The sequence below is a fragment of the Ruminococcus sp. genome (assembly GCF_019417665.1).
GTDB lineage: Bacteria > Bacillota > Clostridia > Oscillospirales > Ruminococcaceae > Ruminococcus_C.
This window is the reverse complement of sequence record NZ_DXUU01000014.1, coordinates 1-57671: the sequence shown is the minus strand read 5'-3', so window position 1 is coordinate 57671 and position 57671 is coordinate 1. Positions and strand designations below refer to the sequence as shown.

Annotated in this window: 61 protein-coding genes, 1 tRNA gene, 1 other RNA gene and 1 pseudogene (1 of these 64 running past the window's edge); 47 read left to right on the top strand and 17 right to left on the bottom strand. The window is 47.4% G+C overall.

Going from position 1 to position 57671, the window contains the following annotated elements; genetic code table 11:
• The 22 genes and pseudogenes from QZ375_RS05620 to QZ375_RS05520 all read left to right on the top strand — a co-directional run.
• Positions 1–94, top strand: the 3' portion of a protein-coding gene (locus QZ375_RS05620; protein WP_295216521.1) for a ParM/StbA family protein. It extends 827 nt beyond the left edge of the window; only the last 94 of its 921 coding nucleotides appear in the window; its start codon lies beyond the left edge, outside the window; it ends in the stop codon at positions 92–94.
• Complete coding sequence (locus tag QZ375_RS14260) at positions 91–255, top strand: ATP-binding protein (protein ID WP_365728414.1); 165 nt, start codon at positions 91–93, stop codon at positions 253–255. The genes QZ375_RS05620 and QZ375_RS14260 overlap by 4 nt, the downstream gene beginning before the upstream one ends.
• A 219-nt stretch (positions 256–474) precedes the next feature.
• On the top strand, positions 475–1089 hold the full coding sequence (locus tag QZ375_RS05615) for a TetR/AcrR family transcriptional regulator (protein WP_295216519.1): 615 nt from the start codon (positions 475–477) through the stop codon (positions 1087–1089).
• Positions 1086–2315 (top strand): annotated as a pseudogene (locus QZ375_RS05610) (cation:proton antiporter); the annotation flags it as partial. The gene QZ375_RS05615 and the pseudogene QZ375_RS05610, both read left to right, overlap by 4 nt.
• Entirely contained in the window at positions 2313–2936 is a 624-nt protein-coding gene (locus tag QZ375_RS05605) for a cytidylate kinase-like family protein (RefSeq protein WP_295216523.1), read from the top strand. The pseudogene QZ375_RS05610 and the gene QZ375_RS05605, both read left to right, overlap by 3 nt.
• Before the next feature lie 50 nt (positions 2937–2986).
• The gene (locus QZ375_RS05600) at positions 2987–3418 is read left to right on the top strand and encodes an ATP synthase subunit I (protein ID WP_295216517.1); all 432 of its coding nucleotides are present in this window, start codon (positions 2987–2989) and stop codon (positions 3416–3418) included.
• Positions 3408–4310, top strand: coding sequence for a F0F1 ATP synthase subunit A (locus QZ375_RS05595; RefSeq protein ID WP_295216515.1), 903 nt, complete (start codon positions 3408–3410; stop codon positions 4308–4310). The genes QZ375_RS05600 and QZ375_RS05595 overlap by 11 nt, the downstream gene beginning before the upstream one ends.
• 15 nt (positions 4311–4325) lie before the next feature.
• Positions 4326–4610 carry an ATP synthase F0 subunit C gene (gene atpE / locus QZ375_RS05590; protein ID WP_295216513.1) on the top strand — a complete coding sequence of 95 codons (285 nt, stop codon included), beginning with the start codon at positions 4326–4328 and terminating at the stop codon, positions 4608–4610.
• A 19-nt stretch (positions 4611–4629) separates the two neighbouring features.
• Positions 4630–5145 (top strand): F0F1 ATP synthase subunit B, encoded by a 516-nt coding sequence (gene atpF / locus QZ375_RS05585; protein WP_295216512.1) that lies wholly within the window; start codon positions 4630–4632, stop codon positions 5143–5145.
• Positions 5129–5659, top strand: coding sequence for an ATP synthase F1 subunit delta (gene atpH / locus QZ375_RS05580; RefSeq protein WP_295216510.1), 531 nt, complete (start codon positions 5129–5131; stop codon positions 5657–5659). The genes atpF and atpH overlap by 17 nt, the downstream gene beginning before the upstream one ends.
• Positions 5656–7149 carry a F0F1 ATP synthase subunit alpha gene (gene atpA / locus QZ375_RS05575; RefSeq protein ID WP_295216507.1) on the top strand — a complete coding sequence of 498 codons (1494 nt, stop codon included), beginning with the start codon at positions 5656–5658 and terminating at the stop codon, positions 7147–7149. Before atpH ends, atpA begins: the two co-directional genes overlap by 4 nt.
• A 4-nt stretch (positions 7150–7153) precedes the next feature.
• Positions 7154–7951, top strand: a complete 798-nt coding sequence (atpG, locus tag QZ375_RS05570; protein WP_295216505.1) for an ATP synthase F1 subunit gamma — start codon at positions 7154–7156, stop codon at positions 7949–7951.
• Positions 7952–7965: 14 nt separating this feature from the next.
• Positions 7966–9366 carry a F0F1 ATP synthase subunit beta gene (gene atpD / locus QZ375_RS05565; protein WP_295216503.1) on the top strand — a complete coding sequence of 467 codons (1401 nt, stop codon included), beginning with the start codon at positions 7966–7968 and terminating at the stop codon, positions 9364–9366.
• Positions 9363–9620 carry a F0F1 ATP synthase subunit epsilon gene (locus QZ375_RS05560; RefSeq protein WP_295216502.1) on the top strand — a complete coding sequence of 86 codons (258 nt, stop codon included), beginning with the start codon at positions 9363–9365 and terminating at the stop codon, positions 9618–9620. Before atpD ends, QZ375_RS05560 begins: the two co-directional genes overlap by 4 nt.
• Positions 9621–9768: 148 nt before the next feature.
• Positions 9769–12246: an MMPL family transporter gene (locus QZ375_RS05555; protein ID WP_295216500.1), complete on the top strand. Its 2478-nt coding sequence runs from the start codon at positions 9769–9771 to the stop codon at positions 12244–12246.
• A complete protein-coding gene (locus QZ375_RS05550; RefSeq protein WP_295216497.1) occupies positions 12230–15703 on the top strand; it encodes a GLUG motif-containing protein in 3474 nt (1157 codons plus the stop codon). The genes QZ375_RS05555 and QZ375_RS05550 overlap by 17 nt, the downstream gene beginning before the upstream one ends.
• Complete coding sequence (locus tag QZ375_RS05545; RefSeq protein ID WP_295216494.1) at positions 15700–16374, top strand: GTP pyrophosphokinase family protein; 675 nt, start codon at positions 15700–15702, stop codon at positions 16372–16374. The genes QZ375_RS05550 and QZ375_RS05545 overlap by 4 nt, the downstream gene beginning before the upstream one ends.
• Positions 16375–16512: 138 nt before the next feature.
• On the top strand, positions 16513–16635 hold the full coding sequence (locus QZ375_RS05540; RefSeq protein WP_295216491.1) for a hypothetical protein: 123 nt from the start codon (positions 16513–16515) through the stop codon (positions 16633–16635).
• A gap of 24 nt (positions 16636–16659) precedes the next feature.
• Positions 16660–17367: a zinc metallopeptidase gene (locus QZ375_RS05535; protein ID WP_295216487.1), complete on the top strand. Its 708-nt coding sequence runs from the start codon at positions 16660–16662 to the stop codon at positions 17365–17367.
• 54 nt (positions 17368–17421) lie between these two features.
• On the top strand, positions 17422–18063 hold the full coding sequence (locus tag QZ375_RS05530) for a GNAT family N-acetyltransferase (RefSeq protein WP_295216484.1): 642 nt from the start codon (positions 17422–17424) through the stop codon (positions 18061–18063).
• 541 nt (positions 18064–18604) lie between these two features.
• A complete protein-coding gene (locus QZ375_RS05525) occupies positions 18605–19036 on the top strand; it encodes a sigma-70 family RNA polymerase sigma factor (RefSeq protein ID WP_295216481.1) in 432 nt (143 codons plus the stop codon).
• Positions 19037–19612: 576 nt separating this feature from the next.
• Positions 19613–20212, top strand: coding sequence for a hypothetical protein (locus tag QZ375_RS05520; RefSeq protein WP_365728405.1), 600 nt, complete (start codon positions 19613–19615; stop codon positions 20210–20212).
• 368 nt (positions 20213–20580) lie between these two features.
• On the opposite strand, the gene QZ375_RS05515 is transcribed toward QZ375_RS05520, so the two are convergent.
• A complete protein-coding gene (locus tag QZ375_RS05515) occupies positions 20581–21279 on the bottom strand; it encodes a hypothetical protein (protein ID WP_295216479.1) in 699 nt (232 codons plus the stop codon).
• A gap of 1085 nt (positions 21280–22364) precedes the next feature.
• Positions 22365–23285, bottom strand: coding sequence for an ATPase, T2SS/T4P/T4SS family (locus tag QZ375_RS05510; RefSeq protein WP_295216475.1), 921 nt, complete (start codon positions 23283–23285; stop codon positions 22365–22367).
• Between the two features lie 583 nt (positions 23286–23868).
• Between QZ375_RS05510 and QZ375_RS05505 the strand changes: the two genes are divergently transcribed.
• The 5 genes from QZ375_RS05505 to QZ375_RS05485 all read left to right on the top strand — a co-directional run bounded on the left by QZ375_RS05505 (position 23869) and on the right by QZ375_RS05485 (position 27586).
• Positions 23869–24546, top strand: coding sequence for a 5'-methylthioadenosine/adenosylhomocysteine nucleosidase (locus tag QZ375_RS05505; protein WP_295216472.1), 678 nt, complete (start codon positions 23869–23871; stop codon positions 24544–24546).
• Positions 24547–24626: 80 nt separating this feature from the next.
• Positions 24627–25250 (top strand): hypothetical protein, encoded by a 624-nt coding sequence (locus QZ375_RS05500; RefSeq protein WP_295216467.1) that lies wholly within the window; start codon positions 24627–24629, stop codon positions 25248–25250.
• Between the two features lie 54 nt (positions 25251–25304).
• Positions 25305–25739, top strand: coding sequence for a GNAT family N-acetyltransferase (locus QZ375_RS05495; protein WP_295216464.1), 435 nt, complete (start codon positions 25305–25307; stop codon positions 25737–25739).
• A gap of 19 nt (positions 25740–25758) precedes the next feature.
• A complete protein-coding gene (locus QZ375_RS05490; protein ID WP_295216461.1) occupies positions 25759–26679 on the top strand; it encodes a LysR family transcriptional regulator in 921 nt (306 codons plus the stop codon).
• Positions 26680–26836: 157 nt separating this feature from the next.
• Complete coding sequence (locus tag QZ375_RS05485; RefSeq protein ID WP_295216458.1) at positions 26837–27586, top strand: SDR family NAD(P)-dependent oxidoreductase; 750 nt, start codon at positions 26837–26839, stop codon at positions 27584–27586.
• Between the two features lie 235 nt (positions 27587–27821).
• Here QZ375_RS05485 and QZ375_RS05480 read toward each other — a convergent pair whose 3' ends face one another.
• Both QZ375_RS05480 and QZ375_RS05475 read right to left on the bottom strand, forming a co-directional pair.
• Positions 27822–28151 (bottom strand): PQ-loop repeat-containing protein, encoded by a 330-nt coding sequence (locus tag QZ375_RS05480; RefSeq protein WP_295216454.1) that lies wholly within the window; start codon positions 28149–28151, stop codon positions 27822–27824.
• Positions 28152–28197: 46 nt separating this feature from the next.
• On the bottom strand, positions 28198–28767 hold the full coding sequence (locus tag QZ375_RS05475; protein WP_295216452.1) for a hypothetical protein: 570 nt from the start codon (positions 28765–28767) through the stop codon (positions 28198–28200).
• 404 nt (positions 28768–29171) lie between these two features.
• On the opposite strand from QZ375_RS05475, the gene ychF reads away from it, so the two are divergent.
• The gene (gene ychF / locus QZ375_RS05470) at positions 29172–30266 is read left to right on the top strand and encodes a redox-regulated ATPase YchF (protein ID WP_295216449.1); all 1095 of its coding nucleotides are present in this window, start codon (positions 29172–29174) and stop codon (positions 30264–30266) included.
• 88 nt (positions 30267–30354) lie between these two features.
• Here ychF and QZ375_RS14255 read toward each other — a convergent pair whose 3' ends face one another.
• Positions 30355–30705, bottom strand: coding sequence for a desulfoferrodoxin family protein (locus tag QZ375_RS14255; protein ID WP_365728400.1), 351 nt, complete (start codon positions 30703–30705; stop codon positions 30355–30357).
• 19 nt (positions 30706–30724) lie between these two features.
• Positions 30725–30943, bottom strand: a complete 219-nt coding sequence (locus QZ375_RS14250) for a helix-turn-helix transcriptional regulator (RefSeq protein ID WP_365728398.1) — start codon at positions 30941–30943, stop codon at positions 30725–30727.
• A 498-nt stretch (positions 30944–31441) separates the two neighbouring features.
• Between QZ375_RS14250 and QZ375_RS05460 the strand changes: the two genes are divergently transcribed.
• Positions 31442–31526: transfer RNA gene (locus QZ375_RS05460), tRNA-Leu, on the top strand.
• A 153-nt stretch (positions 31527–31679) separates the two neighbouring features.
• Here QZ375_RS05460 and QZ375_RS05455 read toward each other — a convergent pair.
• Positions 31680–31880, bottom strand: coding sequence for a hypothetical protein (locus tag QZ375_RS05455; RefSeq protein ID WP_295216446.1), 201 nt, complete (start codon positions 31878–31880; stop codon positions 31680–31682).
• A gap of 330 nt (positions 31881–32210) precedes the next feature.
• Between QZ375_RS05455 and QZ375_RS05450 the strand changes: the two genes are divergently transcribed.
• Both QZ375_RS05450 and QZ375_RS05445 read left to right on the top strand, forming a co-directional pair.
• Positions 32211–32432: a heavy metal-associated domain-containing protein gene (locus tag QZ375_RS05450; protein WP_295216444.1), complete on the top strand. Its 222-nt coding sequence runs from the start codon at positions 32211–32213 to the stop codon at positions 32430–32432.
• A gap of 151 nt (positions 32433–32583) precedes the next feature.
• Positions 32584–34455 carry a heavy metal translocating P-type ATPase gene (locus QZ375_RS05445; RefSeq protein WP_295216441.1) on the top strand — a complete coding sequence of 624 codons (1872 nt, stop codon included), beginning with the start codon at positions 32584–32586 and terminating at the stop codon, positions 34453–34455.
• Between the two features lie 60 nt (positions 34456–34515).
• Here QZ375_RS05445 and QZ375_RS05440 read toward each other — a convergent pair whose 3' ends face one another.
• The 10 genes from QZ375_RS05440 to QZ375_RS05400 form a co-directional block, all read right to left on the bottom strand.
• Positions 34516–36087, bottom strand: a complete 1572-nt coding sequence (locus QZ375_RS05440; protein WP_295216438.1) for a glycosyl hydrolase — start codon at positions 36085–36087, stop codon at positions 34516–34518.
• 260 nt (positions 36088–36347) lie between these two features.
• Positions 36348–38672: a glycoside hydrolase family 95 protein gene (locus tag QZ375_RS05435; protein ID WP_295216435.1), complete on the bottom strand. Its 2325-nt coding sequence runs from the start codon at positions 38670–38672 to the stop codon at positions 36348–36350.
• Positions 38673–38724: 52 nt separating this feature from the next.
• Entirely contained in the window at positions 38725–38934 is a 210-nt protein-coding gene (locus QZ375_RS05430; protein ID WP_295216432.1) for a hypothetical protein, read from the bottom strand.
• A 67-nt stretch (positions 38935–39001) separates the two neighbouring features.
• Positions 39002–39344: RNase P RNA component class A (gene rnpB / locus QZ375_RS05425), an RNA gene on the bottom strand.
• A gap of 260 nt (positions 39345–39604) precedes the next feature.
• Complete coding sequence (locus tag QZ375_RS05420; protein WP_365728395.1) at positions 39605–40267, bottom strand: PD-(D/E)XK nuclease domain-containing protein; 663 nt, start codon at positions 40265–40267, stop codon at positions 39605–39607.
• 16 nt (positions 40268–40283) lie between these two features.
• Positions 40284–40538 (bottom strand): AAA family ATPase, encoded by a 255-nt coding sequence (locus QZ375_RS14245; protein ID WP_365728393.1) that lies wholly within the window; start codon positions 40536–40538, stop codon positions 40284–40286.
• 601 nt (positions 40539–41139) lie between these two features.
• Positions 41140–42141, bottom strand: a complete 1002-nt coding sequence (locus QZ375_RS05415) for a site-specific integrase (protein ID WP_295216429.1) — start codon at positions 42139–42141, stop codon at positions 41140–41142.
• Positions 42142–42258: 117 nt separating this feature from the next.
• Positions 42259–42756 carry a hypothetical protein gene (locus tag QZ375_RS05410; protein WP_295216427.1) on the bottom strand — a complete coding sequence of 166 codons (498 nt, stop codon included), beginning with the start codon at positions 42754–42756 and terminating at the stop codon, positions 42259–42261.
• Between the two features lie 92 nt (positions 42757–42848).
• Entirely contained in the window at positions 42849–43445 is a 597-nt protein-coding gene (locus QZ375_RS05405) for an ImmA/IrrE family metallo-endopeptidase (protein ID WP_295216424.1), read from the bottom strand.
• Positions 43438–43893 (bottom strand): helix-turn-helix transcriptional regulator, encoded by a 456-nt coding sequence (locus tag QZ375_RS05400; protein ID WP_295216421.1) that lies wholly within the window; start codon positions 43891–43893, stop codon positions 43438–43440. Before QZ375_RS05400 ends, QZ375_RS05405 begins: the two co-directional genes overlap by 8 nt.
• A 177-nt stretch (positions 43894–44070) precedes the next feature.
• Between QZ375_RS05400 and QZ375_RS05395 the strand changes: the two genes are divergently transcribed.
• The 16 genes from QZ375_RS05395 (at position 44071) to QZ375_RS05320 (ending at position 57509) form a co-directional block, all read left to right on the top strand.
• Positions 44071–44289 carry a helix-turn-helix transcriptional regulator gene (locus QZ375_RS05395; RefSeq protein ID WP_295216418.1) on the top strand — a complete coding sequence of 73 codons (219 nt, stop codon included), beginning with the start codon at positions 44071–44073 and terminating at the stop codon, positions 44287–44289.
• A 42-nt stretch (positions 44290–44331) separates the two neighbouring features.
• Positions 44332–45129, top strand: coding sequence for an ORF6N domain-containing protein (locus tag QZ375_RS05390; RefSeq protein WP_295216416.1), 798 nt, complete (start codon positions 44332–44334; stop codon positions 45127–45129).
• A 12-nt stretch (positions 45130–45141) separates the two neighbouring features.
• Entirely contained in the window at positions 45142–45387 is a 246-nt protein-coding gene (locus tag QZ375_RS05385; protein WP_295216414.1) for a hypothetical protein, read from the top strand.
• Between the two features lie 15 nt (positions 45388–45402).
• Positions 45403–45783, top strand: a complete 381-nt coding sequence (locus QZ375_RS05380; protein WP_295216411.1) for a hypothetical protein — start codon at positions 45403–45405, stop codon at positions 45781–45783.
• A 93-nt stretch (positions 45784–45876) separates the two neighbouring features.
• Positions 45877–46554 (top strand): hypothetical protein, encoded by a 678-nt coding sequence (locus QZ375_RS05375; RefSeq protein ID WP_295216408.1) that lies wholly within the window; start codon positions 45877–45879, stop codon positions 46552–46554.
• A 13-nt stretch (positions 46555–46567) separates the two neighbouring features.
• Positions 46568–46774, top strand: coding sequence for a hypothetical protein (locus tag QZ375_RS05370; RefSeq protein WP_295216406.1), 207 nt, complete (start codon positions 46568–46570; stop codon positions 46772–46774).
• A 183-nt stretch (positions 46775–46957) separates the two neighbouring features.
• Positions 46958–47473 (top strand): hypothetical protein, encoded by a 516-nt coding sequence (locus tag QZ375_RS05365; RefSeq protein WP_295216404.1) that lies wholly within the window; start codon positions 46958–46960, stop codon positions 47471–47473.
• Positions 47473–48615, top strand: coding sequence for a DUF2800 domain-containing protein (locus QZ375_RS05360; RefSeq protein WP_295216402.1), 1143 nt, complete (start codon positions 47473–47475; stop codon positions 48613–48615). Before QZ375_RS05365 ends, QZ375_RS05360 begins: the two co-directional genes overlap by 1 nt.
• A gap of 2 nt (positions 48616–48617) precedes the next feature.
• Positions 48618–49325: a DUF2815 family protein gene (locus tag QZ375_RS05355; RefSeq protein WP_295216399.1), complete on the top strand. Its 708-nt coding sequence runs from the start codon at positions 48618–48620 to the stop codon at positions 49323–49325.
• Positions 49322–51310: a DNA polymerase gene (locus tag QZ375_RS05350; RefSeq protein WP_295216396.1), complete on the top strand. Its 1989-nt coding sequence runs from the start codon at positions 49322–49324 to the stop codon at positions 51308–51310. Before QZ375_RS05355 ends, QZ375_RS05350 begins: the two co-directional genes overlap by 4 nt.
• Before the next feature lie 10 nt (positions 51311–51320).
• Positions 51321–51761, top strand: a complete 441-nt coding sequence (locus QZ375_RS05345) for a hypothetical protein (RefSeq protein WP_295216393.1) — start codon at positions 51321–51323, stop codon at positions 51759–51761.
• A 531-nt stretch (positions 51762–52292) separates the two neighbouring features.
• Entirely contained in the window at positions 52293–54716 is a 2424-nt protein-coding gene (locus QZ375_RS05340) for a virulence-associated E family protein (protein WP_295216390.1), read from the top strand.
• Between the two features lie 226 nt (positions 54717–54942).
• Positions 54943–55248 (top strand): VRR-NUC domain-containing protein, encoded by a 306-nt coding sequence (locus QZ375_RS05335; RefSeq protein ID WP_295216365.1) that lies wholly within the window; start codon positions 54943–54945, stop codon positions 55246–55248.
• The gene (locus QZ375_RS05330; RefSeq protein WP_295216362.1) at positions 55245–55721 is read left to right on the top strand and encodes an HNH endonuclease; all 477 of its coding nucleotides are present in this window, start codon (positions 55245–55247) and stop codon (positions 55719–55721) included. The genes QZ375_RS05335 and QZ375_RS05330 overlap by 4 nt, the downstream gene beginning before the upstream one ends.
• A gap of 100 nt (positions 55722–55821) precedes the next feature.
• Complete coding sequence (locus QZ375_RS05325) at positions 55822–57099, top strand: DEAD/DEAH box helicase (protein WP_365728386.1); 1278 nt, start codon at positions 55822–55824, stop codon at positions 57097–57099.
• On the top strand, positions 57096–57509 hold the full coding sequence (locus QZ375_RS05320) for a hypothetical protein (RefSeq protein ID WP_295216355.1): 414 nt from the start codon (positions 57096–57098) through the stop codon (positions 57507–57509). Before QZ375_RS05325 ends, QZ375_RS05320 begins: the two co-directional genes overlap by 4 nt.
• Positions 57510–57671: the final 162 nt, after the last annotated feature.

Genomic DNA, 57671 nt, shown 5'->3' with positions numbered 1-57671 from the left:
GTGCCGGGTTTTTGCCCTTTTAGACGACAAGGTAAACGCCGAAGGATTCGAGCGAATTTTGGGGCAGTTTTCGGGCGGTGTGAGCAAGGGATGACAAGGCCCCTGTATATGTTCCGTCCCAACCTGCATTCACGGGCAATGGGCGGGGCAGGACTTGGACTTGCCATGACGGAAAAGATTATTCAGAAACACCATGGCAGTATTCAAGTAAAGGATAATGAGAATGGCGGAAGCTATTTCAAAATTGTACTATGAAAAACAGGAGGCAGGGAAAACCTGCCTCCTGTTCTGTTATCCGAAAATCAATTCAGTATTCTCCGAATGCTTTTCATCTTCTATGTCCACTCTATTTGATTATCTATAAGCAAATTCTGAAACAAAAAGTTTACAAATTAAAAATTGACTAATCGGTCTAAAAGTGATAAATTACAATACAGACCGATTGGTCAATTTTTTGTGCGAGGGGTGTATGGTATGAAACAGGAAGAAAAGACGGAGCTAACGAAGGAACGGATTTTACAAGCGGCCATCCAGGAATTTGGAACAAACGGTTATGCAGCATCTACACTCAATGCAATCTGCAGTAATCATGGGATTTCCAAAGGATTGCTGTATCACAATTTTGAGGGGAAAGACGGCTTATATCTGGCGAGTGTTTCCCGCTGCTTTTCCAGTGTAACAGAATATTTGAAAAGCAAAGATCTTCAGGATGATCTGGAAGGATATATGCATATGAGGTTCCAGTATTTTTCTCAAAATCCTCATATTGACAGAATTTTCTTTGAAGCCATGCTACAGCCTCCAACGGCACTATCGGCGCAAATTCGGGAATTGCGGAAGGATTTTGATTCACTCAATCGCAGCATCTATCAAACGGCACTTTCCAAAATAAAATTAAGGGAAGGCATTACAGAAGCAGATGCGATTGAGTATTACGAGATCATGCAGGAAATGTTCAATGGCTATTTCAGCAGCCCGGCATATGCGAATAAGGATTTTCATATTCTGGTTGCCGATCATGAGGAGAGGCTGTCTAAAATGCTGAATATCATGCTCTATGGTATCGGAGAGAGGGGAACACAGAAATGAATGTCCTATTGTTGATTTTGCGATTGCTCGTCGCCATTGCGCTGGCGTTTATCGTTGGCAAGCTGGTTTCAAAGCTGAAACTGCCGTCCATTTTGGGCTGGCTGATTGCAGGCATGATTTTAGGGCCGCACGCCGTTTCCCTGGTCAACCAGGAACTTTTGGACGCGGTGTGGTATCAGAGTATCATGCATATTCTGGAATGTGCTGTCGGTTTAATGATTGGTACGGAGCTTGTCTGGAATAAAATTAAAAAATCCGGCCGTTCGATTGTCATTACCACCCTGACCCAGTCGCTAGGCACCTTTCTGATTGTATCGTTGACGTTCGGAATTGTATTCTGGATTACGGATATCCCGCTGTACCTGGCGTTCCTGTTCGGCGGTATTGCGCTGGCTACTGCTCCGGCCCCCGCCCTTTCCATTGTGCGGGAGTTCAAGACCAAAGGGCCTGTCACATCGACACTGATTCCCATGGCTGCGCTGGATGATATCGTGGGATGCATTGTATTCTTCAGCACCGTTGCCATTGTGGCAGGGAATTTGTCTGCCGGTGACCTGCCGGCCTATATGATCGCACTGGTCGTGATTCTGCCCTTGGTGATCGGTGTTGTTACCGGCTTGCTGGCGGGCGTCGTACTTAAAAAAGAACGGAATACACCGATTACGTTACTTTTGCTGGGCGTTACCATTCTGATCGCATCCGGCGTGGGATTCCTGTGCAACGGACTTTTGCCCCGGCCTGTGCTGAACTTCATGCTGATCGGTATGGCGTTTTCCGCTACATTCTCCAATATGATTTCGGAGAAACGCCTGGAACAGATCATGAAGGACTTCAACCCGATTCTCGGCGTTGCCATGATTATCGTCATTCTGAACTTGGGCGCACCGCTGGATTATCATCTCATTTTAGGAGCCGGCTTATATACAGCGGTATATATCCTCTCTCGTGCCTGCGGTAAATATTTTGGCGCATTCTTCGGTGCGGCAATCACCAAATCCCCCAAAACCGTGCGGAGCTTTCTGGGCTTCACCCTGTTGCCTCATTCGGGTGTGTCGCTGGTCTTTACCGGCATTGCGGTCGGGGTGCTGAGTGGTCCAGCACCGGAATGCGCGCAAATTATTCAGGGGACGATTGCTGCCGCCGCTGTTATCAATGAAATTATCGCTGTTATCATGGCAAAGAAGGGCTTTGAGTGGGCTGGCGAATTTAATAAAGAAAATGAAATTCCTGAAGCGAAAGTATCGTCTGCTCCACAACCGGTTATTACCATCAGCAGGCAACACGGAAGCGGTGGACGTGAAATTGGAAGAAAACTGGCGGAACAGTTAGGCATTCCTTTTTATGACAATGAACTGATTGAGCAGGCTGCCGCATCCAGCTCGATTGATAAAAGCTTTTTTGAAAATGCGGAAACAAGCGGGACCAGTGACTTGATTCGCCATCTTTCCGAAGGAGTGCGCCATGATCTATCTGTGGAAGATAAAGTTTTTCTCCATCAGGCACAGCTTATCAGACAGATTGCAAGCCAAGGCCCTTGCGTAATTGTAGGTCGCTGTGCAGATTATGTGTTGAAGGATCGCAAAAATGTGGTGAAAGCCTTCGTTTATGCAGATCTGGACAGCCGCCAATACCGGATTGCTCATATTTATCAGGAGAGTGATGAAAAAGCTCTGAACAGCATTGAAAAAACAGACAAAAAACGGGAGCATTATTATAACTTCTACTCCGGGCAAAAATTTGGCGATGCTGCAAACTATGATATCTGTCTGGATAGCGGTGTGATAGGCATTGATAAGTGCATAGAGATTCTAAAGGATATTTGTTGTTCTAAATTCTCTGAAGCGTAGTAAAGAAAACATTTGATTTTATATAGAACAGGAAAGGAGGTTATCGGGCTATGAAAAAAGTGGACAAAACGGTGCTGCATGAAACCGGGTATATTGCCGTATTCGTTCTGATTTTCAGTACATTGATGCAGGGGGTTTTCCTCATCATAGGCAAATGGGACTATACAGTTTTGCTGGGAAACCTGTTCGGCGGCGCAGTTGCTGTTGGGAACTTCTTTTTAATGGGGTTGACGGTTCAAGCGGCAGTCAATAAGGAAGAAAAGCAAGCCAAAAACATGATGAAGCTGTCGCAGTCCGGCAGAATGCTGCTTCTGTTCGCTGCCGTCGCGATTGGCGTGCTTCTTCCCTGCTTCAGTACCTGGACCAGTATCCTTCCTCTTTTCTTTCCCCGTATAGCCATTGCACTGCGCCCCCTGTTTCTGAAAAAAGAGCAGGCGGATAAGGCCGCAGTTCCGGAGGGGGTGAGAGAAAATGACGAGTAAAAGCCGTTCTTTCCGTGTGGTGGATATCCTGCTGCTCCTGTTTACCGTGCTGCCGCTTCTCGGAGGGATGATCCTGAAAATTCTTACTTCTCCGGCGTCTGAAGGAATCGAGATTTCCGGTGCAAAAATCTTTTTTACCATCCCCATGCCGCTGCAGGATTTGCCTATTACCGAATCCCAAATCAATTCCTGGCTGGTGATTCTTTCCGTCCTCTTCCTTTGTCTGTATCTGACTCATGGCATTACCGCAGAAGGCGGCAGCCGCAGACAGCATATTGCCGAATGGATTGTTGAAAAAACACATTCTTTGGTAAAAGGCAATATGGGCGATTACTTTGAAGGCTTTGCCCCCTTTATCGCCGCTATCATGGCGTTATCGGCATTTTCCAGTTTGCTGACGCTGATCGGTCTGTACCCGCCGACATCGGATTTGAATGTGGTGGCCGGGTGGGCGATTCTAACCTTTGTACTCATTACCTTCTACAAATTGAAATGCGGGTCGCTGCATTACATAAAAAGTTTTGCAGAACCGGTTGCCCTCTTTGCGCCGATGAATCTTATCAGCGAGGTGGCCACTCCAATATCTATGGCGTTCCGTCATTACGGAAACGTCCTTTCCGGATCTGTCATTTCGGTGCTGGTTGCCGCTGCATTGCAGGGGCTTTCCCATATTGTGCTCGGCTGGCTTCCCGGCGTGCTTGGCGAAATTCCCTTTTTGCAGATCGGCATACCCGCCGTGCTGTCAATCTATTTTGATGTGTTCAGCGGGTTACTGCAGGCGTTTATTTTCGCTATGCTGACCATGCTTTACGTCTCCAATGGATTTCCGGCTGCGGATTACGCCAAGAAAAAAGCAAAAAAACAAAAACAACAAATTACAGTCAATGAATAACAGGAGGTCATTCAAATGTTGGAACTTGCTATTGGTATTATTTTGGGATGCTGCGCTCTTGGCGCCGGTATTGCGATGATCGCTGGTATCGGTCCTGGTATCGGTGAAGGAAACGCTGTCGCCAAGGCTTGTGAAGCAATCGGTCGTCAGCCGGAATGCAAAAGCGAAGTAACTACCACCATGCTGATGGGCTGCGCTGTTGCTGAAACCACCGGCTTGTATGCGCTGGTGATTGCGATTTTGCTCATTTTCCTTGCTCCGGGACGGCTGGTTGATATTTTGATGAGCACCATCGGATAAAAGGAGGAACCCAGGTATTATGCAATCATTGGAAGTCATATCCGTAAACATATGGCAGATATTGATTTCCTTGTGCAACCTGCTTTTACTGTTCCTGATTCTCAAGCGTTTCCTATATAAACCGGTCAAGCGTGCCTTGGCTGAGCGAAAAGCGACGCTGGATAAGCAATATGCCGCCGCTGATGCAGCGCAAAGCAGCGCAGAGGCCAGTAAGCAGGCTTGGGAGGAAAAGCTCAGAAATGCACAAGTGGAAGCCAATGATCTGCTGAAAAAGGCCAGTGCTGCGGCTGATCGCCGGAGCGAACAAATTGTAGCCGACGCAAAGGAAAAAGCGGACGGTATTGTTCGGCAGGCAGAAGCCCAGGCGGCGTTGGAGCATAAAAAGGCGGAAGCCAGGATCAAGAAGGAAATCGTGGATGTTTCCGCCGTTTTGACGGAAAAGATGCTTGGGCGGGAAATCCGTACCGAAGACCATCACGCCATGATCGATTCCTTTATCGAAGGAATAGGTGAAGACGATGACGGAAACTGCTAAAGAATATGCCGCTGCGCTTTTTGAACTTGCCAAAGAAACCAATGAGGAAAAAACGTTTGCCAATGCTTTGACAGTTATTCAGAGCGTATTCTCAACAAATCCGGAATATATGGATTTGCTGTCCTCACCGAATATTCCTGTCCGGGAGCGCCGTTCGCTTTTAGAAAAAGCCTTTGCCGGGCATATACCGGAATATGTCCTATCCTTTACCGAGCTTCTTTGCGATAAAGGGCATATTCGGGAATTCGACAAATGCATTCAGGAATATGAAAAACTGGTGAAAGCGTTTGCATCGGTTTCTTCTGCCCGCATTGTCAGCGCAGTCCCGCTGACCGGCCCGGAAAAGACAGCATTGATCAAAAAACTGGAAAAAATCAGCGGCCATATGGTCACCGCACAATATGAAATTGACGAATCTTTGCTGGGCGGCGTGGTCGTTCATATGGATGACACCGTGATCGACGGCAGTCTGAAACACCAACTGAAAGAAGTAAAGGAAGTGATAGGCATATGAGCACGAATCCTGAAGAAATCAGCAGCGTTATTAAAGAACAGATCCGTGCCTATCGTACCCGTACACAAATGATGGAAACCGGTACTGTTATTCTTGTCGGGGACGGCATTGCCAGCGTATACGGTATTCGAAATTGTATGTACAGCGAACTGCTGGAATTTGAAGACGGCAGCTTTGGCATGGCGCAGAATCTGGATGACGAAACCGTGTTGGTGGCGATTCTGTCCGACCACAGCGATATCCGGGAGGGAACGCAGGTCAAGCGTACCGGCCGGGTGCTTTCCGTGCCGGTGGGCGAATCCCTGCTCGGCCGTGTAGTCGATGCGTTGGGAAATCCCATTGATGGCAAAGGGCCGATAGAATGTAAAAAAACACGCCCTGTGGAAGCGGAGGCGCCGGGTATCATTGAACGCCAGAGCGTTTCCGTACCGCTGCAAACCGGCATCAAGGCCATTGACAGCATGATCCCCATCGGCCGGGGACAGCGTGAACTTATCATCGGTGACCGTCAAACCGGGAAAACTGAAATAGCAATCGACACCATTATCAATCAGAAAAACAGTGATGTGCTGTGTATCTATGTGGCAATCGGGCAAAAAAACACCTCGGTGGTGCAGCTTGCCAATGAGCTGACCAGGGCTGGTGCTATGGAGTATACCATTATTGTTTCGGCCTCCGCCTCCGAGAGTGCCCCACTGCAATACATTGCCCCTTATTCCGGCTGTGCGATGGCGGAATATTTCAGAGAGCAGGGCAAGGATGTCCTGATTGTCTACGATGATTTATCCAAACACGCTGTGGCTTACCGTGCCCTCTCCCTGCTGATCCGGCGTCCACCCGGCCGGGAAGCCTACCCCGGCGACGTTTTCTATCTCCATTCCCGTCTGCTGGAACGGGCCGCCTGTGTGGCTCCGGAATACGGCGGCGGTTCCATTACCGCCCTCCCTATCATTGAAACGCAGGCGGGGGATGTATCGGCCTATATCCCCACCAATGTCATCTCCATCACCGACGGTCAGATATTCCTTGAAACCGAACTGTTCCATGCGGGTGTTATGCCGGCCATTAACCCCGGTATCTCGGTCAGCCGTGTCGGCGGATCGGCGCAACTCAAGGCGATGAAGAAGGTGTCGGGTGAATTAAAGCTGCTGTATTCGCAGTATTTGGAGCTGAAATCCTTTGCTCAGTTTGGCAGCGATCTGGATGCCGATACCAAGGCGCATTTGGCTTTGGGCGAACGGATTGTGGAAGTGCTCAAGCAGAAGCGCAATTCCCCGGTGTCGGCGGGCTGCCAGGTGGCCATCGTATATGCGGTTATCCACGGCTATCTGGATCCGATTCCAGTGGATCAGGTTCACGACTATGAGGCACGGCTTTATGAAAAGCTGAAAACGGATCATCAGGAATTGCTGACCCGCTTTGAACAGGGATATTTTGAGGACACGGATGTGGAAACACTGGAAAATGTCCTGAAGGAAATGCAGGTGTAGGAATATGGGAGCCGATACAAAAGCCCTGCGCACCCGCATCAAAAGCGTGGATTCCACCCTGCATCTGACCAAAGCCATGGGGCTGGTGGCTTCTTCCAAAATCCGTCGGGCCAGCAGCAGTATGCAGAAAGGGCGGCAATATGCAAAGGCTTTGGAAACTATCATCGATATGTTGACCGCCTGTCCGGAATGCCGGAAAAGCCCATTTATGCGGGAAGGCGGGGGACGCACCCGCCTGATTGTGATTGCGGGCGACCGTGGACTGGCGGGAGGCTATAACGCCAATGTCTTTCGTCTGTTAAAGGAGTATCCGGAGGCAGAGGTCCTCCCTATCGGGAAACGGGCGTGTGACCGGTTCCATAAGGAGACTTTGTCATCTGAGTTTTTTTCCGCCGCCGATGCACACAAAATGGCAGAAGAGCTGTGCGAGGATTTTGCCGCCGAAAAATTTGACCGGCTCGGTATTATTTGTACCCGGTATGTTTCCATGATGACGCAGGAAGCTGGCATTCACTGGATATTGCCACTGAAACCGAAAAAGGATAAAGCGGTCGGCGCTGTCTTTGAACCGGATGAAATCACGATTTTCAATACGGCTGTTTTGGAGTATCTGTCCGGGATGATTATGGTAGCCGTCCGCGAGAGTTTTGCCAGCGAAGTGGCCGCCAGAAAAATGGCTATGGATTCTGCCAGTAAAAATGCACAGCAGATGATTGACGATCTGCAGTTGTCCTACAATCGGGCGAGGCAAGGGGCGATCACGCAGGAAATTACTGAAATTGTGGCCAGCAGCGGGCAATAAAGGAGTGAACATTCTTGGAAAAAACGCATAAGGGAAAAGTGAGCCGGGTTATGGGGCCGGTGGTGGACGTCCGTTTTGAAGACGGCGAACTGCCGGCAATCTATAACGCACTTACCATTCCCATAGGAAATAAAGAACTAACCGTTGAGGTGGCGCAGCATATCGGCGATAACACGGCCAGATGCATCGCCATGGCGTCCACTGACGGGCTAAAAAGGGACACGGAGGTTCTTGACACAGGAAAAGCCATCAGCGTTCCGGTCGGAAAGGAAACCCTTGGCCGGATCTTCAATGTTCTTGGCAATGTGGTGGATAACGGCGAAGAGCCGCAAACCGAAGAACGGTGGGATATCCACCGTCCGGCCCCCGAATATGAAGACTTGTCCACCTCCACCGAGATCCTGGAAACCGGTATCAAGGTTATCGATCTGATCTGCCCCTACTCCAAAGGAGGCAAAATCGGTCTTTTTGGCGGCGCCGGTGTGGGCAAGACGGTACTGATTATGGAGCTGATTAACAATATCGCCAAACAGCATGGTGGCCTTTCGGTGTTTACAGGCGTTGGCGAACGCACCCGTGAGGGCAACGATCTTTACAATGAGATGAAACAGTCCGGCGTTATTTCCAATACGGCTCTGGTCTATGGACAGATGAATGAGCCGCCCGGAGCCAGAATGCGGGTGGCGCTGTCCGGACTGACCATGGCGGAATATTTCCGAGATCATGAAGGACAGGATGTCCTGCTGTTTATTGATAACATCTTCCGCTTTACCCAGGCGGGCAGCGAGGTCTCGGCTCTTTTGGGACGTATGCCCTCCGCTGTCGGCTATCAGCCGACGCTGGCCAATGAAATGGGCGCCTTGCAGGAACGGATCACCTCCACCAAAAAGGGCTCCATTACTTCGGTGCAGGCGGTATATGTTCCGGCGGACGACCTGACAGACCCGGCTCCTGCCACCACCTTTGCTCATCTGGATGCTACCACCGTTTTGTCCCGGAGCATTTCATCCCAGGGGATCTATCCGGCCGTTGATCCGCTGGAATCTACCAGCCGGATTCTCTCCCCTGATATTCTCGGTGAAGAACATTATCGGGTTGCCCGTGAGACGCAGCGAATTTTGCAGCGATACAAGGAACTGATGGATATTATCGCCATCATGGGAATGGATGAGCTGTCCGATGAAGACAAATTGCTCGTATCCCGTGCACGAAAGATCCAGCGCTTCCTTTCACAGCCTTTTGATGTTTCTGAAAAATTTACCGGCATCCCCGGCACCTATGTGCCTCTTGGGGAAACCATTCGCGGCTTTAAGGAGATTATCGAGGGGCAGCATGACGATCTGCCCGAGTCGGCATTCCTGTTTGTGGGAACCATTGATGAAGCTGTGGAAAAGGCGAAGAAGGTGTCCCGATGAACACCTTTCATCTGATAATTTCTTCCCCGGACGGCCATCTGTTTGATGACGAAGCGGTCAAATTGTCGGTTCGCGGAGTAGACGGCGACCTGGCCGTTCTGGCAGGGCATATTCCCTTTATTACGGCGATAAAATCGTGTGAATGCCGCATCGAACTGGCAGACGGCAGCCAAAAAACAGGGTATACGGGGGGCGGTCTGCTGAGCGTGGCCGGTGGAACAACCACCCTGCTTTCGGACGATTTCCACTGGTAAAAGAAAGCCGGCAGCTCAGAATTTTTCATCTGAACTGTCGGCTGTTTCCTTTGGTCTATCCATTTAAATGAATTAAGTTCGAACACAACGGATAATGGGTACGCCAGGATGGCATAGAGAATTTATCATATATGAAAAGAGGAATTCCATGAGAGACGGTGATAAAAAGCCGAAGGCCAGCTTCTTTGAGAGACTGGCAACTTTCATTGTAGATAAACGGAACCTGTTTTTTCTCATCTACATTGTGGGGATTATATTCAGCATTTTTTCCAGGAGTTGGGTTTCGGTCAATAACGATCTGACATCCTATCTGCCGGAAAATACCGAAACTAGGCAGGGGCTGACCATCATGGAGGATAAGTTCACCACACTGGGCACCGCCAATTTTATGATCTCCAATATTACATATGAGCAGGCGGAAAAGCTGGTTCCGGAAATGGAAAAGGTAGATGGGGTATCTTCCGTTGCCTTTGACCGGTCGGAAGAGCATTATAAGGATTCTTCCGCTTTATACAGTGTCACTTTCCAGGGCGAAGCCAACGATGATATCAGTATCCGTGCCTTTAACGAGCTGAAGGAAAAGCTCGCTCCTTATGATCTGTATGTGACCGGCACGGTTGGCAATGATGTCTCCTCTTCCCTCGATCAGGAAATGCAAATGATTTTAGGCGTGGCCGCGATCATCATTCTGGCCGTGCTGCTTTTCACCTCCCGCACCTATGCGGAAATTCCTGTGCTGCTGCTCACCTTTATCGCCGCCGCCATTCTGAATATGGGCACCAACTTTGTGTTCGGAGAAATTTCTTTTATTTCCAACTCCGTAACAGTGGTGCTGCAGCTTGCCCTGGCAATTGATTACGCCATTATTCTATGCCACCGTTTCAGCGAAGAACGGCAGAAACACGCCCCCCGGGAAGCCTGTATCCAGGCACTCAGCAAGGCGATTCCAGAAATATCGGCAAGCTCTCTGACCACCATTTCCGGCCTGATGGCGCTGATGTTTATGCAATTCAAAATCGGCTTCGACATGGGCATGGTGCTGATGAAAGCCATCTTGTTCAGCCTGCTTTCTGTCTTTACCCTGATGCCGGGTCTGCTGATGCTGTTCAGCAAATGGATGGATAAGACGCAGCACCGCAATTTTGTCCCCAAAATCACCGGCTGGGGAAAAGCTGTAACGAAGCTGAAATATGTCGTGCCACCGGTTTTTGCCTGTCTGCTGGTGGGTGCGTTTTTCCTGTCCAGCAAGTGTCCCTATGTCTTTGGTTATTCGCAGCTCGATACGGCAAAGAAGAACGACTCCCAGATAGCGGAGGAGAAAATCACCGATACATTCGGCAGCTCCAATGTCACCGCTGTTCTGATTCCGTCCGGTGATTACGAAAAAGAAGGCAGGCTGCTTGACGAGCTGGAAAGCTATGAACAAGTAGATTATGCGCTGGGGCTTGCCAATGTGGAAGCGGTGGATGGCTATGTCCTGACCGACAAACTGACGCCCCGTCAATTTTCGGAATTGACCGATCTGGATATTGAAGTAGGCCGGATTCTGTATACGGCCTATGCCGCGGAGCAGGAAAACTACGGTCAGATTATCACCAACATGGACAATTATGGTGTGCCGCTGATTGATATGTTCCAGTTTCTCTATAATCGGGTAGAAGACGGCTATGTTCAATTGGACACGGAGGTCCGGCAAAGCCTCGATGATCTGTATCAGCAGTTAATGGATGCTCGAAAGCAACTTCAGGGAGAACATTACAGCCGTCTGCTGCTGAATCTTAATCTGCCGGAAGAGGGCGAGGAAACCTTTGCCTTTTTAGATACCCTTCACGAAGTCATTCAAAAATATTATGAACCAAACAGCTTCTGCATTGTGGGCAATTCCACGAGTGACTATGAATTATCGACCTCCTTTGAACGGGACAATGTCGTGATCGGCGTTTTATCGATTGTCTTTGTCATCATTGTTTTGTTATTCACCTTTAAATCCGTAGGCCTTCCGCTTCTGCTGATTCTTGTTATTCAAGGAAGCATCTGGATGAATTTTGCCTTCCCATATCTGTTGTCTTCCCCTCTTTTCTTCCTGGGGTATTTAATAGTCAGTTCCATACAGATGGGCGCGAATATCGATTATGCCATTGTCATTTCGAGTCGTTATCAGGAGCTAAAGCGTCTCATGCCGCCCAGAGAGGCCATGATCCAGACTTTGAATCAGGCGTTCCCAACCATCCTGACTTCCGGAACCATTCTGGCGTCCGCCGGTATCATTATCAGCCGTCTGACATCAGAGCCTGCCATCTGCGGTGTGGGGCAGTGTCTCGGACGGGGTACTATTATTTCCGTGATTTTGGTTCTTGGTGTCCTTCCGGAAATATTGCTGCTGGGTGACAAAATTATTGAAAAGACGTCCTTTGCTGTCAAACATCCTTCGTGGGTTCGTAGCGCCAGCGGCAAGGTGTATCTCGACGGACGGGTCAACGGATATATCTCCGGTAAGATTTCCGCAGAGGTTCACGGCGTTTTGTACGGCGATGTAACGGCTGCAGTGTCGGTAGATACCATGAAAGATAAAAATGAATCGGAAAGCGAGGCTGAGAGTGATGATGAGAATGAAAATCAGAAATAACCGGATACGGCAATGCCTTGCCGTGCTTCTTGTCATAACTTTCGTGATCACAGGGCTGGCTCCAACCGCCGTTCTGGCTGCCGAAGAACAAAATACTGTCATCATTGATTCACCGGAAGCGTTTGAAAAATTTTCCAAACAGGCTTCTTATGATGCGTGGTCACAGGGCAAAACGGTCGTTTTATCCGGGGATTTGGACTTGACTGGTAAAGACATTGCGCCTGTTCCGACTTTTGGCGGAGTATTTGACGGAAACGGCTATACCATTAAAATTTCCTTTGAGCAAAGCGGTTCTCATCAGGGACTGTTCCGTTATCTGCAAAAGGGTGGAATTATTAAGGAACTTCATGTCAAAGGGACGGTCGCGCCAAGCGGAGGGCAATCCTATGTGGGCGGAATCGTTGGTAACAACAGCGGAAAACTGATGAAATGTACCTTTGAAGGTTCTGTAACCGGGAAAAGCAATGTGGGAGGTATTGTCGGTATTAACGAAGCTGGCGGCGAAATCTATGGATGTAAAGCTTCCGGCACCGTTCAGGCGGAGCATTACACCGGTGGAATCGCCGGACAGAATTTGGGAACGATCACACAATGCGTCAACGACAGTGCTGTTAATACGGTTGACCGGGAATACAACAACGACCGCAATACACTATTTGACGATTCAACAGATCTGAGTGCTACAGAACGTGTAAATACCGCCACCGATACCGGCGGAATTGCCGGGTATTCTACCGGTATTGTCCAAGGCTGCACCAATAATGGCGAGATCGGCTATCCTCATGTGGGCTATAACGTGGGGGGGATTGCCGGCCGTTCCTCCGGCCGCCTGGAACGCTGTGAGAACAGCGGGCCGATCTACGGCCGTAAGGATGTCGGCGGTATTATCGGGCAGATGGTGCCGGACATTATCCTGCAGTTTTCTCCGGATGCGATTTCTCAGTTGGAAGCAGAACTGAAGGAACTGCAGACTTTGATCGATACTATGCTGGATCATGCAGCCGGCAGCAGTAGTACAATGGAAACAAACTTAAAAACTATTGCCGACACTATTACAGAGGCAAAGGAACACCTCCACCATTTGGCAGATAAAACGATAGACTGGGCAAACGGAAATATAGAGGAAATCGATAATGCGGCAGAATTGATTTTTGACACACTATCTCAAATCGCGCCGCTGACTGACGAGCTGTCTTCCATTTCCGATATAATAGCCTCCGGTTTGGAGCAATGCAAGGAACTTTTCAAAGATATCGCCACGCTGGCCGGTTTCAGCAGTGATGTGATAGAAGATATACAACTGGCTTTCGATGATTTGGCTGCGGCAAACGTCAACGCAAAGCAAGGACTCAACAAAATCAGTGAAGGTTTTTCCGATCTCAAAGATGCTATCGTTTCCGAAGACAATCAAGAAGAAATTGCCAATGCCATCCAACTAATTGCAGAAGGTGCCGGTGACTGGACAAATGCATTGGAAACTATGCACGCTTCTCTCGGCACGCTGAAAGAGCTTTTGCAATCGGTTCAAGACTGGGGAGAACTCAATGCCCTGCGGGAACCGATTGTTCAGCTTCTGTCTGACATGGCGGATGCTGTCCAACGTATGATGGAAGGTTCCCAAAAAATACGGAACGGTATAAGTAAATTACCAAGTGACATGGCCATTGATTGGGACGGTGTGAAAAAAGCAATTGCGGATATCTCATTAGGAATCAGCAATTGCCGTGCGGCGGTCTCCTCGATGGAAGCGGCATTGGTGCATCTGAGGGATGCCTTAAACAATATACAGATGGCATCGGAACAAATTCAGGTTATTGCAGATGAGTTGGAAGAAATATCCGGTATATTTCAAGAGGCGTTCACGCAAACCGGAAGCTTCTTACAGGATATAAAAGCGCTTCTTACAGACCTTTCCCAACAGGATCCGATTCATCTGAATGGCTTCGACAGCGATTACCGGGCGGTCAGCGATGCGCTGTTTGATTCCTTTTCGATTTTATCCGAACACATACAGACGCTTGGAAACAGTGCGAAAGATGCGGACGCTGTATTCATGGCGGATTTACGCCGCCTGAATGAGCAATTCGCAGCGATTTCAGACGCCGTGATCGCTGCTTTTTCCAGCGGGCAGCAGGAAGAACCGCCGGTTTTTGAGGATACCTCAGAGGAAAACATCAATGCGATTGTGATGGGAAAAGTGGACTCCTGCCAAAATGCAGGGAGTGTATCCGGAGATATCAATGTCGGGGGTGTTGCGGGCTCCATGGCGATAGAATATGATCTGGATCCGGAAAGTGATATTTCCCGGGAGGGAACCCAGTCTCTTCATTTTCAGTTCGAGACGAAAGCAATTTTGCAGAACTGCTTGAACAGCGGTACGATTACGGCGAAGAAAAACCATGCCGGAAGCATTGTGGGTTTGATGGAGCTTGGGCTGATTCACAAATGTGAAGGTTACGGAAAGGTACAAAGCACGGATGGCAGCTATGTCGGAGGGATTGCGGGCAAATCCACCTCAACCATTCAAAACAGCTATGCCAAATGTACACTGGATGGCAAACAGTACGTAGGCGGCATCGCCGGTTTTGGATACTGCATGAAAAATTGCCGTTCGTTGGTAGAAATCCCTCATGCGGACGCATTCGTCGGCGCCATAGCTGGAGAACGAGAACCGAATCAAACGGTCAGCGGCAACTATTTTGTCAGCGATTCGCTGGCTGGGATCGATGGAATCAGTTACAAGGATGTGGCAGAGCCAATGGACTATCCATCTTTTATTAAACTGGAGGGTCTGCCGGAAGAATTTACGAAGTTTACGCTGACCTATATCGCAGATGGAGAAGTCATTGAGACGGTTCCGTTTTCTTACGGTGCCGATCTTTCAGACCGGCAGGCCCCGGAACTTCCGGCAAAAGAAGGAAGCTATGGCACATGGGAAGAATGCGATTATGGCCGGATGACCTTCAGCAAGGATATCCATGCTGTCTATACCCCGTATATTACAACCATTGCCAGTGATACCAAACGGGACGATATCCATCCCACTGCTCTTGCGGAAGGAACCTTTGATGATACGGCATCTCTCACGGCAAAACAGTTGGAGGCAGGTGGCCTGCTGGAACAGTGGTCTTTACGGCTGTCCGGCGAAGGCATAGACGGACAGGCGGAATATACCATCCGTTTTCTTCCGCCGGAATCCAAACAGGATGTTGCCCTGTATGCGGTTACGGATGGAAAGCGTGAAAAGCTATCCTGCAAAAAGGATGGTTCCTATCTCATCTTTACCATGAAAGGTTCCGAAATAACCTTGGGGGTTGGGCAGGCCAACGATCATTTTTGGATCGTTTGTATGGCGATTGCTGCAACACTGATTGCGGTAATAGTAGTCTTATGCACAATACGTCATGCAAAGAAAGGAACTGACAGAAAAGGAAAAACAGGAGGTGCCACAAGTTGAAATCTGTAACCTTTGAAGAGCTGATATCCAGTGAGCGACCGGAGGAATTTGTGGAATCGGCTCAGCCGTTCATGAAACTGATGATGCAGTATAAATGCGCTATGCTGGAAATCCAGACCAAGTTTGAGGTGCTGAATACGGAGTTGTCGCTCGACGATGAACGAAACCCTATAGAGACGATATCCTGTCGGCTGAAAAAGCCGATCAGCATCATTGAAAAGCTGAAGAGAAACCATTGGGAAGTTACTCTCCAAAATATAGAGGAGCATCTTCATGATGTTGCCGGGATTTGCGTGATTTGCTGTTTTCCAAAGGATATTTACCGGCTGGCCGAGAAAATCTGTTCACAGGATGACATCCGTCTGGTGCAAAAAAAGGATTATATTCAAAATCCAAAGCCAAATGGGTATCGCAGCCTGCATCTGATTTTGGAGGTTCCTGTCTTTTTTGCCGATGAGAAGAAGTGGATGCAGGTTGAGGTACAATTCCGAACCATAGCCATGGACTTTTGGGCGAGCATTGAACACAAAATGAAGTACAAAAAAGATTTGGATGACGCAGCGACACAAATCACCGAGGAACTGCGCCAATGTGCAGAAGGTATCAACGAAATAGATCTGCGTATGCAGGAAATCAGCAGAAGAATCGACTGTCACAACAGAAAATACTGATTATTTTAGAATGGAGGAGCAAAAATGTTCTACCTGTTTAGGATGATACCCGTATTGGTGATGTCCTTCTTGATGGCGCTTGGTTTGCAAACTCTAATGGAACTGATCCATTGAGTAAAATGTAAGGAGGAAATTGAAATGGCAAGAAATAAGAAATTCTGTGTGGTACTTGGTATATTCGCCGGTATGATTACCATTACTCTTTTCGCTGTAAGAAAAATAAAAGGCAAGAAGCATTGCAGTATGTTGGAAAACTGGTGATATCCATAAAGGAGGTACAGAATCGTGTTTTATGTTGATTGGACGTATATTGCACTGGTGCTGCCGGCACTCGCCTTTTCTTTATGGGCCAGTGCCAGAGTGAACTCCACCTTTCGGACATATTCCGGACAATACATCCGCTGTGGCCTGACCGGGGCGGAAGCGGCAAGAATGATTCTGGATGCCAACGGATTGTATCAAGTTCGTATTGAACGGGTAGCCGGTAATCTGACCGATCACTACGATCCACAAAGCAATGTCATCCGGCTTTCAGACAGCGTGTTTTCCAGCGCAACTACCGCAGCGGTTGGAGTTGCTGCGCATGAATGCGGACACGCTATCCAGCACGCAACCGGCTATCTGCCCATTAAAATTCGCTCTGCTATTGTTCCGCTTACAAACTTAGGGTCAAAGATTGCGATGCCGCTGATTATACTGGGCATCCTTTTCTCCTATACAAGCGCCTATTTTATCAATATTGCGTATTTAGGCGTTATCTGTTTTTCCTTGTGTGCATTGTTCCAACTTGTCACGCTTCCAACCGAGTATAACGCCAGCCGACGAGCCATCCGTGTGCTGGAAAGCAGCGGAAGATTGTATGGGGATGAAATTGCCGGCGCCAAAAAAGTGCTCAGCGCTGCGGCCCTGACGTATGTGGCCGCTTTGGCTGTATCGGTGACGCAACTGTTCAGGCTTCTTCTGAGGGTCAGAAGAAATGACAGAAGAAAATGACTTTCGAAAATTATATTTAATGGGCATAGGAATTTAATAAAGGAGAACTGGAAAATGACAGGATTGCATTACCGACCGATTGAACGAAAAGATTATACCGTTATAGGTGAAATAATAAATGAGGCTTTCGGGCTTTACTGCTATATGGGTGACTCAAAGTTGCTTGAGAATGTAAAACAGCAGTATGTTTATAGTTGCTTATCAGAAGCTACCTATACCTGTGTGGCAGAACAGAACGATGAAGTTATTGGTGTTATCATGGGAAACGCCAAGTTGGATTACAAATTTTTCCGTCATCTCCCTGCTGTATGCGGTACAGCTTGGTACAGCTTGAAGCTCACCTTGTTCGGACGGAAGTTTCGGGCGAATATACGGGATTATCAAAACCTCCATAAAGTGTATCACGCTTTCTCCCAAAAACATAAAGGAGAATTCGATGGGGTTCTGACTTTGTTTGCTGTAAGGGAAAGTTGTCGAGGACTTGGCATTGGTAAAGAGTTATTGAATGGGCTTCTCCAATATTTACGTAATCAGGGGATACATCGAATCTACCTCTATACCGATGATACCTGCAACACTGGTTTTTATGAGTATCATGGTTTTGAGCGACTGGAAAAACAGCCGCTTACCATGACTCGAGACGGGAAATCATTTGGGATGAATATATTTTTATATGGATATTTGTTAGATGCTTAAATAGATTCATTAAGGATGAGGGATTAGAAGCTGAAATTCTTTGTCTTTTATATACAGGTGAAAAACTGGAAAATATTTATTCTCATTATATCCTTTCGAATGTATCGGTGAAAATTTATGACGAAGTTTACTTCTCTTTACAGCCGTTGACAGTGATTATTATATTTATAATTTCGATTATGAGCCTCAATATTGAAACTAGTTCCTGCCTAATCCACCCACACCGAACTGGCGATTGTGCTGAGAAAAAAGTGTGTTTCGTTATTTTATGTTGGGCTTGGTATTGAGAGATGTTAGTGCATGAGTACAGTACCTTATTCTCTTTCAGCATATTTTAAAGTATTATTGGAATACAAAAGAATATATTATATATGTGCTCGATTATTAATAAACACATATATAATTATGTGCGTTCGCCTTTGGGCGGGTGCGCTTTTTTTATTTCTGCAAAAGGAGGTCATGGCTAAGAACTCATAGCGGCAGACCGCCGCCCCGACAATCTGAATTTTTCAAAATTTCAGATTGATCGGAGGAAACAGCCATGGCTTACAACAAAGCCAAAGCGGAGAGAGAATGGCTTCGCTGGAAAGAAGCAGAAGAGCGAAAGCTCAGAGAACTTGGCGTGGATGAGGAAACCATCCAGCGCCTTCATACATACGATTGGGCACAGTTCAATAAAGAGCGCCAGTACCTGCAGCGACAGGTGGAATGGTCACCATACATAGATTGGGTGTCAGCGCAGGATCTGGAGCTGCCCGTAGAAGATACCGAATCTCTGCTGGACAGCATCGAGAATATGGAACTGCTACATCTTCTTTCCAAAGAGGACAAGCTCACCATCCAGATTGCCTTTCTGAAAATGTCCGGCTTTAACGGATACGAAATTGCTGAGAAAACCGGCCTCACTCAAAAGGCAGTCAACCTGAGAATGGTATGTCTCAGAAAAAAATTGAAAAAATTTTTTGAAGTATGAAGCTTTCCGGCCTTTTTCCTGGGCTATAGGGCGAACGGGGAAAAAGAAACGTTCGCCTTGTAGCTTGAAAAATGAATACCAGCCATGCGGGTACGTTCCCGCCTGAGCGAGCGACTAAAAGTTCGCAGTGCAAATTTACTGCGAACTTCGGAAAAAGCGCCATGACGAACCAGAGCAAGAGCTGCCTCCCTTTTATGGGACGGCGGCTGTTGCTCCTGGTTTCGAGCGATGCATTTTGACCGGAAAAATGGAGTTGTTGCCCTTTTCGCCATGACCTTGGGCGGAGGATTATGATATGCGCTATCGTTTTGCCCACACGTCAGATGGGTTGGCCGACCTTGGGTTGTAATCAGCAAGACCTTCGGGGAGCCAGTGAACGGCTTGTCAACTGCAAGCCTGCCTGCATGGTTCCCAAGGTTGCCGGGGGGCGAGCTGCAAATACGGCACATCAAAATCAACCTTTTTATTTTATTCAGATTGCCGTTGACGGCGAATCCGTGCGGCGCAGGTTTTCTGCGCCGCATTAGTTTGCCGCCAACGCACAAGAGCAAATTGCTCTAAGGAGAATGTGCCGAAATGAACAAGCCTACTTTAAAGGAGCAGGCCCATGGGGAGATTGAACGGATTTTCCGAATCCTCCTGCCTCAAAACGGGCTGGCAGTGCGTGAAGAACAGATTACCCTCTGCCACGCCATGCTGGATACCCTGCTCAAAAACAATATCGCTTTATGCGATGCAGGCGTCGGGATTGGAAAAACTTATGCCTACCTGACCGCCTGCATTTTACTGAAAAAGTTTGCGCCCCATGGGCCTGCCGGTTCCCAGCCGGTGGTGGTTTCCACCTCCAGCGTTGCCCTGCAGGATGCTATCATCGAGGAATACATTCCATTTTTGTCTCGGATTTTTCTGGAGAACCGCATTATTCAAAAGCCCATCCGGGCGATGGTGCGAAAAGGCAAGGAACGCTTTGTCTGCGACATCCGTCTTGCAGGGCGGCTGGAAGCCGTGAAAGATAAGAAAAAGAATGCCCAGCAGATGAAAGCCCTGCTCTCCCTTCGCACTTATTACGACTTAGACGATGTAACCGGCATCAGCGGGTTTGACAGGCGGCAGGTGTGCGTCCCCAAGGTGTGCGAGAAAACCTGTCCCTTGCGAAATGCCTGCCGGTACCATTGAAATTGTCAATGAAATTGTCAATATCACTTTCTTTTTGATAAAATATCGCAAAAAAATACTAGCTTACCTGCAAGAAAACAAGACAGAAAAGAAATGCTACCGCTATGCATTCACAGCAATCGGAATGATCGTCTTTCTTGAAGCAAATCTGGCTCTGGCGTTTTCAGGGATACAGAAATTGTCATAAACGCAAAATGAGACTACTGTGGAAATAACAAAATCAAACGCAATGCCATATCACAACGTTGGCTTTTCGTTTGATTTTGTTTCTGTAATAGTCTCTTTACGTTTTGATTTCATTTCTTTTTCAATATCCTAAGATCATCCATCATATTTCACCAAAATCTTGGTTGCCTTTAGCAAATAAATTACTCATAGCGATATACATAGTTACCCTCAACATCAATTATGCCTTCAAAATAATAAGGATGCATCGTATCCAAATGAATTAAAAAAAACCGAAAATCGCTTATTTCAATCTCTAGCCAATGGTCATGAAAGAAACACATAGAGGGAAAAGGATCTATTTCATCGATCAATGGAACATTCAACTTTTGAAAAGCCTGCATAATTGCATCAATAGAAAAAATTTTACCATCTGATATACGCTGAAATACCGTATCATTATAAATATACAAATCCTTTTCAGAAGAAAGTGCGATAGATTGTTTCTGATTAACTGAAACAACACAATTGTTATTCAATGCTAAATCATATTTCATTAATGTGGATTCCGATTCTTTGACAACTTCATAATAAATACAATTATCAATCAATTTGTCGTATTCTAAAAATAAATATTCCGAATCAGATGCAATTACATCAAACCCACTATAGTTGTATCGAATAATTGCATCATGTGCATTCACTTTTTGAAACATCTTTTCACGCATATTTTGAATTTCAATAGAATTTCCTGACGCACGAAACACAATTTCATTTTGAGAAGATCGAATCGGATGAAATAATATTAAGTCTCCACGTAGAAAAGACAGCGGTTCAAGATATAATTTAGTTTTTGTTCGAATAATTTTAAAATATTTCCAGAGCTCAGTTTTTGTATTCAAAGCTCCTACATAAAGAGTTGTTCCGTCATATTCTAATCGTATTCTTGGGTTTGAAAAATGATTGCATGACCATTCGACAGGGATATAACATTTCTGCCACGTGTGATATTTCATCTCAAAACAAGAGAGAATACATTTTTCGTCTAACAAAGCAAGTGAAAAATACATGATTTCACAGGATATATCTCAAAAATTCGAGAACTTTTCTCATATGCTGCCCAATCAGGTAAAGTCACGATTTTTGATTTTTGGGTATCATAAAAAATCAGAGACGCCACCGTCTGATACTTATATGTGTTAATATCCATCATGAGAATTATATTTTCATGCCGATGCAAATAACGATACAAAAAGCCATTTTCATTTTTATAGGAAGGAAGTGTAATTACAGGATTTTGATGATATAAGTCTTTTGTACTTTTATGCAAATCAATTCGCTCCCCTTTTTTGCCTGATAACTCCAAACCACTTCAAACAAGCCCTAACCGCTCAAAATACTTTTTTCTTTTTCGACAATCTAAAACCAGCGTTCTCACGGTTAAAACAAAACAAAATAAAGCAATAACTGTCACTCCAGCATACACAATTCCAATCTTATGAAACTCACCCGAAATATCTACAAGAACGTTTTTGTATCGGAAATCAATACCACGATTTGATTGTCTGAAAGCCAACCACGAAGATACGTTACTTTCAACCGGTCGCCAGATCTGACATTTGAAAAAAAGCTCACATCCAGATTTTCTGCTGGAGAAATTCTCCACTTTTCCTGCGCCTCATCTGTAATAACAAAATAATCAGATCGAAAATTGCGGTATCCATGTTTTTCCGGGACATAATCGCAGGAAGAATAAGAAATTGTATCTTTACAAAGGAAACTGCTTACCAGATGACTGACTGCATTGACCCCGAAAATCCCCATTATCAAAAACAGCAGAACCAGAATAAAGCAAGCCATTCGGATTTTCATTGTGAGATGGGATGTCTGAATATGTATGCTTGCAGTCACTTGATTGTTCGCCGCCATTTTCCGACGACTACCATGTGCCTTCAGGCGTTCCATTTTTTCTTTTTTCATTGTACCTTTAATATTGAAATGCACTATCCCCTGCAAATTCCCGCACCAACGAATCCATTGGCACCTGTTCCAGCGGAAGCGGTGCAATATCTGCCCACATTTCGTGCAGCTCTTTCAGTATGGGATGAGACATACAACTGTCAATCTCCCTGTTCAGCAAGGTTTTATAAATTCCCAGTTCATAAGGCAGAAACGTATCAATAGAGAATGCCGCCCGTTTTTTATAGGGTGCAATATATTTGTGTTCCCCTGCCTGCACCCGTTCAAACATGGCAATAGTCTCCGGCAAGCTGCGGTGACGGAAATTCCGGTCACGGAGCATCCGACGCATCAACCGTAGCCGGGATGGTTGCAGCACGGTATCGCCATGGGTGACACGTGTCCGAACGCTAACATAGATCCGAACGGTTTTTTCATCTGGCACAGTGATCACATCGGGATTCAGCGCATGAATGCCCTCCAGGATCAGCAATTCCCCCGGTTTCCGGGTCAGAAGCCAATTCTGATCCTGCCGGGTCGTAGTGCGGAAGTCGTATCTCGGCAGCCAGGTGGGTTCCCCCGTAATAATTTTTTTCAGCTGCTGGTTCAGGTATGGCACATCTACCCGATCGGGTGACTCCAGATCCAACTTACCTTCTGCCGCCAAAAGCTGCTGCTCCGGGGTCATGGTGCGGAAAAAGTTGTCCATGGAGACCGTATGGGTCTCTGTGTTCCAGCTGTCTAAGTAACGCTCCAGAAGAAATGCCGCTGTGGTTTTTCCAGAACCGGACGGTCCGGAGAGTAAAATGATGGGGCGCTCTACTGCACTTTGATGGATCGCTTCTGCGACTTTCTGCACTTCCTGCAAAAATGCTGCGTCCGCTTCCTGCATGGCAATCTCTGAGGCTGTCATTGCCTGGTTGAGTTCTGTGAGTTTTCTGTACCGCATGAACCTGCCGCCTTTCGTTGAATTCTATTCCATTATAACAAACTGCACAGAATTTGTCAATTGAACGAAAAATATTCTCACAACGCTCGCTATGATGTGTAATCTTTGTGCGGTGTTGTCCGAACCTGCTCAGCATTCATAAAAACAAGCAGAGACGCCCTAGTACTCTGTCACCTTTAAAAATTTATTTCGTTGAAACCGTCCCACTGGGACGGTTTCAAAATTTTCCTTGTTGAAAAGGTTTACAAGGGGAAAGCGGTCTTGTCCGCTTTTCTCACCTCTTTTCCCCGCGGCGCAAAAATATGCGCCAGGGTATTTCGCCGTCCTGCGGACGGCGACCAGGGCTTCCACAGCCCTGGACCTGTGCCAGCTGTGCTCAGCTGGACCAGCATGATAAGCAACCTTGGTGAAAACAGATGGGAAACATTTTTAGATATTACAGAATACTAGACATTTCCGACAATTTGTGATATAATAATCACAAATGAATGCGACGAAACATGCAGCTGCCGGCGTAGACGAACTGGTCAGCGCAGCATTCTACTCAAACCAGCAGATAAATAAGTGAAAAGAGGAACCGAATATGAAAACAATCGGAATTATCGGCGCAATGCCGTCAGAACTCGTGGATATCCGTGCAGGATTGCCGGACTCAGACATTCAGAAAAAGGCAGGCTTTGACTACTATGTGAATCAGGTGGGAGATACCCGTGTGGTACATGTTTGCAGCGGCATTGCCAAGGTCAATGCGGCAGTATGCACCCAGGCGCTCATTGATACATTTGAACCGGATGCTATCATCAACGCCGGTATTGCCGGTGGAATGAACCAGAATGTCCACGTCTGCGACGTAGTAGTTTCCAACGAAGTACTCCCCCACGACCTGGATCTGCATTTTTTGCAGGACTATCCGCCCTATTGCGGCATTTATCCTTCTGATAAAGCCCTCATGGATCTGGCACTAAAAACCTGTGCGGAATTTGATGTGAAAACATTTACGGGACGCATTGTCTCCGGCGAAGCGTTTATCTCTGACAATGTGGTCAAGGCAGACATCCTCAATCGGCTGAACCCCTATGCAGTAGACATGGAAAGCTCGGCCGTGGGGCACTGCGCTTATCTGAACCAGGTACCCTTTGTGAGCATTCGCTGCATTTCGGACAATGCAGATGACGAAGGGGCTATGTCTTTTGATCAGTTTGAGAAGATCGCAGCAAAGCGTGTAGCGGATATTGTACTGCGAATGGTAGAAGTATTTTGAATCCAGATAAACATAAACGCTTTATGTTTGTTTCGCTGCTGATTTCTTGCGGTATATTGCTGAACGGGTGCAGCCCTTTTGTGGGAAAATCGAAATGGCCGCCCTCTTCAGAAACCATAGAATCCTATCTGCAACAGGCATATTCCTCTGATTTTACCTATATTTCCAAAGCTGATATTGACGAGGAAAACTGGGTGTGGGACAGAGGAGAAGATTCTGCTGTATCTGCATTTGTATTTGAAGATGAAAATGGCATTTCATTTACTGCGATTGCCTACAGAACAAAACAAATGGTGGGAAGCTGCCCTGCTGTCAAAGAAAATTACCGCACCGCATTTGTCAACCAGCACATACAGGAACTATCTGAAGAATATCAGATAAATCTCACGCCGTTTGACTGCGGCATGTATGATACGAATGCTGTGATATCAGTAACCAGAGAAGATGACCTGACACCTGCACTAGACTTTATTACGGAAGCACTAAAAAATCAGCCTGTTCTCCTCGAACCGGGCATTGACCTTGGATGGTATCCCCTGCTTTGGTATTCCCATTCCCCAGAAATTTGCATTTCTTACCATCAGAAAGAATTGGAATCATATTCTGCCTTTTCACTTGAAACATTGGAATATGAAGTGGAACTTGAGAGATTAAAGCAGGAACTTTCCACTTTGCAGATGGCAAGGAGAGGAATCACAGATTAAATTCGGCGCACTGATCACTCATCTGCTATTTTTATGGACAAAATGGAGGTTTTTATGATACGAGAAATTGTTCCCACTGATTTTGACGGACTCATGACACTTTACATGCAGCTGCACAATAATCCACTTCCAGAAAAAAGCGATACCGTGCTTCGGTTATGGAATCAAATTATAAATGATAAAAACCACCATATTATTGTAGCAGAAGAGGACGGCAAAATCGTGGCATCCTGTGTTTGTGTGATCATTCCGAATTTAACGCATAATCAACAGCCTTATGCATTTGTGGAAAACATCATAACAGATAAAGCCTATCGAAAAAAAGGTCTTGCGAGCGCATGCCTCAATTACGCAAAGGAACTTGCTATACAGGAAAATTGCTATAAAATGATGTTGCTGACCGGCTCTAAAGAAGAGAGTATACTACATTTTTATGAACAAGCGGGCTATAACAGAAAAGACAAGACCGCTTTTATTCAGTGGATATAAACCAACCGAGGTGATCTCAATGACCCTACAACAGCTCCAATACATCATTGCCATTGCGGAGCACGGCTCCATCAGCGAGACGGCAAAACAGCTTTATATTGCCCAGCCTACTCTTTCCAGCGCTGTCCGAACGCTGGAAGAAGAATTTGGAATTACCATTTTCCACCGTTCTCCGCGGGGTATTACCCTAACAGAGGACGGCAGAGAATTTTTGTCCTATGCCCGGCAAGTGGTGGAACAGGCCGATCTTCTCCACCAGCACTATGGCGCCGTACGGAAAACCAGCCAGCGGTGTTCCATCTCCACCCAGCATTATGCCTTTGCAGTAGATGCCTTTGTACGGTTAGTGCAGCGACTTGCGCCGGAGGCATACGAGTTTACGCTCCGTGAAACACGCACCTATGAGATCATGGAAGATGTGCACAATTTCGACAGTGAAATTGGACTTCTCTATCTCAGCAGCTTCAACGAAAAGGTCATCTGCGCCATGCTGGAAGAATATGGGCTGGAGTTTCACTCCCTGGTAACAGCAGAACCTCATGTATTTCTTCGTGCCAACCATCCCCTTGCAGGAAAAGCTTCAGTTACCACAGTCGATCTGGAACCCTACCCGTTCCTCTGTTTTGAACAAGGTGTGCACAATTCATTTTATTTTGCAGAAGAATTGCTTAGCACCATGCCCCATCAGAAGTGCATCCGGGTCAGCGACCGGGCAACACTGTTCAATCTGCTCCGAGGCGTGCAGGGATATACCATTTGCAGCGGTATGGTCAGTGCAGAACTGAACGGTAACGATATTGTTTCTGTGCCGTTGAATACTGCCGAACGCATGGAGATCGGGTGGATCTCCAACCCGAAAACCCAGTCCAGCTGTGCAGCACAACTATATATTCAGGAACTGCGGCAAGTTCTGGAAGAGTATCAGAGAGCCAAAATTTAAGGCAATACCGCTGTCTCTGCAAACTTTTTGCAATACATCGACAATGGAAGGATTGACACTTGTTTCAAAATATGATATGATAAAAGTGTCCAATAAAAGGACATTTTCTATCAAACTTATAAAAATGAATTTTCAAGATGTAAAATGGAGGAACATTATGGAACTACTGAAAAACAAGGTGGCTTTTGTCACAGGCGGCACACGAGGCATTGGCTATGCCATTGTTAAAACATTTCTGGACAACGGCGCTACCGTAATACTATGCGGTTCAAAGCAAGCAAGCGCAGACAAAGCCGTTGCATCACTGAAAGCAGAAAATCCTGAATATCCGCTGGAAGGAATTGCACCTGACTTGTCAGATTATGCATCAGTGGAGAAAGCAATTCAGAATACAGCGGAAAAGTATGGAAAAATTGATATTGTGGTCAACAATGCCGGTATTTCTGCAAGCCAGCCTCTATATGACTATCTTCCGGAAGATTTTGACAAACTGATGTTATTGAATGTGAATGCATGCTTCTATACCGCTCGCGCAGCAGCACCGCTGATGAAGCAGAACGGCGGTGGTGTGATCCTGAACACATCGTCTATGGTGTCTATTTATGGCCAGCCTGCCGGTGTAGCTTATCCCACTTCTAAGTTTGCCGTAAACGGATTGACAAAATCTCTTGCAAGAGAGCTTGCAAGAGACAATATTCGTGTGAATGCCGTTGCCCCTGGCGTTACCAATACCGACATGGTCGCAGCTCTCCCGGAGCAAACAAGACAACGCATCTGCTCCACCATTCCACTTGGAAGAATCGGCGAACCGCAGGACATCGCTAACGCATTTCTCTATCTGGCAAGTGATCTGGCATCTTACGTTACCGGGGAAATCCTGTCTGTAGACGGCTGTGCAAGAGCCTGAGGAATTAAGGCAATACCCGACTGTATCTTCACAAAATGGTGTGCCAATCACCCAAAGAAAACTTATGCGCAAGACTTCCCTATGCGGTATTGCCCATAAGCACCAAAAGCGTCCTACACATTTCTGCGCAGGACGCTTTTAGAATATATCAATGCATTCGCTGACATCATAAAAATGCGGCAATATCATACCGAATAATTTCATTTGAGAGCCAATGCCAACGAAAATGAGAAGGTCAGGCATGTTTGATCAGTTTGGAATAGATCACTTCACTGGACTGGCTGCCGTCACACAGTTCTGCCTTCCGGTCAAGGGCACGATTACGAAAATAGACCACAAGATTCAGCGTTACCATAACCAGATTGAGCAGATAGACCACTAAAACATAGTTGATGCTGCCAGAAATACATTTCGCTGCTGTTCCAGCAATATAACCGGTTATCAAAAGAAGAAGGAATGGCAGACTCATTCCTTTTGCGCTTCTACATTTATAATTCTTGACCAGATTCATAGGCCAGCTGCATCCGAAGCAGACCAGCATCACCGTTTCTAATATTTCACTCATATTTTTTGTTATCCTCACAATCTCTCGCTTTACCGTTATTTTTGTGTTATGCCGGATAATACCGCAGGGCATCTGCCAGTGTCATATTTCTGTCAAACAGAAACGAACGCAGTGTGTGAAAAAAACGGATAGTATACGTGCCATCCAATTTTCCGCTGGGGCTGTCGGTGAATTCGCAGCCATATTCTTTGGTAAGTGTTCTGAGTGCACGGTTGAACTGCTTTGCCGCCGGGATCTGTTCATTGACAGAAACCAGGATCAGCCGACTTTTCGGCATGGCGGTGTGCAGCTGATATAGAAACCAGCGATAAGATTCTATCATCTCTTCCACAGTTTTTGTGCTGGACAATAATTCTTCTTCTCCGAAATGCAGCAGAATTGCTCTGGGCTTCAGAGGTTCGATACAGGCAGCAATATAATGCTCCGCTTCCTCAATGGTCAGCTCCTCGACGCTGCGGTTATAAATGGGCACATCAATGTTGTAATCCTGTGTCAGTTCATTCAGCGGGATGTGCGATGCCGCAGTTGAACCAAACAGTACAACACCTCCCTGTTCCGCCACTTTGTTTAATGCGTCGTACTCTGAAATAACATCCAATTGTTTTTTCATATACATAATAGCTCCCTCCCGTTTTGACCGCCGCTGCGACGGTGTGTTCTCATGGGCATTTTCCCCTGGAACATTTTTATTATAGCATCTGCAAAACCATTTGTCTAATATATAATTCTTCATGGTTTCATAGCTTATAAACTATGAAATAGAGCGAAAAATGAGGGATTCATACGATTTTTGCATAAATTTATAGGTTCTATATTATAGATAAAGCGGAAACGCACAAAATTTCTCTTACATTGAAATAAAAACTGGTGCATCTGTGCAAAGCCCAACGCCGCCAGGTGTTCTTTGTGTATATTGCTTTTGTATAAAACTTGACAATCCTCGAAGCCTATGCTATACTATAAATTAGTGTATTTCGGCTGAATGCCGAAGAATTACAGCAAAAAAGGATGGAAACTGCAATGAAATTAGGTATGGTCGGGCTTCCCAATGTTGGAAAAAGCACGCTCTTTAATGCATTGACAAATGCAGGCGCAGAATCGGCAAACTACCCTTTCTGCACCATTGAAAAAAATGTGGGCATCGTCTCTGTGCCAGACTCACGCCTGGACAAACTGGCAGAAATGTACGATCCGGACAAGTTCACACCAGCGACGCTGGAATTCGTGGATATTGCCGGTCTGGTAAAAGGCGCATCCAAGGGCGAAGGTCTGGGTAACAAATTTCTGGGGGATATCCGTGAAGTAGATGCCATTGTCCATGTGGTACGCTGTTTTGAGGATGACAATATTATCCATGTAGACGGCAGGATCAACCCGGCTTCGGATATCGAAACCATCAACCTGGAACTGATCTTTTCTGATATGGAAATGGTAGCTCGCCGGATCGACCGCACAAAAAAAGCGCTGAAAGGTGACAAAAAATTACAGGTACAGGTGGACTTTCTGGAACGACTCCAGGCACATTTGGAAGAAGGCAAATCTGCCCGTGGATTTGACTTCACAGAAGACGAGCTTGTCTGGATGCATGACATGCCCTTACTTTCTGCAAAGCCGGTGATCTATGCGGCAAACATGAGCGAAGAGAACTTCCGCAATAACATTGATACCAACGAACATTATCAGACGGTCTGCAAGATTGCCCAGGAGGAACACGCTGCTGTACTTCCCATCTGTGCCAGAATGGAGGCGGAGATCGCTGACATGGAGCCGGATGATAAAGCTATGTTCCTGGAGGATTTGGGACTGGAGGAATCGGGTCTGAACCGGATCATCCGGGAGGGTTATGCACTGTTGGGATTGATCTCCTACCTGACTGCCGGAAAGCAGGAGGTTCGTGCCTGGACGATCACCAAGGGCACTCGTGCACCGCAGGCAGCCGGAAAGATCCACACGGACTTCGAAAAGGGCTTCATCCGTGCCGAAGTCGTTTCTTATGACGATTTGATGGCTTGCGGTTCCATGACTGCTGCAAAGGAAAAGGGGCTGGTTCGTCTGGAAGGAAAAGATTATGTAATGCAGGACGGCGACATTGTGCTGTTCCGGTTTAACGTATAAGAACCATTAAGGCAATACCGCACAAAGCCACCAGGCATTCTTTGTGCGGTATTGCCTTAACAATTTTTCGGCAAGTGCGGTACTATCTTTATACGTGTACCCGAAAAAGTCCGTGCTGATTACAATAGGCATAAATCCAGCCGTGTCCTCGCATCGGGAGACATACTTCCGGATTTTGTTCCGGGTAGAGCTTTGTCAGAATGACCCGGTCGGATGTGACGCAGGCGAAAAAAGAAATGTAATGTGACTTTGTCATAGGATGTGCGATGCGTACATAGCGTTCGCCATCCACAAGTTCCAGATGCATGAAATGGGCTTCATCCGGTTCTTCCGGCTGGAGCGGCGGAAGACTGATTCCGCAACAATTGAAAGCGCCCTCACCTGCGGCATAGATCACGTTGCCGCAGACCGGGCAGACATAAAATTGTGTATGCAGCATATTGGCGCTGCGATTGGTGTTAGTAATATACTCCCCTGTCAGTCAAAAGTTCGGCAACAGATACGCTCAGTGCCTTTGCCAGTGGTTCCAGCAGTGTAATATCCGGGAGACCTTTTCCGGTTTCCCATTTGGAGATGGTTTTGTGGCTGACAAAAAGCTGTTCAGCTAGTTGGCGTTGGGTAAATCCCCGTTTTTCCCGCAATGTTTGAATGATCTGGCCAGTAACATAACAATTCATGTGATTTTTCTCCTTTTTGAGAATTTTCGAGAAAGCTTTTGGGCAATACTGCATAATTATTGTTGTATAGATGTGCAGTAGATGTAAGAGTCGGTAATTATGCAGTATTGCCTTCTATATTTTAGTATAGCAGAATGTCCGCAGTTTGGCAACCTGCGCTTCGTAGACCAAATGACGGTTGATACAGGATGAAAGCGATAAAATATGTGATTTTCATTCTTGACAAAATGCAAAAAATATGCTATACTAAAAATGTTCTAAGATGAATGTGGTGAAATTACCAAAAGTGCTGGCTTCTTGCTACGTTATTGCATCGAAAAATAAATCAACACAATCAACTGTAGCTGTCCCAGTATACAATTACCAGCAAAATTTAATATGCGCCTGTGGTGAAACTGGCAGACACGCAAGATTTCATTTGCGTTACTACATTGAAAAATAAAATCCGTATGAACTGCGGCTGTCGGTAGTATAAATTTGGCAGCAAAAACTTAATATGCGGGTGTGGTGAAATTGGCAGACACGTTAGATTTAGGTTCTAATGCCCTATGGTGTGCAGGTTCAAGTCCTGTCACCCGCACCAACAACAAAAGTCCCTGTTTCAGGGACTTTTGTTCATATAAGTATATAAAAAGAATTGGCATGCACCTTAGCTTTACACATTACGTAAAACTGAGTGTATGCCAATTTTCTTAATTACGCAATTTCACTTTCCACATAAACCGCCACGCTATCCTCAAAAATCCCCGTTAAACTCAAGCCTGATATCAAGGCTTTTATCCTCGTTCCGATAAACTACAATTCTGCGGACAAGAGTCCTGAGTTGTGCATCAGAAAACTCCCCTTTTTCCAGAATTACATCAAGCATTTCTGCGGTACTTTCATTTTGGATAAGTCTCTTGACCTTGACAGTAGTCTGTGCCTTTACACATCTCATTTTGTATTTTCATGTTCATAAGTACGCATTGCACTCTGTCTTTTCCCGTTTGAAACTCCCACCTATGGGGGTTATTTATATGGGAGATCTCAAGAAGAACGCATGACCGATTCTTGGCGCAGAAACAAAAAAAGTGTATCAACTTGAAAAGAAACGTCTTTTCTGGAAAAGGCGTTCTTTTTTTCTGCTGGATGAGAAAGAGACTTTCTAAAATTCAATTTTTTCTGGAAATTCACTTTTTTTGCTGTATTCTCTTGACATTTTCCTATTCATTGCGTATAATGAACATATGAACAATCGTTCAAATAAAAACGCATAGGAGGATTTAAAATGCGAAAGATATATCGTATGGAGAACCTGGACTGCGCAAATTGCGCAGCAAAGATGGAGATAGCCATTCAGGCACTGGAGGGCGTACAGTCTGCGACGATAAGCTTTATGACCCAGAAGCTGACCATTGAGGCGGAGGAAGCAGATTTCCCAAAAATCCTGAAAGCAGCACAGAAGTGCGTGCGCAAGGTGGAGCCGGATTGTGAGATCATTGTCAAGTAACACCGATGTTCAATTTAATGTAAAGCCAAAGCAACATCAAAAAATGTTTCTGACCGTTTTAAAAAACTTTATTGCTGAGCAGCCTTTTTGAAAATGCGGAAGGAATCGTTTTGGGGTTATATACCAAAGAAAACCAGGAGAGGAATACCTTATGACACGACAACAACGAAAAATACTCATTAAAATCCTAATTGGCGGTGTGCTGTTTGCAGCAGCAATGCTTGTGACACACTCGCTTACACTGCCATGGTGGGGCGAACTGATGATTTTCCTTTCCGTTTATCTAGTGCCAGGCTGGAGTGTTCTTGCAAAGGCAATACGGAATATTGCCCACGGTCAGGTATTCGATGAAAACTTCCTGATGACCATTGCGTCCATTGCCGCTTTTGCCATCGGTGAATATCCTGAGGCAGTGGAAGTAATTCTGTTTTATCAGGTGGGCGAACTGTTCGAAAAGATCGCTGTGGGACGTTCCCGCCAGGCGGTGTCCGATCTCCTGGATCTATGTCCGGATGAGGCAACGGTACTCCGAGACGGAAAACCCGAGACAGTTCTGGTGGAAGAAGTTGCTGTAGGAGAGCATATTCTGGTACGACCAGGAGAAAAATTTCCCCTGGATGCCGAGATCTTTCAGGGGCACACAACCATTGATACCGCTGCCCTCACGGGAGAGTCCATGCCCGTATCTGCGACGTCTGGAGACGCTGTTTGCAGCGGCTGTGTAAACCTCAGCGGCGCAGTGGAGCTTGTGGTCACAAAGCCGGCTTCGGAATCCACCGCATCCAAAATCATGGAACTGGTGGAAACCTCCGCCTCCCAGAAGGCAAAGACCGAACAGTTTATTACCCGGTTTTCCCGGTATTATACGCCCTGTGTAGTCATTGCAGCCGTGATCCTTGCCATCGTGCCGCCGCTGATCACCGGGCAGGCATTTTCAGATTGGATCTATCGGGCACTGACATTCTTGATTATTTCGTGCCCGTGTGCACTGGTGATTTCCGTCCCTTTGAGCTTTTTCGGCGGAATCGGCTGCGCTTCGAAAAACGGTATTTTGGTTAAGGGCAGCAACTATCTGGAAGCACTGGCACATGCCCAAACGGTAGTCATGGATAAGACAGGTACTCTAACTCAGGGAAAATTCCGTGTGACTAAGCAGTATGCTTTGGAAATTTCTGAAGAAGAACAGCTGGAACTGGCGGCGTTGGCGGAATCTGCATCCAATCACCCCATTGCTCAGTCTCTGCGGGATGCCTATGGAAAACCGTTGAATAGCGCACGTGTGGCAGAAATCCAGGAACGTGCTGGGCATGGTGTTTCGGCATTGGTGGACGGCAGACAGGTTCTCGCCGGAAATGCAGCCTATCTGGAAGATACTGGATTGAAACCAACAGTGCCTGACGGCAGCGGTACAGCGGTACATGTGGCAGTGGACGGCGTTTATACCGGATATTTGCTTATTGCAGATAGCATAAAGCCGGATGCGGCAGAAGCAGTGCAGATACTTCGGAAGTCTGGCGTCACATGCGTGGCAATGCTCACCGGAGACAGCGAATCTGCAGCGCAGGAAGTGGGTGAGACACTGCATCTGGATGCAGTGCACGCAAAGTGTCTCCCCACAGATAAGGTACAGCATATGCAGGAATACCGAAAAAAGCTAAACAAGGGGAAAACATTGGTCTTTGTGGGCGATGGTATGAACGATGCACCGGTTCTGGCACAGTCGGATGTGGGTGTGGCAATGGGTGGCCTTGGCTCTGATGCGGCAATTGCAGCGGCGGATCTGGTCATTCTGGATGACAAACCCTCAAAGCTGGGTACGGCGCTGCAGATCGCCAAAAAGACCATGGGTATTGCACAGCAGAATATCGCATTTGCATTGGGCGTCAAAGCAATCGTCCTGGTGCTGGGTGCTTGTGGTCTGGCACATATCGGCGCAGCAGTCTTTGCAGATGTAGGTGTTTCCGTAATTGCCATCCTTAACTCCATGCGAGCGATGCGTGCGGTAAAATCGAAGAACAAATAAAAGGAACGACAGATCTTGCACATGATGAGATCTGTCGTTCCTTTGTTATAGTGTAATTTTTTATTGAGAAGAATAATCTTCCCGTGTCAGAGCACCTTCAGAATTATAAATAGCAATGAGCGTGTTATCATCCGTATATTCGCCCAGATACGGCGCATACCACAGCCCGAAGAAAGACCACACGGCGTTGTCCCGGAACATGGCGTTCATATCGGGAACTGTGCTGCACTCACTGATGGCAAGGATTTTTCCCGGCGCCATATTCCGCAGTGCCACATATTGTTCATAGCGGCTGCCATATACCTCCTCCTTGTCTACGTAGAGATCAAGTGATGCAATGTCATACTGGGATTCATCTACCAGATAGCTGCTGCTCTGTCCGTTCCAGACCCAAAGCAGATTGTTCAGCTGGTGGTACTCCGTCATACGGGTATACATCAAGTTCCACAGCCAACGATAAGCATCCGCACCAGACGAGCCCCACCAGTACCAGCCGCCGCCGGCTTCTGGCAGAGGACGCCACAGCACTGGCACATCTGCATCCGCCAAAGGCTGCATTGCCTCGGAAATGGTGTCAATATCTTGGATCAGGGCATAACAGTTCTGGGATATCTCACCGTTTTCTGCCATTCCAGACAGTTCCTGGGGCGAACGCATGGCAACATCGGCATCTGTCATTGCCGCTGTCAGATCGAAGGAGGCATCTTCGGCATAAATGGTTGCAGTTCCCATAGGTGCATTCCAAAGCCAGGACAGCCCAACAACGCCGCCTTCTTCCGCCCAAGCAAGGCTGTCATCCACAGCAGTTGCCTTCTGAGGATCACCGCCGTTGGGGGAATATGCGCCCATGTCCGCCAATCGGATCATGGGATACTTCCCGGTAACAGTATAAATCTGATCCAGTTCCTTGTCAGAGCTGTCCGAAGCGTACTGTCCGGTAATGATCTTAGAGCCATAATTTTCTGCCATGAAATGATACAGTTGTTTTGTATTTGCTGTAGCATTTAAATTGACCGGTGTTCCGTCAATCTCTGCGGCCTCATCATAGAGACTAGTATTATTGGCCAATTCTATACAGTCAATATCCACAAGACCATCCACTGGAACAATGGATAATTCACAAGTGCCGGCAGACAGGAAGATTCCTTGTACGGTGACACGCATAAAATTCTCCGTTGCATCTGTAGTCATGGTATACACCGGTTCGCCATTGGCAAGGATTTTGCAGGTAGACGCCGCACCGGAGCCTACCACCACAGTGATATCATAGTGCTGGGTGGCTGGAATTTCTGCCATCAGTACAAGACTGCTGTTGTTTTTCGCATCCAATCCTTTCAAATATCCCGTCCCAGAATATCCCAGGCGGGGCAGCATTGCTACAGAACAGCCGGAAGGAATCGCCGCATCTTCTGCTTCCAGTTTTAGAGATACATCCTGCCGTGTGATCTCCGGCACTTGTAAAGCCACGGCGGCATGCTGGGGTGCGGTTGTTTCCGTAGCTGCTTCTGTTTCCAGCTGAGTCACCGGCGTCGCCGTCAGTGCGCCGTCCAATTCTGGCTCCTGTTCAATTTGGGCACAACCTGTCAGCATCAGCATTGCCGCCAATAATGTGAAAATTCGTTGTTTTCTCAATTTATCATCTCCTGGTCTTTGGGCAACACCGCACAAAGACCGTCTAACAGCTTTGCACGTCATATGCTCGCATCTTTTCCGTCATATTTCACAAAAATGCTCATGAATACACAAAGTACTTGTGCCCGTGGGTATTCACTCCGCTTTTTGTTTCATCTGACGAAAAATCTGACGAAATTTATGCTCGTAGAGTACATCTGACGTACAATCTTTGTGCGGTATTGCCCTCGGAATGCTGTCAACAACAGGTATTTCAACGATCATACACGGATTCGATATGTTGCTCCTGCTTCTGTGGGGAAGGTCAGCAGTGCACCGTCAATACGTGCATCCACTGATCCGGCATCGCTGCTGACGCTGATAACGGTATTGGCACGTACTGTACAGGGCTTTCCTGCCAAAGAACGGATCACTGCCGATTCCAGCTTACCCTGGTGCCAGGCAATGTCTACTTCAAAGCCGCCGCGTGCACGCAGACCGCAGATATTACCGTCCGGCCACGATTCCGGCAATGCCGGCAACAGGTTGATCTCACCCCGGTGACTTTGCAGCAGACATTCTGCAATTGCCGCTGTACCGCCGAAATTGCCGTCGATCTGGAAGGGTGGATGGGAATCCAACAGATTGGGGTTGGTAGACCATGTTAAAAGCTTCTGCAAGTTCTCATATGCCGAGTTCTTATCCAGCAATCTTGCCCACATGTTGATGATCCATGCACGGCTCCAGCCTGTATGACCGCCACCGTAGGTCAGACGTCGGATCAGGGTCGCACGTGCTGCCTTGCCCAATTCCGGCGTATGATATGGTGTGATGAGATCTGCCGGATATAGAGCAAACAGCTGGGAAATATGCCGATGACCGATCTCAACCTCTTCATAATCCTTTGCCCATTCCTGGATCTGACCATACTTGCCCACCTTCAGAGGCGGCAGCTTCTGGAGTAGTTCCTCCAGCTGTGCGGCAAATGCTTCGTCACGCCCCAGAAGCTTGCTGCTTTCAATAACATTCCGGAACAGCACTGTGAGGATCTCTGTATCCATAAAAGGTCCGCTGCACAGACTGCCCTTTGTTCCTCGTTCTGTCTTATAGGTGTTTTCCGGCGATACAGAAGGACAAGTCACAAGTTCACCGGCTTCGTTTTCGGTCAGATAATCTACAAAAAACAGCGCAGCCTCCCGCATTGCTTCGTAGTGCTGATCCAGGAACTCCAGATCCTGGGTGAACTCATAATGCTCAAAAATATGCAGACACAGCCACGCTGCACCCATAGGCCAGATGGTAGCCGGCATCCACAGATCCTGAGGAGCTGTGTCGCCCCAGATGTCCGTATTGTGATGACAGACAAAGCCCCGGCACCCATACATTGCTTGGGCAGTTTCCCGACCAGGCACACGCATTCGTTCGATGAGGTCGAACAGAGGCAAGTGGCATTCCGATAGATTGCACACCTCCGCCGGCCAGTAGTTCATCTCGGTATTGATATTGATGGTAAAACGGCAGCCCCACGCCGGCCACATGTCTTGATTCCAGATGCCCTGGAGATTCATAGGCTGTGTGCCAGGACGGCTTGCGGACAGCATGAGGTATCTCCCATAGTTGAAATAGAGCACTGCCAGCTTGCTGTCATGAATTTGCAGCTTGCATTCCTTATGGTCGCCCTCATCACCTCTCAGACGGAGCAGACGCTCATCGGTGGGAAGTACACTGCCGCCCTCACTGTTGTCCGGCAGGGTAAAGCGAACCCGACGGAACTTTTCCTGATATTCCGTCAGATGGCGGTACAGCAGTTCCTCATAGCTGCAATCCGCAGCATAAGATGCATCCAGTTTTGCGGCATCTTCATACTGCTCCCCGTGATAGAAACTGGTACCCACGCTCAAAAGCAGTGTTGCTTCGTTGGCATGTTCTACTACCAGAGAACCGCCCACTGTGTGGATGGAGCCGCCTTCGGTAAAGCCCGTCAGTGCTGCGGCAAAGAAAATACCATCCTGGCTGCCTGTGCCGCCTGTATAAACGATCATATTATCATAATCTGTACAAGGACGACAGTCATCATAATAATCATCCCGTCCATCCACTGTAGCACGAAAATTGATCTTTCCCGGCTCACTGGCGGCAATATGCAGCACGAGGACACGATCCGGCTCGGACACAAACATTTCCCGGACGTAGGTCACATCGTTTGCCGTAAAACGTACCGAGGCCAGTGCCTGTTCCAAATCCAGACTGCGCTGGTACTGCTTTGCTTTGCCGTCAAAATCCATATGCAGATTCAAATTACCCAGGGGCATATAGTGCCGGGAATTTGGTGTTACGCCCTGCATTTTCTGGAATGCGATCTCCTCGGCTTCGGCAATACGTTCCTCTTTCAGCAGGGCTCGCACTTCTTCCAGTCCCTCAAGGGCATCGGGATTGTTCCGGTTTCGCTTTCCGCCGGACCAGACGGAATCCTCATTTAACTTGAGAACCTCATCTGCCGCACCGCCGAATACCATAGCTCCGATCCTGCCGTTTCCGATCGGCAGTGCGTGGTCAAAATCTTCCGCCGGCTGTTTATACCAGAGCATTGTCTCCGCATCCATCATATACAGCACCTCCATTTTTCTCTATTTCAACGATATCATTATTGTTATCGCCTTACTTCCTTTTTGGCTTTCCGCCGGGAATGCGTATCAGTTGATCCAGCATTTTTCCCAGCCGGATCTGATCTGCATCTTCTCTCGCTGCATTTTTCTCCGGTGCAGTCACGATCACAGTATAGATCCGGTCGCCTGCCTGCACTATAGTTTTTTCACTCTGTTCCAACATATCCATCGCAGACACCTCCGGAACTATTTTATGCAGCATGATTCTTCCTAAAACATATTCTTAGAACTTGTTCTTATAAAGACAGCGCAGTCAAAAATGCTGCGCTGTCATGACCAGACCTATAAGCCGAGTTCTGTCGTGTGTGATAATTTATCTCGTCTGCGAGTCGCCTCACAGCTCATGCCGCCATTACGCCGCTGCCCACCGGACCGATGTTGCGGCAGCGTGTACCAATAGACGTTGCACCGGATAAGGTTTACATAGCAGTATGGTCTCCCGTACTCTGGTGCGCTCTTACCGCACCTTTCCACCCTTACCGCATTGCTGCGGCGGTATCTCTCTGTTGCACTAGCTCTAGGGTCGCCCCCGGCTGCCGTTAGCAGCTATCCTGCCCTGCGGTGCTCGGACTTTCCTCACAGCTTGCGCTGCGCTATCACACAGTCTGCTCATAGTAGTTAATTATACCGGATTTCTTGGGATTTGTCAAGGGGCGGAATTTGAAATTTCATTCATAAGAGTATTACTATCATTCGAAGTGTATTCGCATCGTTCATACTAAAGGCAATAACGTACAAAGCCGCCCAAGTGTTCCTTTGCGGTGTTGCCTAAAGCGTATCTAGGCACAATAACTTCATATGTAGAAAGGTTTTTACGTAATTTTAAGGAAAAGGCAACCCGATTTGAATGCAAATTTCAAATCGGGATAGTTTTATTTATAGACTTTTTCAATCATACAATCATGTTTTTTCGTATTCTTCTGATAATTGATACCGACCAGCAAAATTTCTCCGGAATAATCTTTCAGACAGTCGGTATACTGCTTTTTCTTGATTTGTTCCAATGCACCCTCTGCAGAGCTGTCATATTTAAGTTCTACAATTATCGCAGAATTACTGTTATTTTTTCTCGGTCGGAAAACCAGATCGGCAACTCCCTTACCGGCAGGCAATTCCCATTCAATCGTATAAGTTTTCCGTGCAGAATAATATGCAAGAGAAATCACACAGGAAAGTGAATTTTCATCGTTGTATTTTAAAATTGACGTATTATCGCTGTGCGCCTTATCTATCAATTCTGCAACCTTTTCTGCATCACAGTTCAGAGTTGATTTCAGAAGTTCATCTGATAATGTCAGTGAATTTGCCACCTCTGACCATCCAATAACCTTAATAGTACTTGCAAACTGTTCTGAAATTTCGTAGTTTGGGATCGATACTTCCTTTGTATAAAAATCATATGTCAGGTATCCGAGATGAACTAAAAGTGTCAGTACATCGTCTTTTGTTTCAAAAGTTACCATGTCATTTGAGAATGTTGTCGTATCTATTACTGCTTTTTGTCCGGCAAGAAGTTCAATGATTGTATCTTTCAAACCGTCAAAATTCATTTCAAAATGTATCAGCTTTTGATATTTTCAGATTACTGAACATTTCTTCCGAATGACATCCACGGCTGTAGTATGCCGTCAGCATATTAGCTGCCATTGATTTTCCAAACCGTCTTGGACGACTTACACAAATGAACTGTTGCTCTGTAAATAACTTCTTATTCGTATATTCTATTAATTGACTTTTGTCAACATAAATTTCAGAGTTGATAGCACGTTGAAAACCAATATTGCTTGGATTTAAATAAATGCCCATATTCAGCGCCTCCGCCCATTCAATATAAGTATATCAGTTTTTTACTTTAAAATCAAGTATTTGCACTTAAAACTTTTTTGAAAATCCAGATATTTAAACTGCTGTTTTATTCCTTGTCGTATCTCATTGAATAGCCGCTGTTATTTTTCTTATTCCGTGCTGCATTCCAAAGTTCTTCGTTTATAATTTGAGGATAGTCGGAATTGCCAAGATAATTTTCATTTGAAAAAACATTATTGATAAAAGGAATATGATATATTTCCAAATGCTTCGATATGTCCGATAATGATTGACCAAGCGAATAAAACCAAATATAAGTTTTACCACTTTTACTTGTTCTTTGACTATGAAATAGACGAATGAAAAAAGTGCCTGTTTGACGACTAATATACAAAAATCATGAAAACGAGCAAAAATATATAGAAAAGTTCAAAAAGAATATCGAGCCTCACACGGCTGCCGCAGCCCCTCTTTTTTTGTACTATTATTCTATTACTGCATACCAGTGGACAAGCTGGATTCGAACCCTAAATAAAATCATAAAATATATCGCATTAGCGTGATATTTTATATATCGTGTTGCATTTCGTGTTGCATTGTACTAAATTATGCTGTTAAAGTACGCGTCTATTTTTTCGTCAACTAGTTTTCGCTCATCTGTAAATGTGTGCTGGTATACTGATTTCAGCGTGCTGTTCGTTGCCCATCCTCCACGCTCCATGGCGTATTTATCCGGGATGCCTAGTGCGAGCATAACAGATGCATTGACGTGCCTCAGGTCGTGGAATGTCATATGTTTCCCGGTTGCATTTTCGATGATTTTTACAAAATGCTGGTATATCGTGCAAGCTGCCAGCTTGACGACATATTCATCCGGTTTCCCCTCCCCTATCATTTGTACCAAATGCTCTGGCAGCACGAGACGCCGTGTGCTGTTATACGTCTTTGTGCTTTCTTTTTCAATGCCGCCGTCCATAGCAATCCTGACGTTTCTCACAGTCAAAACCCCGTCACTTATATCTTTGTAACGTATCCCACGAACCTCTGACATGCGCAGACCAAGCCATATCGCAAGTATTACCGGCAGTTCTACATCCGTGCCACGAACGGCGTCAATGATCTCCTGCGGCTCTGGAAGATCCTTTATCTTGTGTTCTTTTGCTGGGAGTGTTGTTCTGACGTTAAAGTCCGGCATGTACATCCCCAGAGCGGCTGTAAGCAGGCCGTGCGCATTACGGATGGATTTCGGGGACAAGCTGCGTGCAGCTCGATTTACGGATGCCTGAATCATAATGTTTGTCAATTTGTCCAGTGGTACGCCCATAAGGTCCTGAAATTTTGTCTTTCGGATATTACGATATCCTGCGATTGTAGACGGCGACAGAACACCGTCTTTATTATTGATATACCCGTCTATCGCATCCCCTACCGTGATCCCTTTCGGTTTTTCCTTGCGTTTCAGATTGTATTCAGCTGCCAGGAATTCCGCTTCTTTTTTGGTTTCGGCGGTAAAGGATTTGTAGATCCGCTTTCCGTTGTCGTCCGTGCCGACGTAGAGATTCACACGCCAGCTGCCGGACGGCAGTTTTTTCGCTTTTGCCATTGAAATTCCTCCTTGATTTTTTGGGAGGAATATGCTATAATGGGAACATGCTAGGATTCTCAAAATAGCATATTCCTTTGACCGCTTCACTGCGCCAACAGTGAGGCGGTCTTTTATTTAATCCTTAAACGAACTAGCTTCAAACTGCTCTTGTAAATCCATTAGATGCTTGATATTGTTTTTGGTATACAATGCGCCAGTATAATGCTTTGATTTCGGGTCGCCCCGCCAAAAAGAATTCGCTCCCTCAAATGCGCTAACCATAGTATCGAAAAACTTTTCCCAGTTCGTTGCCCTAGCTTTTTCCGTTTTCAGATTTGATGTTTTTTCTTTCATATTAGCGTACGCCCGATCAATAAACACATCTACGTACTTTTCTAAGTTAGAAGTTATGTTTTTAAACGTTTTAGAAGGCTTTTCCGGGTGGAAAATATCGTATTTTTCATAATCAGATAAATTAAGTAAACAGTCAAGCAAAAAATTCATTCTGCCAAAAAACACATCTGGTTTCACTGTCTTATTGACAAGAACTTCGCACTCATGCGCCTGTTTTAGCCGTGTTTTTACATAATCTGCCTCTAACGGCGTCAACTTTTTCTTTCCAAACAGCCCCATATCGTCGCCTCCTTTATTCCGCCCGTTAAGCTATACCGATGCATTAAGCGCCCTCTTTTCTGGTAGATATCACAGTATTTCGTGTTGGTTTCCTACATAGGGACACCATATATTTCAGAAAGACTGTATCCAGTCATATAGAGATGGATGTTGTTATCAACTTCATTATAAAGTTCCCTAGAAATGTAATACAAATCGGCGGATCGATGATTGAAAGCCGCTTTTGCCATTGGTGAGCTGATTCCGAAACACTCTTCGTATTCTTTTGGGCTTGATAGTTTAAAGCCATTAACAAGCTGTATAGGGCATAAAAGATTTCTTGCAAAACAGTTTGCTTCTTTATCAGCTGCCGCATTATCTTCTTTATGGTTTAATTCAGTGTGCCCGAGCTCATGCGCCAGGGTGAAACGAATCGTTTTTTCGTCCTTCCAATCGTTATAATACATGATGAATCTATCGTTATCATAATCTGCCACAGTAAAGCCGTGTTCACTGGAAGCAAAATAATAGGTAAATTCATTGTGCGAAACACCCAACTTTTTAGCAGCGTCCGAGTATGTACGTATTTTTATGTTCGGACGAGTAGAAAGAATATATCCTATATCAACTTCCGGAAATTTATAACTATAATTTCGTAGTACACAATATGCTGCATTTGTTGCTCGTTCATAGTCAGGAAATTCAATCATCAAATTCCTCCTTAAACATCAATCTTGCCATATCTAATAGTTGTTTTCTTTTTTCGGGCGTTAGTTTCTTTGCGTTTCTATTTAAGATAACTAAATTTTCGTCTTGCTCTTCTGCTTGTACTTTTGCGGCATCGTCATAGATCGCTTGTTGTGCTTTATAAGCTGCTTTTGCATCGCCGTTAAAACGGTCTAAAATATCAGTGCGAAGCTCAGAAACGATATCTGGATCATCGTAATCAATAGGATCGTCTTCCCATCCAATAAGATAAGCAGGAGTTGTTCTCAAAATTTTCGATAACGGTTCAAGAACAGTTGTTGGTAACTTCTCTATTTCATTACTCTCATATCTGTAAACAGTGGCTCTGCTTTTATTTAGCACTTCTGCTACTTCGTCAACGGATAGCCCTAGCTCTTCACGACGAGCTTTAATTCTTTCTCCGATAGTCATAAATATCACCTCCAACTAAATCTATTATACCATGCTTTTCGCAAAAATGCAATACTTTTTTTGTGCTTTTCAAAAAAAATCTCAAAAATGAGAAAAAAGGGTTGACAAGCAGATGAAAGTGTGGTATCATGTAATCAGCGAATCGCATTTATGCGACAACAGAGGGGGGGTGATTAGATGGCTGACGTTAGAAAATTGAAGGGAAAAATTGTTGAGAAAGGAGAAACAATAAGCCGCGTCGCAAAAGGTATAGGCGTCAATCCGGCTACGTTCTATCGGAAGTTACAGCAAAATGGCGAGATGTTTACTATTAGAGAAGCTGACGCTATTGTTCGGTATTTAGGCTTAAACGAAGACGAAGCAGTTTCTATTTTTTTTAGCTCAGACGTCGCATAAATGCGACATAATTCCGCAATGCAGAATATGGAGGGTTTACAGATGAACAATTTACAAGTAATTGAAAACGAAGGTCAGCGAGTGCTGACCACCGTACAGATTGCAGAACAGTACGGAACAACAACGGAAAGAATTAAGGATAACTTTAATTCCAACAAAGTACGGTACGCAGAAGGCAAGCATTACTACTGCCTGACCGGAGAAGAATTAAAGGAGTTTAAGAACTTGGTCGGAAATTCCGACGTAGTTGATAAACGTACCCCAAAACTTTACCTCTGGACAGAAAAAGGCGCATTACTCCACGCAAAGAGCCTGAACACAGACAAGGCATGGGCTGTATATGATGAACTGGTAGAAACCTATTTTCGTGTACAGCAGATGCAGACGGCGCTTTCAGATCTGTCCCCACAGTTACAGGTACTTATCAACATGGAGACTCGTCAAAAACAGTTGGAAGCAAAGCAAGCAGAGCAGGATGCTGCGCTCGCTGATATGAACCAGCGTCTTACTAACACCTGCGATGTAATTGCGCTGGACAAGACCTCGTGGCGGCAGGACACAAAGCACCTTATCTCTGAAATCGCTGCTACAACTGGCAGCGGATATGATACCATAGGCGATGTATACAAAGAAGTATACAAGTTGGTGGAATCCCGTGCTGGCGTGGCTTTGAAAACACGGCAGACCAATAAGCGCCGACGTATGGCGGAAGAAGGCGTTTGCAAGTCAAAGCGTGATAAGGTCAGCATTGTGGACATCATCGGAGAGGACAAGAAGCTTATCGAAATATTTATCGCTATCGTTAAGGAAATGGCGGTAAAGTACGGTGTTTGTAAGTGAGGTGTGTCAACCATGGCAAGAAAGCCAAACAAGCCGACAGAAACGCCGATGGACATCGTCGCCGGAAACGTTGCCGGGCTGATGCAGCGCAGGAAAGTCACGCCGCTGGAGATGTGCCAGGTGCTTGGATACGCCCAGGTTCGCACACTCAATGCCAGGATGGATGATTCTTCCCTCTTCACCGGTGCGGATCTGAATCACATCTGCCATTTCTTCGGTGTGACGCTGGAGCAACTGGCGCACGATGGAATGCGCTGAAAGGGGGTGAAACCAATGAGCAGTATTATCGCAGAATACCACCAATCCGTAAAAGAACGAAAATACCGCTACTTATTCGTTTACGAATGCCGTAAAGCGGCGGAGATGATCCAGAAAAAGTCCAAGTTTGACTTCCAGGAAATTGTGATGGCTGCGGGTGCCGGATTCCTCAATCACATTGATTACCACTTGCTGTATCAGCATTTGTATCCTGGATCAATCACGCCATATCTGCGTATCGACATGCCTTCCGCAATGATAATTGTGGAATGGTACGCCAAAAAGCGGCCGATTCCGAAAGAATGGGACACAGAACGCCTGGAGAGCAGCGCTGACTACTATACACAAAAAAAGAGGACTGCTCCGCCTGGCAGGGTTACGTGGACGACATCGTAGAAAAGAATCTGGAGCAATACAGAAAGTTTCTGGAAGAAGAAAAAAAAGAAAACAAGAACTTTAACCGCCGGAGAGCCGGCAGAAAGGTATACCATGAACGAAAAAATACTTCGGCATAAAAGCGTACTCGCTTTTGCTGATGCGGCAAAGACAGTTGAGAGGTACGCGGCAAAGAAAGTGGTCGTCCTGACAAGAATGTACGCTGTTTCATTGATCGATAGCTTTATCGCTGCCTCAGATAAAGCTGATAGTTTTTCCAGACGAATCCGAAAACGGGGAGCACATCTTCCGGAATGGGGTCTGCAAATTGCTGTTGTAAACCCATATGCAGAACAGAAAAGAAAGCTTCACGGAATGCTTGTAACAACAGGTGAAATGCTATTTTACGCTCTATATATCTGGCAGCAGGCAGGTGGCACTTTTCAGGAATTGTGCAATCTGTGTAATATCAGTGAAGAATACGGCAGAAAGTCAATGGAAGGTATTGACGGAGATACATTCCCAAGCATTTTGTTTGTATGCGCTCTTGACTACAAGGATACCGGGGATTGGATCGAATGCACACCTGACGCGCCAATGACGATCTGCATCAAAGAGTATATGCTCGACCAATTGATTCATACAAAACACGGCCAACGTGCAGCGCATGAAGCTCTCGGAAAAGTTTTTCCAAATTTAGAAGGACATGCAATATATCGTATTGTAGATAATGAGGGGAACGTTCACTACGTCGACAATGACGGAGCAGAACTGCCGTTGACCGAAAAGTAAGGGGGGCGTGAACATGACGCTCAACGAATTACTGGCCCTACCATTCAGCGCCGCCGACTGCCCGGTGTTGAAACACATTTACGACTGGAACAACACCGTGCCTGATACACTGGAGTCGCTGCCTAACTTACGAAATCGGGTTGCGATCAACGACTTAAAGTCGTATCTGGACAATAAAAACCCCGCACCGGCGGCAACCGGGAACGGGGCTGAAAGATAGTGTAAAATGTTTACGGATACAGTATAGCATAAATCCGAATAAATGTCAAATGGGTGATACATATGATTTTCCCCTGGGAGACTAAAACTCCCATCCGCTGCCCCTACTGCGGCAGCATCGAAAACGACGGCTGCACCTGTAAATGGTGTTGCAATACAATCAATTTTACGGAGGTAAAACACAATGGAACTCACAATGACACTGACAGTCACCCCGGAGCAGGCAGCGGCGATCGCCAACCTGCTGGCGGATACCGAACTCGCAAACCGGACCGTACAAGCCATGCGGTCTAATACACCAGCACCCGCACCCGCAGCCACACCTATTCCGGCGGCTATCCCCCAGCAGAACCCCGCAGCCCCGCAGACAATGCCGACTGCTGCCCCTGTGCAGCCGTCTCCGGCTTCGGCTGCTATGCCTGTGTCTACGGCGGCACCGACACCTGCTGCGGCGCCTGTAGCCCCTTCTGATGCACCGGTGCAGCAGACACCACCGGCAGCTGGCATTCCTACACAGGTACGCACCTATAGCGTGAACGATCTCGCCATCGCCTGCCGTCCCCTGATGGAAGCCGGGAAGCAGCCAGAGCTGCAAGCCTTGCTGACTGAGTTCGGCGCACCGGCAGGACTTGCATCCGTACCAGAAAACCGCCGGTCGGAATTCGCCGGCAGACTGCGGCAGATGGGAGGGCAGATCTGATGCCAGAGGAACACGCATTCCTTTCCGCATCCGGGGCGCATCGCTGGATAAACTGCACCCCGGCTGCCATGCTGGAAAAGCAGGTCCCGGATAATGCCGGCAGCTATGCCGCAGAGGGAACCCTTGCACACAGCCTGGCGGAACTGAAACTGCGGAAACAGTTTGAGATCATGAAACCATCAGATTACAAGCAACAGCTGGCGGCTATCCAGGCGGACAAGCTGTATCAGCCGGAAATGGACGGCTATACCGATACATATGTAGACCACATCCGCAGCCTGTGCATGGCGTTCCCCGCAATGCCCTACGTGGTCATTGAAAAGCGGCTGGATTTCTCCCACATTGTGCCCGGTGGATTTGGCACCGGCGATTGCGTTATTCTGTACGGCGATACCCTGCATATTTGTGACCTAAAATACGGCAAAGGCGTGCCGGTGTCGGCAGAGAATAATCCACAGCTGCGTCTGTATGCCCTGGGTGCGATACATGAGTACAGCCTGCTGTACGACATCAAGGAAGTGCAGATGCACATTATACAGCCACGGCTTGACAATATCTCCACAGATACCCTGACGGCTGATGCATTGCGGCAGTGGGGCGACAGCGTGAAGCCCCTTGCGGAACAAGCTACAAACGGTACCGGTGAATTCCACGCCGGAGACTGGTGCCGGTTCTGCCGGGCAAAGGCACAGTGCCGGGCACGTGCCGTACAGATGCTGGAGATCGGGGAAAAGCGCAATGATACCCTGTTATCCGATGCAGAGATCGGCGAGATTCTCACGGCAGCGCAGTCCCTGCAAAGCTGGGTAAAGTCTCTGGAAGAGTACGCCGAAAAGCAGCTGATCGCCGGCAAGGAGATCCCCGGCTGGAAGCTTGTGGAGGGTAGATCAAACCGGACTATTACGGACACAGAGGCCGCATTCCAGGTGCTGGAGCAGTCCGGGTATGACGAAGCGCTGCTGTACGAACGGAAACCGCTGAATCTGACAGCGCTGGAGAAATTGTGCGGCAAAAAGCATCTGACGGAGCTGATCGGAAACTACATCGTGAAACCGCCTGGGAAGCCTACTGTGGTACCGACTACGGACAAACGCAGACCATACGCAAAGAAGAAATTAGAAGAAATGTTTGGAGGAAAATAATCATGAGTTTAAGTGCAAATCAGTTTACAACCGACAAGGTAAGACTTTCTTACGTTCACCTGAATCAGCCACACAGCAGCGCACCGGATGGCAGCAACCCGAAGTACAGCGTAACTGTGCTGCTGCCGAAGTCTGACGTTGCCACAAAGGCACGTCTGGATGCAGCATATCAGGCAGCAGTCAATGCCGGTGTTGGCGCAAAGTGGAATGGAGTAATGCCGCCGAAGATCGAAAGCCCGGTCTATGACGGCGACGGCGTGCGCCCCAACGGCGATCCCTTTGGTGCTGAGTGCAAGGGCTGCTGGGTATTCACGGCGGGCAACAAACAGCAGGTGCAGATCGTGGATATCAGCCAGAACCCCATTGTCAACCCCAGCGACATCTACAGCGGCATGTATGCCCGTGTATGCGTATCTTTCTATGCTTATAACTTCTCCGGTAAGCGTGGCATTGGCTGCGGTCTGGAGGCGGTGCAGAAGCTGGAGGACGGCGAACCTCTGGGCGGTCACGTGTCCGCAGCGGATGCTTTTGGAGGCGCAAACGCCTATGCCGGTGCAGCTATGCCGGCGGCTGGCGCACCTGCTGTGCAGCCACAGGGATACACCGCACAGGCACCGAATCCCTATGCGGCGCAGTACCAGCAGCCAGCACCAGCACAGCAGTATGCAGCGGTTGACCCGATCACCGGTCAGCCCATCTACGGCGCGTGAGCCGGCATTTAAGCATCGACATCGAAACCTATAGTAGCGTAGATATCACGAAATCCGGACTGTACAAATATGTGCAGTCCGATGATTTCGAGATACTCTTGTTTGCTTACAGTCTGGACGGTGGCGGTGTAGAGATAGTTGATCTGGCGTGCGGGGAGCAGTTACCAGATCAAATTGTACAGGCGATGTTTGACTCCAATGTGCTGAAACATGCATACAACGCAGCATTTGAGTGGTACTGCCTGTCAAAACACTTTAAGGTTGACCCCATACCGTGGTTATCCCAGTGGCGGTGTACGCAGCTGCATGGGCTGTACTGCGGATACACAAAAGGTCTGGCAGCAACCGGAGAAGCCTTAGGATTACCCCAGGAGAAGCGCAAGCTGGATACAGGCAGCGCATTGATACGAACGTTCAGCACGCCACACAAGCCAACGGCAAGAAACCCGACAAACCGGGTTTTACCCCACCACGAACCGGAGAAATGGCAGTTATTCAAGGAATATTGCGTGCAGGATGTTGTGACAGAAATGGAGATTGAACGGCGGTTATCCGCATTCCCTGTGCCGGAACAGGTACAGCGGGAATGGGAGCTTGACCAGCGCATCAATGTGGCTGGTGTTCGATTGGATATGGATATGGTTGACGGCGCAATTGCGATTGCAGAATCCGTTACAGAAACTTTGATGCAGGAGGCAAGGGGCTTGACCGGACTGGAAAATCCGAACTCTGTTGGGCAGCTGAAAGAATGGGTCAAAGCCCAGACCGGTATCGCCGTCAAATCGTTAGATAAAGAAACGGTTAAAGATATTCTTGCAAAGCCTGATTTGCCCCTAAAAGTGCGGCGTATGCTGGAGCTTCGACAGGAGTTAGGTAAATCGTCGGTCAAGAAATATGAGGCGATGGTAAAAAGTGTGTGCAAAGACGGACGTGTCCGGGGGCTGCTGCGATTCTACGGCGCAAACCGCACAGGTCGATGGGCAGGACAATTCGTGCAAGCACAAAATCTGCCCAGAAACTACATTGAAGATCTAGATCTTGCCCGGCAACTGATAAAAGCACAGGATACAGAGATGATCGCCCTGACCTTCGGCAACGTGCCGGACACGTTGTCCCAGCTGATTCGGACAGCATTCGTTCCGGCGGAGGGAAACAAGTTCGTGGTAGCGGATTTCTCTGCCATTGAAGCACGTGTCATTGCCTGGCTTGCCGGGGAAACCTGGCGGCAAGAGGTATTCCGCACACATGGAAAGATCTACGAAGCGTCAGCATCTGCCATGTTTGGCGTACCCATCGAGAAGATCAAGAAAGGCAATCCAGAATACGCACTGCGGCAGAAAGGCAAGATCGCCGAACTGGCGCTGGGGTACAGTGGAGGTACTCCGGCGATGATCAAAATGGGCGCACTGAAAATGGGTTTGCAGGAAAACGAATTACAGGACATCGTCGATCGGTGGAGAGCATCCAACCCCAACATAAAAAGGTTGTGGACAAAGTTCAATCAAGCTGCGATTCAGACAGTGAAAAACTTTACGCCGGTAGGCGTGAACGGCTGCATATTCCGCCGGGAGGGGGATTTTGCAACAGGACAAGATTTCCTGACAGTGCAGCTGCCGTCCGGGAGAAAACTGTTTTATGTTCATCCATACATCGGGAAAAATCGGTTTGACAGTGACAGTGTTCATTATTTTGGTGTGGGAAAAGATAACAAAAAATTAGTAGACCTGGAGACCTATGGCGGCAAGCTGACGGAGAACATTGTACAAGCGATTGCAAGAGACTGTCTGGCGGTGACGCTCCAGCGGCTGGAGGATGCCGGTTATCAGACAGTGATGCATATCCATGATGAGGCGGTGATCGACTGCCCGGCAGAACGTGCGGATTTGGATGCAGCGTGTGAACTCATGCGGCAGCCGATTCCATGGGCACCGGGGCTGATTCTCAATGCCGCCGGATTCGTGGGAGATTATTACAAGAAAGACTAGGAGGATAACGATGAATTACAATAAATTTTACCGGGAACTGCTGAAAGTGGTTATGAAAGACCTGGAACAGCCGAAGGAACACCGCAAGCCGACAGCGATGTATTCCCTGTCAGGCGATGGGAAACGTATTATGCTCACCTACAACGGGATCTTTGGCTTGATTACAGATCAGGATAAGGTGCCTATTGACATGGGTAGGCTCGGGCATTCAATTACACTTTACAAGAATAACGCTGCGTGGGAATCCGGGGCAGAAGCCATACACCTGACGGATAAGCGGATCGCAAGAGGCAATGATCTGATTGCCGTGTTCGATGATGATAGCCGTGTAAATGCAAAGTTCCTGTCCTTCTTCCCGGACGATGCGACCTTTGCACGGAACGGTTGCACTGTATTTGTTTACGATGGCGGAGAATGGTGCGGCGTGATCATGTGTGTGACATGTGTATGAGAAAAGATGATGGTAAACGAGGAAGATAATGGGGGTGTAGAAAATGGCAGGCCTTAATGACTGGAGCAGATTTTGTGATTACCATCAACACGAAGGAGCGTGCACAACTAGTTGCCCACTATACAAAAAACATTGCGTAATGCATTGGGAGTTTAGTGATGAATCATATGATCAATACGGGTACTACGGCCTACCTGACTATGTTAGGGTGGCTGTAGATGTAATCGGGCCAATCATCGACAAATGGTGTGCTGAGCATCCACAGAAAACTTATGCGCAGGATTTTCTGGAGAAGTTCCCGAATGCGCCGAGTTGTGACGGTATACCGTATGCAAACGCTTGTGACATATACAGGTTTAGCAATGGCCATTGCGATAAAATGGGCGGAAATTGTAAAAAGTGCTGGAACGAGGTGATGCCGGATGCGTAAATACATCATCATGCTAATGGCACTCGCCGTCTTTATGTTGTGGATCGGCTGGCGCACTGCGGATGTGGTGTGCGGCTAAAAATGCAAACAGGTGATACAGAATGCAAAATGATAGAAGAATTACCATAACCATCGGCAGCAGCCGGAAAGCCACCCAGTGGAACGCCCAGCAGATGCTGTGGTCAGAGCTTGTGGCGAAGCTTGCAACGCCGATGCGTGGCACAGAGACACTGGAGGAATATCTGAAGCTGTCGAAGCCTAAGCAGGACAGCCTGAAGGACGTGGGCGGTTTCGTTGCCGGTACGCTGGAGGGTAAGCAGCGCAAGGCGTCCGCAGTGGTCGGCAGAGATGTTGTTACACTGGATATGGATAGCATTGCCCCTGGCGGCACGCAGGAGGTCTTACGGCGCATTGACGGCTTAAACTGCACCTACTGTGTCTACTCCACCCGGAAGCACAGCGAAGCGGCGCCACGTTTGCGTGTGCTGATCCCCCTGTCCCGGACGTGTACAGCGGATGAATACGAGCCGATCGCACGGAAGCTGGCGGAATTCGCTGGAATGAAACAGTGCGACCAGACAACCTTCGAAGCGTCACGGCTCATGTACTGGCCGTCCTGCTGCGCTGACAGTACTTATATCTATACCTACAGCGACAAGTATTTTGCGGATACGGACGGCATTCTGGGCATGTATGCCGACTGGCGTGACGTGAAGCAGTGGCCGGGGCTGACAGCACCAAAAATCCCACGTGGCACAAAACAGGCAGACCCAACGGAGAAGCATGGCGTGGTAGGCGCATTCTGCCGAATCTATGACGTGTACAAGGTTATTGCAGAAATCCTGCCGGACAAGTACATCGTATGTGATACCGGTGACCGTTATACCTATGCCGGCGGTACGACAACAGGCGGTGCGGTGGTCTATGAGGGCGGAAAGTTCCTGTTCTCCCATCACGCACATGACCCGGCAGGCGGCAAGCTGTGCAACGCATTTGACCTGATGCGGCTACATCTGTTCGGCGACAAGGACGACGACGCAAAGCCAGATACGCCGACAAACAAGCTGCCGTCTTATACGGCGGCGTGTGAATATGCGGTTAAGGATGCTGGTGTGGCGCAGCTGATGATGCAGGAACAGTATGCCGTCGCTACAGCGGCATTTGGTACAGCTGTACCGGCAGATAATGCAGACTGGATGCAGCTGCTGGAGGTGGATAGCAATGGAAAATCACGGAAAACAACGGACAACATCCTGATTATCCTGGAAAACGACCCGGGTTTAAAAGGTAAATTTGTCTTTGAGGAATTTTCCAACCGGATCCTTTGCATGGGCGCTTTGCCCTGGGATAATAACCCAGAGACTCGGGATTGGAAAGATAACGATGACGCAGGACTGCGGTACTATCTTGAAAAGGTGTACACAATTACAGGGAAAGCAAGAGTAGACGATGCAATGAGTGTTTGCTGTCACCGGAATAAGATCAATGCCGTACAGGATTACTTGCGAGGACTGCCGGAATGGGACGGTACACCCAGAGTGGAAACCTTATTCATCGAGTATCTGGGTGCGGCAGACTGTATATACACCCGGGCAGTGGCAAGGACGTCCCTGACAGCTGCTGTGGCACGTGCGATGCTGCCCGGTGTCAAGTACGACTATATGCCGGTTCTGGCTGGTCCTCAGGGGCTGGGAAAGTCCACGCTGCTGCGGCTGCTGGCACCGAAATGGTTCAACGACAGCCTGACCACATTTGACGGTAAGGACGCCTACGAAACCATTCAGGGTTCCTGGATCATGGAACTGGCGGAACTAGTGGGCATGTCCAAGGCGGACGACAACAAGATCAAGCAGTTTTTATCCAAGCAGGAAGATATTTTCCGGGAACCCTATGGACGGCGCACCGGGCGATACCCCAGGCGTTGCGTTTTCTTCGGAACGACCAACGAAGAAGAATTCCTGAGAGATCACACGGGAAACCGCCGGTTCTGGCCAGTGGAATGCGGCGTGCAAATGCCGATGAAAAGCGTATTCACGGAGTTGGCAGAGAATGTACCGCAGATCTGGGCGGAAGCGCTGGTCATGTGGCGGAACGGCGAAAAGTTGTATCTGCCGCCGGAGCTGGAGGCATACGCAAAGCAGGCACAGGAAGAACACAGCGAGCACAGCGCAAAGGAAGGCATCATCCGGGACTTCCTGAACCGGGATATTCCTGTGGACTGGGAAAAGCGGTCTTTGGGTGATCGCAAGATGTACTGGTCGGGAGAGTTCGCCAACGACAGGGCAAGGCCGGAGCTGAAACGCCGGGAACGTGTATGTGCTGTTGAGATCTGGTGTGAGGCATTCGGCGGCGAAATCCGCTATTTCAAGCGATCGGATGCGGCAGAGATCAATGCAATTCTTGCAAGGATTCCCGGGTGGGTGAAGTGTAAGTCCAACATCCGGTTTGGCAACGTTTACGGCGCACAAAAGGGTTTTATCAGACTGCAACTATCTGAAAAAGCGCAACCTGTGAACGAAAAATAAATAGTTGCATAGTTGCATTCAAGTTGCGCCTGTAGTTGCATAAAAAATCACGTAAATAAGCCAATATATTATATATTGCAACTATGCAACTTTTATTATATATAAAAATATAAAATAGGGTAAATAGGGGGTTATATAGAAATATATAACATACCTAATACGCCTGATGTATATGTGTATACGTGCGTATATACGGAAGTTTACACCGACGAAAGCGAGGATTGATATGGACGATGAAAAACAAGTGGAGCGCTATCTTTGCCAGTGTGTGCAGCGTGTCGGCGGCAAAGCGTACAAGTGGACATCGCCGGGCTGCTGCGGCGTACCTGACCGCCTGGTATTTCTTCCAGGGGGTGCGATCATCCCGGTAGAAACGAAAGCGCCGGAGCGCAAGGGCAATTTATCCAAGGCGCAGCGGCTGCAAATGATGCGGCTGGCAGAAATGGGCACAATGGTCTATGTGCTGAGTACACGAGAGGAGGTGGACAGGTTCATGCAAAAGCAAATCGCAAAGTATGGACTGACGGAATGAGTAGAATAGAAATGTATTGCGATTTTTGTGGCGTGGAGATATACAGGTATCCTTCGCAGATAAAAAGGCATAATTTTTGCAGTAGAAAATGCCTTGGCGATTTTTCATCAAAACTGAAAAATCCAGAGAAGTATGACGAACTAAAGGATTTATCCGGTGCTTCTGAAAATATGAAGCGCATAAACGGGCGCTTAAATAAACACAGAATGACACTGAGCGTCAGACTTAAAATTAGAAATGCGCATCTTAATTCAGGCGAATCGAAAGCATACGCTAAATATTTGGGTGAGGCAGAGCATCGAGTCGTAGCAGAAAAAATAATGGGTCGTAAGCTAGAAAAGGGCGAAGTTGTGCATCATGTAGATGGCAATAAGCGAAACAACAGTCCGGAAAATCTAATGGTGTTTAGTAGCCAACGGGAGCACGCAAAATGGCACGCTGACCACGATGCGAAAGGGGGGATGCCCTCATGATGTTCAAACCGCATCCCTATCAGCAATACTGCATCGACCGGATTATCTCCGATCGGGCGCTGGGATTGTTTTTGGACATGGGTTAGGCCTAGGAAAAACTGTGATCACCCTGACCGCCGTGCAGGAACTGATCTACAACCGGCTGCAGGTTTGCAAGTGCCTGATCATTGCCCCGAAGAAAGTTGCCGAAGCCACCTGGAACACGGAAGCGGCAAAGTGGGATCACTTGAAGCATCTGCGGTTTTCCATGATCCTGGGCAGCACCCAGAAGCGGATCCGGGCGGCGTGCAGTGCAGCAGATATTTACATCACGAACCGGGAGAATGTGGTCTGGCTGGTGGATTATTTCAAAAATGCCTGGCCGTTTGACATGATCGTCATTGACGAAAGCAGCAGCTTCAAATCCAACAAAGCGAAGCGGTTCAAATCCCTGACCTGGATCCGACCACATGTACAGCGGTTGGTGGAGCTGACTGGTACACCGGCGCCAAACAGCATTCAGGACTTGTGGGCGCAGCTGTACTTACTGGATGGCGGCATCCGTCTGGGGCGGACGATCACCGGGTTCCGGGAAATGTATTTCAACAGCAACACCCACGGCGGGCACTTCACCACATACGAAGCCAAAGCGGATGCCCAGAAAGCCATACAGGACAAGATCAGCGACATCTGTATCAGCATGAAAGCCGAGGATTATTTGCAGCTGCCGGAGCTGGTGTACGATACCATTCCGGTACAGCTGGACAGCAAGGCGATGAAGGCATACAAGCAGATGGAAAAGGAAATGCTGTTGGAGATCGATGAAACGACCATTGATGCTGGATCGGCGGCGGCGCTGTCCAACAAGCTGCTGCAGCTTTGCAACGGCGCCGTGTACGACGAGAAACGCCGGGCGGTAGAAATCCACACGTGCAAGCTGGAAGCCTTCAGCGAGCTGCTGGAGCAGCTTCACGGGGCGCCGGCGCTGGTGTTCTACAATTTCCAGCATGATATGTCTAGGATCATCAACCTTCTGGCGAAGTCCGGGGTGCGTGTCCGGGTGCTGCAAAACGCAAAGGATGCTGCCGACTGGAACGCCCGGCAGATTGACATCCTGTTGGCGCATCCGGCATCCTGCGCATACGGACTGAATCTACAGCAGGGCGGAAACCACGTGATTTGGTTCGGGCTGAACTGGTCCCTGGAGCTGTACCAGCAGGCTAACAAACGGCTGCATCGTCAGGGGCAGACGGCTACGGTCTTTGTACACCAGCTTGCAGTGACCGGCACCCGGGATGAGGATGTTCTGGCGGCGTTACAGGACAAGAACGCCACGCAGGACGACCTGATCGACAGCCTGAAAGCGAGAATACGCAAAGCCAAGGAGGAATTGAAGTGACGAAAGATGATCTTATAAACTGCCGGAAAGCAGCTGAAAAGCTGCACAAGCTACAGCATGAACTTGTCGTAATGAGAAAAAGTGCTGGTTCACTTCGCGGCGTTACATATTCCGATATGCCTCGAGAGAGAGGCGAGCCACTTTCACCGGAACAAGCGCACGTGGAAAGGTGCGAGGAAAAATATACGGAGATCAGAGCCGCAGAAGTTGCTTGGCAATGGAGAAAAAATCTAATCGTTAAGGAAATGCGAGAATGCGGATTGACAAGACTGCAAAAAGAATTGATCTCAGGTTATTACATCTATGGTTTGAGAGACTGGGATACTGTAAACAAGAGATGCGGTGTTAATCTGGAACAGTCAAAATATCAAGTACGGCTTGCACTTGAAAAACTTTTCAAAAGCACTTGACTTTCACCATCAACATGTGGTAAAATAGTATTATCAGATATTATGCCAGTCGGTAACTGCCGGCTGGCTTTTTTTATGCTCAAACGGAGGTGAGGACGGTGAAGCATTATGCTGACAGAGCAACGTAAACGATTCGTAGAAGAATATGTCAAACTCAGATGC

What these genes read in the sequence shown, in the direction of transcription:
- QZ375_RS14260 (WP_365728414.1), top strand. Translation starts at nt 91, where the DNA reads ATGACAAGGCCCCTGTATATGTTCCGTCCCAACCTGCATTCACGGGCA.
- QZ375_RS05615 (WP_295216519.1), top strand. Translation starts at nt 475, where the DNA reads ATGAAACAGGAAGAAAAGACGGAGCTAACGAAGGAACGGATTTTACAA.
- QZ375_RS05600 (WP_295216517.1), top strand. Translation starts at nt 2,987, where the DNA reads ATGAAAAAAGTGGACAAAACGGTGCTGCATGAAACCGGGTATATTGCC.
- QZ375_RS05595 (WP_295216515.1), top strand. Translation starts at nt 3,408, where the DNA reads ATGACGAGTAAAAGCCGTTCTTTCCGTGTGGTGGATATCCTGCTGCTC.
- atpE (WP_295216513.1), top strand. Translation starts at nt 4,326, where the DNA reads ATGTTGGAACTTGCTATTGGTATTATTTTGGGATGCTGCGCTCTTGGC.
- atpF (WP_295216512.1), top strand. Translation starts at nt 4,630, where the DNA reads ATGCAATCATTGGAAGTCATATCCGTAAACATATGGCAGATATTGATT.
- atpH (WP_295216510.1), top strand. Translation starts at nt 5,129, where the DNA reads ATGACGGAAACTGCTAAAGAATATGCCGCTGCGCTTTTTGAACTTGCC.
- atpA (WP_295216507.1), top strand. Translation starts at nt 5,656, where the DNA reads ATGAGCACGAATCCTGAAGAAATCAGCAGCGTTATTAAAGAACAGATC.
- atpG (WP_295216505.1), top strand. Translation starts at nt 7,154, where the DNA reads ATGGGAGCCGATACAAAAGCCCTGCGCACCCGCATCAAAAGCGTGGAT.
- QZ375_RS05560 (WP_295216502.1), top strand. Translation starts at nt 9,363, where the DNA reads ATGAACACCTTTCATCTGATAATTTCTTCCCCGGACGGCCATCTGTTT.
- QZ375_RS05555 (WP_295216500.1), top strand. Translation starts at nt 9,769, where the DNA reads ATGAGAGACGGTGATAAAAAGCCGAAGGCCAGCTTCTTTGAGAGACTG.
- QZ375_RS05550 (WP_295216497.1), top strand. Translation starts at nt 12,230, where the DNA reads ATGAAAATCAGAAATAACCGGATACGGCAATGCCTTGCCGTGCTTCTT.
- QZ375_RS05540 (WP_295216491.1), top strand. Translation starts at nt 16,513, where the DNA reads ATGGCAAGAAATAAGAAATTCTGTGTGGTACTTGGTATATTCGCCGGT.
- QZ375_RS05530 (WP_295216484.1), top strand. Translation starts at nt 17,422, where the DNA reads ATGACAGGATTGCATTACCGACCGATTGAACGAAAAGATTATACCGTT.
- QZ375_RS05525 (WP_295216481.1), top strand. Translation starts at nt 18,605, where the DNA reads ATGGCTTACAACAAAGCCAAAGCGGAGAGAGAATGGCTTCGCTGGAAA.
- QZ375_RS05520 (WP_365728405.1), top strand. Translation starts at nt 19,613, where the DNA reads ATGAACAAGCCTACTTTAAAGGAGCAGGCCCATGGGGAGATTGAACGG.
- QZ375_RS05510 (WP_295216475.1), bottom strand. Translation starts at nt 23,285, where the DNA reads ATGCGGTACAGAAAACTCACAGAACTCAACCAGGCAATGACAGCCTCA.
- QZ375_RS05505 (WP_295216472.1), top strand. Translation starts at nt 23,869, where the DNA reads ATGAAAACAATCGGAATTATCGGCGCAATGCCGTCAGAACTCGTGGAT.
- QZ375_RS05495 (WP_295216464.1), top strand. Translation starts at nt 25,305, where the DNA reads ATGATACGAGAAATTGTTCCCACTGATTTTGACGGACTCATGACACTT.
- QZ375_RS05490 (WP_295216461.1), top strand. Translation starts at nt 25,759, where the DNA reads ATGACCCTACAACAGCTCCAATACATCATTGCCATTGCGGAGCACGGC.
- QZ375_RS05485 (WP_295216458.1), top strand. Translation starts at nt 26,837, where the DNA reads ATGGAACTACTGAAAAACAAGGTGGCTTTTGTCACAGGCGGCACACGA.
- QZ375_RS05480 (WP_295216454.1), bottom strand. Translation starts at nt 28,151, where the DNA reads ATGAGTGAAATATTAGAAACGGTGATGCTGGTCTGCTTCGGATGCAGC.
- QZ375_RS05475 (WP_295216452.1), bottom strand. Translation starts at nt 28,767, where the DNA reads ATGTATATGAAAAAACAATTGGATGTTATTTCAGAGTACGACGCATTA.
- ychF (WP_295216449.1), top strand. Translation starts at nt 29,172, where the DNA reads ATGAAATTAGGTATGGTCGGGCTTCCCAATGTTGGAAAAAGCACGCTC.
- QZ375_RS14255 (WP_365728400.1), bottom strand. Translation starts at nt 30,705, where the DNA reads ATGCTGCATACACAATTTTATGTCTGCCCGGTCTGCGGCAACGTGATC.
- QZ375_RS14250 (WP_365728398.1), bottom strand. Translation starts at nt 30,943, where the DNA reads ATGAATTGTTATGTTACTGGCCAGATCATTCAAACATTGCGGGAAAAA.
- QZ375_RS05455 (WP_295216446.1), bottom strand. Translation starts at nt 31,880, where the DNA reads ATGAGATGTGTAAAGGCACAGACTACTGTCAAGGTCAAGAGACTTATC.
- QZ375_RS05450 (WP_295216444.1), top strand. Translation starts at nt 32,211, where the DNA reads ATGCGAAAGATATATCGTATGGAGAACCTGGACTGCGCAAATTGCGCA.
- QZ375_RS05445 (WP_295216441.1), top strand. Translation starts at nt 32,584, where the DNA reads ATGACACGACAACAACGAAAAATACTCATTAAAATCCTAATTGGCGGT.
- QZ375_RS05435 (WP_295216435.1), bottom strand. Translation starts at nt 38,672, where the DNA reads ATGATGGATGCGGAGACAATGCTCTGGTATAAACAGCCGGCGGAAGAT.
- QZ375_RS05430 (WP_295216432.1), bottom strand. Translation starts at nt 38,934, where the DNA reads ATGCTGCATAAAATAGTTCCGGAGGTGTCTGCGATGGATATGTTGGAA.
- QZ375_RS14245 (WP_365728393.1), bottom strand. Translation starts at nt 40,538, where the DNA reads ATGGGCATTTATTTAAATCCAAGCAATATTGGTTTTCAACGTGCTATC.
- QZ375_RS05415 (WP_295216429.1), bottom strand. Translation starts at nt 42,141, where the DNA reads ATGGCAAAAGCGAAAAAACTGCCGTCCGGCAGCTGGCGTGTGAATCTC.
- QZ375_RS05410 (WP_295216427.1), bottom strand. Translation starts at nt 42,756, where the DNA reads ATGGGGCTGTTTGGAAAGAAAAAGTTGACGCCGTTAGAGGCAGATTAT.
- QZ375_RS05405 (WP_295216424.1), bottom strand. Translation starts at nt 43,445, where the DNA reads ATGATTGAATTTCCTGACTATGAACGAGCAACAAATGCAGCATATTGT.
- QZ375_RS05400 (WP_295216421.1), bottom strand. Translation starts at nt 43,893, where the DNA reads ATGACTATCGGAGAAAGAATTAAAGCTCGTCGTGAAGAGCTAGGGCTA.
- QZ375_RS05395 (WP_295216418.1), top strand. Translation starts at nt 44,071, where the DNA reads ATGGCTGACGTTAGAAAATTGAAGGGAAAAATTGTTGAGAAAGGAGAA.
- QZ375_RS05390 (WP_295216416.1), top strand. Translation starts at nt 44,332, where the DNA reads ATGAACAATTTACAAGTAATTGAAAACGAAGGTCAGCGAGTGCTGACC.
- QZ375_RS05385 (WP_295216414.1), top strand. Translation starts at nt 45,142, where the DNA reads ATGGCAAGAAAGCCAAACAAGCCGACAGAAACGCCGATGGACATCGTC.
- QZ375_RS05380 (WP_295216411.1), top strand. Translation starts at nt 45,403, where the DNA reads ATGAGCAGTATTATCGCAGAATACCACCAATCCGTAAAAGAACGAAAA.
- QZ375_RS05375 (WP_295216408.1), top strand. Translation starts at nt 45,877, where the DNA reads ATGAACGAAAAAATACTTCGGCATAAAAGCGTACTCGCTTTTGCTGAT.
- QZ375_RS05370 (WP_295216406.1), top strand. Translation starts at nt 46,568, where the DNA reads ATGACGCTCAACGAATTACTGGCCCTACCATTCAGCGCCGCCGACTGC.
- QZ375_RS05365 (WP_295216404.1), top strand. Translation starts at nt 46,958, where the DNA reads ATGGAACTCACAATGACACTGACAGTCACCCCGGAGCAGGCAGCGGCG.
- QZ375_RS05360 (WP_295216402.1), top strand. Translation starts at nt 47,473, where the DNA reads ATGCCAGAGGAACACGCATTCCTTTCCGCATCCGGGGCGCATCGCTGG.
- QZ375_RS05355 (WP_295216399.1), top strand. Translation starts at nt 48,618, where the DNA reads ATGAGTTTAAGTGCAAATCAGTTTACAACCGACAAGGTAAGACTTTCT.
- QZ375_RS05345 (WP_295216393.1), top strand. Translation starts at nt 51,321, where the DNA reads ATGAATTACAATAAATTTTACCGGGAACTGCTGAAAGTGGTTATGAAA.
- QZ375_RS05340 (WP_295216390.1), top strand. Translation starts at nt 52,293, where the DNA reads ATGCAAAATGATAGAAGAATTACCATAACCATCGGCAGCAGCCGGAAA.
- QZ375_RS05335 (WP_295216365.1), top strand. Translation starts at nt 54,943, where the DNA reads ATGGACGATGAAAAACAAGTGGAGCGCTATCTTTGCCAGTGTGTGCAG.
- QZ375_RS05330 (WP_295216362.1), top strand. Translation starts at nt 55,245, where the DNA reads ATGAGTAGAATAGAAATGTATTGCGATTTTTGTGGCGTGGAGATATAC.